The following is a 57,671-nucleotide window of genomic DNA, read 5'->3' as shown; positions in this document are numbered from 1 at the left end:
GATGTTTATGCAGCGCATTACCAACCTGCTACCGCGCCATTTTGGGCTACAAAGCTTGTTTTTCCTGCGCTTCGACCAGGCCAACGCGGCGGCGGGCTACAAGCTTACAAAGGAGCTACACCTTTCGCGTCTGCACAACCCGCACGGCAATGAGCTGCACGAGCACTACTGCCGACGCTGGATTTCATTACGCCTGCTTTCGGAACTGCGCCTACAGCCCATCGGAACTTCGCCCAATTTTACGCTGGGTGCCCAACGCTCTCACTACCCTAACAACGACGAGTACCTGTGCATTACAGTAGCCCGGGCCGGTTCGGCGACGGAGCCCGCTGTGAGCGTAACCGTGGGGCTGCTCTGCGACGATAACTTGCGCCAAAAGATCCGCTTCCTCGACGACCCCGCCATTCTGCACCGGGAAGTAAACGAAACGTGCGAGCGGTGCACCATTCCTAACTGTGAAGTACGGGCCGCGGCCCCCGTTGAAATTGAACGGCGCCAGCACCAACAAGCACTGGAAGAGGCTGTGACAGCCTTAGTGAACGGAGCCTAGCTACTCCTTGGCACATGCAGTAGCTGTGTACAACTAAAAATCTGTACTCTTTCGTTGGTGCTGTGCTAGGCGGCCTAGACACATAGCACAGCACTTCCATTGCCATACACCCTACTCCATTTTTCATGCGGCGTTTCCTACCTGCCTTTTTGCTAACTCTTGGTTTACTACTTCTACTGGGGCTAGGAGCAGCATGGTACGTGTTGTGGAAACCTAATGTGCGCGTTTCTCCCTTTGGGCCCGCTTACATCTACATCCGCACGGGCACAGGGTACGCTGCTGTGCAGGACTCCTTGCTAAAATATGATCTGCTAGAAGAGCCTAGAACCTTTGCATGGCTGGCCGCCCGGCGCGATTATCCGACGCATGTGCAGCCCGGGCGCTACTTGGTTTCGCCAGGCCTCAGCAACCAAGAATTGCTCGATAAGCTGCTGCGTGGCGAACAGGACACGGTAGTGTTTGAACTCAACGCTTTTAAGTACAAGCCTCAGTTGGCGCGCCAAATCTCGCGGCAACTAGAGGCCGATTCTGGCAGTTTGCGCCACTTGTTGCAGGATAATGCCTTTTTGGAGCGTCGCTATCAATTGGATACCACAACCATCCTCACGCTGTTCCTGCCAGGGCCCTACCGATTGCTCTGGAACACGTCGGCTGAGCAGTTCCTAGATTCGGCGGCGGCTACGCACCAACGCTTCTGGACCGCCCAGCGCCGTCAGCGGGCCGATTCGCTGCAACTCACGCCTACCCAAGTACACGTTTTGGCTAGTATTGTGCAGCGCGAGACTAGCATGAAAGAAGACAAGCCCATTATTGCGGGTGTGTACCTCAACCGCCTGCGCCGAGGCATGCGCCTGCAAGCTGATCCTACCTTACTCTGGGCCATTGGCAATTTTGGCGTGAAGCGGGTGCTCAACAAAGACAAGCTCGTGGAGTCGCCTTACAATACGTATAAGCACAAAGGGCTGCCACCGGGCCCCATCACCTCCGCGAACCGTCAGAGCTTGGACGCTGTACTGAAGCCAGCGGCGCACCGCTACATATTTTTCTGTGCCCGCCCCGACCGCAGTGGGTATTCCGACTTCGCCGAAACATTTGCCGAGCATAAGCAGAACGCGCGCCGTTATCAGCACATGCTCGACAGCGTAGGCATCAAGCGGTAAGCTAGTACGGGCTTCGTAGTACGTAGTATTCTACGGTTATGGCAGGACAAATAACCGCAGTTGGAGGCTATCTTGGCGAGCAATCTGCTGACGTTTGATCGTTTCAAGATAGCCCAGACCGGTGTATTCGGAATGCTCTAAGAATAGCAATGGGGCTGTTAGCAAGGGTTCGGGCCACGCAGCAACGGGCCGCTGCTGTTGTAGCGAATCGAAACGGGCGATACCAGTTACGCGCCAGTAGCCATCGAGCAGCACGTAGCGAAAGCCTCGACGCCGCAAAGTAGCAAGTTGCTTCTCATCGGTAATAGCGAGTACAGTATCTGTTGCGGGCAAAAATGGGGCTAAACCTAGGCTTACAGTACTGGCAACTCGGGCGCCCCCATGGGCCTGCAACCAGGCCGCTACTTGAGGGTAGCGCGTAGGAGCGTAGTCGAAGATTTCTTGTTGCAATCGGTAAGTATTCCAGGCAATGGCCACGGCTACTACTGAGCCGAATGCCCAGGTGGGCAACCGCCGTAGTCCCAGAAAGGCCAAGGTGTAGAACAACGGATAGGCCCATAACAGCCCGCGGGGCGCTTTCAGCAGTAGCGACATACCCAGTACCAGGCAGGTAGCCCACACGGCTAAATACCCTTGGATAGGCAGCAGCGTACGCCATTTGGGCAGCCATCTTCGTAGCCCCAGCAATCCAAGCAGCAAGCCTGGCCACAATGCTGGGGATTCGAAATCCCGGAGGTAGCGTGGATAATACAGCCCATCTAGGCGGAAAGTGGTAGCGCGGCCAGCAGCATTAGCCACATCAGGAAAAGCTACCTTATAATACACCGCGGGCCAAAGATACCAGGGCAAGCCAGCCAGCACCCCCACAATTCCTAGCACAATATAAGGTGCCAAGAGCAGCAAGGCTATTCGGCCCAACGTGCCCGGATTCCACAGCAAACCATCGCCGTGCCATAGTTCTAGCACTGCTAGAATAGGTATTGTCAGGATGAATTTATAGTTCAGGCACAAGCCCGCTACCAGCCAACCCGTAGTGCGGAGCAATGCCTGCCGGGATGGGTGCTGAAGGCGACGGTAATGCGCCTGGACTAAGCCGGCGAAGCACAGTAAGCTGCCGCTACTCATGGTAAAGTCGCGGCCCGAGAAGGTCAGGAACACGGAAGTGCCCGTGAACACTGTGAGCAAGACCAACTGCCAACCTACTAGTCGAGCTTCCTGCGCCACGAAACGCATAAGCACCCCTAGAGCCGCTACTCCTAATAGGGCGTTCAGGTGCTGAAATACCTGAAAATTGGTGGTAATCCAGGCAACCGGTGCGTATAGGAAGGAGAAGCCAGGGCTGCCATGATGAAACAAATGGCGCAAGTTGCCGTGGGCTATTTCCTGCACAATCTGCCAATTACGTACGGAGTCGTAGTCGGGTAGAGCTACGTATTGTAGTCCGTAGAGGCGCACTGCTGCCACAACCGCCAGTCCTAACAGTAGCCAGACAAGGTTGGGGGTAGAGGTAGGAATGTCGTTCTTCGTGGCTGCCATGTGCGTTTCTCGCGTGCGGCGAAGGTCGGCATTCGCTCGTAAACCACTCTCTCCAATTCTTTTCACTTTCTAACTCTTGCAGTTCATGCGCACCGTAATTCAGCGGGTTCGGCAGGCGAGCGTCACGGTAGAAGGCCGCGTTACGGGCCACATCGGACCGGGCCTACTGGTGCTAGCGGGCTTTGCCCCAGACGATGATGGTTATAGCCTCGATTGGATGGCCCGTAAGCTAGTTCAGCTTCGCATCTTCTCCGACGAGGAAGGCAAAATGAACCGTTCGGTGCAGGATGTGGGCGGGCAGGTACTCGTTGTCAGTCAGTTCACGTTGCTAGCTGATGCCCGCAAGGGCAACCGTCCTAGCTACGTAGGGGCTGCCCCGCCCCCCGTTGCTATTCCACTTTACGAGCAGTTTGTACAACTGCTGCAAACGTTGCTCGGTCAGCCAGTGCCTACGGGAGAGTTCGGCGCCGATATGCAAGTAGAACTACTCAACGACGGACCGGTTACCATTGTGCTCGACTCGCCGGGGAAGACCTAGCCCAACTGGTAGCAAAACAATTGCTAGGTACCCTGCCAAGTGTACTATTCAGCAGCACAACTAGGTCCATCGCCTTTTCCCATTTCTCAACCATGACAATTGAAGAAGCCCAGCAGACCGTAGATCAGTGGATTCAGACTACTGGCGTACGTTATTTCAATGAACTCACGAATATGGCCATGCTCACCGAGGAGGTAGGAGAAGTGGCCCGCATTATTGCCCGACAGTATGGCGAACAGTCTTTTAAGCAGTCAGATAAAGACAAGGTGTTGGCCGATGAGCTAGCGGATGTGTTGTTCGTGGTAATCTGCTTAGCGAATCAAACTGGGGTAGACCTAACGCAGGCCCTCCAGCGCAACTTGGCTAAGAAAACCCAGCGCGACGCAGACCGCCACCACAACAACCCCAAGCTGCACTAACACTCGCAGTATGGGCTACTGAGCCACGATAATTTTGCCGTTCCGAAACACGGGCACTAAGTCATATACGTCTTGGCGCACGCAGAATTCCATGTCCTTGTGCGCTTCCAAATGGTTAAGTCGGCGCACGTGCGCCGACTTGAGCAGGTAGCCAGCAACGTTGGATGAGGCGGCCTGCCACAAGTCCAGGGCCGCAAGGGTTGCATCGGAACTGGTCGTGTCGAAACCAGGGGCCAAGCGAGCAGCCAAGGCCCCACCAAAGAGGGTATCCTCCAAGCAAAACATGCCCTTCCACCCGGCGCATACTACCACCACGTCGCGCTGCTGCTGGCGCAAGAACTCAGCTACGGCCCCTAGGTTAAGGAAAGCGCCCACTACTACGTGTTCCGCTGCCGCCGACAGGTGCAGAGCACGAGTACCGTTGGTAGTAGTAATTGCCACGGCCCGCCCCCGCACGGGCACTACCCCATCTAGGTAGCCGAAGGGTGAGTTGCCAAGATCCACGCCATCGGCCTGCACGCCGTCGCGCTCTGCAGCAGTAAGGTAGCCCTCGGCGGCCATAGCCCGGCAGGGGTCCAGTTCACTGTGCGGCACTAGGTAGGTAACACCCTGCGCCAGCGCCGTTACCATAGACGACGTAGCTCGCAGAATATCTACTACCACTGCCACGCGGCCCTGGAGGTTGTATAGTGGAAGCAGTTCGGGGGAAAAACAAATATCAACGGAAGGCATGCAAACGGGGCTATTTCAGTTCAAGCAAAACGTGGTGCTGCCCTTGCAGAAGCAGCCGGCGGGCGAGTAGCAGTGCTACCCAACGGCGCGAGCAAGTGCTTCCACAAGGGCAGACTGTTTCTTTTAGGAGGATCTATTTACTACTTATGCTTCCTCCGTTCCGGGTACGAAAGGTAACTTCACGATGGTAGCAGGCAAGTTTTTACCCCGCACCTGCACGAAAATTTTGCTACCAGGCGTGCTTAGCGCAGTTTCTACATAGCCCAACCCAATACCCTTGCTTAGGCTCGGCGACTGAGTGCCGCTGGTTACTTCCCCGATAACCTCACCCGCTTCGTTTACCAAGGGGTAGTGACTGCGGGGGATGCCTGCGCCGTCCATGAGGAAGCCCACAAGCTTGCGCTCCACCCCAGTTTCTTTCTGTTGCTTAAGGTTGGCCGCGTTGGTAAACTCCTTTGTGAATTTAGTAATCCACCCCAAACCAGCTTCCAAGGGTGATGTCTCGTCGGTAATGTCGTTGCCATAGAGGCAGTAGCCCATTTCCAGGCGTAGCGTGTCGCGGGCACCTAGGCCAATGGGTTTTAACCCGAACGGCCGGCCGGCTTCCATTACTTTAGCCCATACTTGTTGGGCATATTCGTTGGGCACGTACAACTCAAACCCACCGGCACCAGTGTAGCCCGTGGCCGAGATGATAACATTGGGAGCACCAGCAAAGGTACCTTGCACGAAGGAGTAGTACGGAATGCTGCTTAAGTCAGCATCGGTGAGGCCTTGCAGGGCTTGCACTGCTTTGGGCCCTTGCACGGCAAACAGGCTGATGGTGTCAGACACGTTTTCCAGCTCTGCCCCTTCGGTGTTGTGCTGCTGAATCCAGTTCCAGTCTTTCTCAATGTTAGACGCGTTTACTACCAGCAGGTAGTCTTCCTCGGCCAGCTTGTATACCAGCAGGTCGTCTACGATGCCGCCATCAGTGTTGGGCAGGCAAGAATACTGGGCCTTACCGGGCTGAAGCTTGCTGGCGTCGTTGCTGGTCACGCGCTGAATCAGGTCGAGTGCCTGGGGGCCGCGGGCCCGGAACTCGCCCATGTGCGACACGTCGAAGATGCCTACTGCCCGCCGCACCGTGTGGTGCTCATCGAGGTCGGAGGAATAGCGCACGGGCATATTATAGCCAGCAAATGGCACCATTTTAGCGCCGAGTTGCTGGTGCACATCATTCAGCGGGACGGTTTTGAGGTCTTCAGCCATCAGAAGAAAGGAGGGTGGTAGTAAGAAAGAAGAAGTCCAGCTACTGTTGCGCTTGGCGTGGCCGCGTGTGCAGAAGCTTTTTAGTCTGGTGCCATACTTGGCCGGGCGAAATTAGCCAATTACTAGCGTGCCGCAACCTACTAGCATCCTGTTATCTTTGTTAGTCCCTAGTACGTAAGAAGCCAGTATCTGCTTTTGGCAAAAGGCATTTGCCAACCTGGGATTCACGCGCTGCTGATAACGCTGGGTGTTGCTCTACCCTTGCTCCCCCCCTCATGAATGACGAACTGAAACAGGAGTTTGACTCAGCCTTAGTTAAGCACCTGCACTTTAAATCCAAGCTTCGCTCCTTCCTCTACGGTAGCGGTACTAGCGAAGAGCCCATCCGGGACCCACGCGCCTGCTCTTTCGGCCGCTGGATTTTGGAGCGTGCCTTGCCCGACTACCGTCATTTGCCCGAAACTCAGCAACTAGACCGCGTGCACTTACAGATTCATCAGGCTGCCAACCGTCTGATGGATCTTCACAAACGGGGCCAAGCCGACGCTGCTATCGACGGCCTGGCTGAAGTTAACCAGCTGGCCGACCAAGTGACCCGCTTGCTGCGGACCATGGAAGCGAAGCTTCGGGCTGACTTGTAGCTGGTCGCCGCTTACCCAACTAAGTAGCTTTGCTCGCCCTGCATGAAGCTTAAACTTTCTACCAAACTCTTTGCTGGCTTCGTTGCCATTTCCATTCTATTCGCGGCGGTAGTGCTCATCAACTACCAGCTTTCGCGCAAAGTGCTGCGCAACTCTCAGCGGGTAGAACGCTCTCAGCGCATTACTGGGGAGGCTACCACCTTGCTACGCAATATCATTGACATGGAGACCGGTTTTCGGGGTTACCTACTCATTGGAAATGAAATTCTGCTGGAGAACTATTACGAGGGCGAGCGAAACCTACTCGGCCGCTTTGCTCAGTTGCGCAACGAACTGACGGTAGGCTCGGAACAGTACGAGCGCATTTTGCGCGCTCAACGCTTATTTCAGCAGTGGACTGCCTACTCGCACTTGCTCATCAGCGAGAAGCGGGAGGCCCGGCGGCGCGACCCCAACCAAATAGCGCTGGAGGGACTGGAGCACCGTGGCCTTACCACCGACCTTACAGGCAAGCTGCTCATGGATCAGATTCGGGTGGTGTTTAATGCCTTTGAGCGCGACGAGACCACCTCCCGGCTTGGACAACGAGGCAAGCTCCAAGCTAGCATCCGCGAAACCCGCATTTTGTCTATCAGCATTACCCTGGCTACTATTTTCCTGGGCTTGCTGTACGCATCCTACCTCGTGCGGCAGATTTCTCAGCGCATTGGAGGAATGGTAACCCTCTCGCGCCGAATTGCCGATGGCGACTACACCACCGTGCACGACCCGGAGCAGGACGAGATGACCGAGCTAACCGACTCACTGAATGTGATGTCGAATACTATTAACAGCAACATCACGCAGCTGGAGGGCCGCAACCAAGAGCTCGATCAGTTTGCCTACGTTGTATCGCACGATTTGAAAGCCCCATTACGAGGTATTGAAACAGCGTCGCGTTGGATTGAGGAAGACATGGGCCAGGAGTTGCCTGAACACATCCGCGAGTTTTTGCTGTTGATGCGCACCCGCGTCCATCGTATGGAAAACCTGATTAGCGGCATCTTAGAGCTAGCGCGGGTAGGGCGCACATCCCAGGCCGATGAGCGCGTGAATGTGCGAGAGTTGCTACAAGAAATCATTGATTCGCTGGCCCCACCCGGGGGATTCCGCATGGAGCTTCCCAGCTACTTACCTACTCTTACCACCAACCGGGTACAGTTGCACCAAGTGTTCAGCAACCTTATCAGCAACGCGCTCAAGTATCACGACCATCCCGCCACTGGCACCATTCTTATTGGGTGCCGTGAAGAACGCACGCACTATACCTTCTCTGTGCGTGACAATGGCCCGGGCATCGCCCCAGAGTATCACGAGCGAATCTTTGTCATTTTTCAAACTCTTACGGAACGCGACACGCTGGAAAGCACCGGCGTGGGCCTCGCCATTGTGAAGAAAATTGTGGAACGCCAGGGCGGTACTATCCACGTGGAGTCGGCCGAAGGCCAGGGCGCCAACTTTCTGTTTACCTGGCCTAAAGAGCGCCAGCGGCGGCAGGAAGCGCGTGGCATTGAGGCAAAAGCGGCGGGTAATGCAGCCACTACCGCCTCAACTCACGTATAGCCCCTAGGCCTCTCGCCGTACTGTTTGTTTTTTCGCTCCTTATGACCACCACCGATTCTCAAGCCACCATTCTGCTAGTTGAAGACGACCAGATGGACGTGATGAACGTGCAACGCGAGTTGCGCAAGCATAATGTGAATGTACCTCTGCATGTGGCTCGCAATGGCCGAGAGGCACTGAACATGCTTCGGGGTGAGAATGGTCAGGCGAAAATACCCATGCCGAACGTCATCATGCTCGACATTAACATGCCCCGCATGAATGGCTTGGAACTGCTCGAAATTCTCCGGGCCGACCCTGAGTTTGTAGACCTGAATGTATTTATTACCACTACTTCCGACCTCGAATCTGACCGTCTGAAGGCGCAGGACTTGGCAGTTAGCGGATACATCATCAAACCCCTAAGCTTTGACAGCTTTGGGGAAGGCGGCACTACCGTTGATGGGTTTAGCTTATTCTTGGACCTGTTGCGCTTAAAGGATTAGCACACAAGGTAGTTCACCTCTATCGTGTAGCCCGGCAGCATCTCATCCACTACAAAAAGGGAGGCGCTACCGGGCTTTTTCCGTTCAATATACTACCCTTAGAGCAGCCGAAAGCCCATCCTATGGTGCTCCGTGGAGCCATGGTCACGGATGCCGGCTCGGTGCGCAGCAGTAGGGTAGCCCGCATTTTGCTCCCATCCATAATGCGGGTAAAGTTGGGCTAACTCCCGCATTCGGTCGTCGCGGAAGGTTTTGGCCAAACGGAAGCGGCAGCAATGTTCCGGTAGATGCCGTCGCCCCCGATAATGCAAGTGTGTGGTAGCGTTGGGTGAGGCCGAAACCGGTTGCCATCGACTGCCAAGTGGGTTGGTATCACATTTAGGGCGGCTACTGCCCGGTGCATAGCTAAGTAACTAGCCTGAGCAATGTTGATGCTCGCAATTTCCTCCGGCGACGCTTCTGCTACGGCCCAGGCAATAGCTTCCCGGCATATCTCTACGCGCAGCAGTTCCCGCCGACGAGCCGTCATCTGTTTAGAATCATTGAGAAAAGGCGGAGCAAAATCGGGAGGCAGCACCACGGCCGCCGCAAACACGGGCCCGGCAAGGCAGCCCCGGCCGGCTTCGTCAAGACCAGCTTCGAGTGGCTGGCCAGTATGAGAGGCAAGTAACATAGGAGCAAAAGTACCATTCCCACGCGTGGCGTTACACAACGAGGATTACCCTTTGCCTTGGTAATTCATTTTGCTATGGCAATCTTCTATTGCACTCGTTAGTATTCTACTGCACGCAAAACGGCCTCCCCGGTAGCCGTAGCGCCTGGAGAGGCCGTTTCTGGAAGGTAATCTAAACTACATTTCTAGTGGCGACCAGCTGTAGAGCCGGTTTCGGTAGTACCCGGTTCACCACGACGGGTGCCTTGCTTGTCGCGGGGTCCTTCATCAAAGGCCTCGTCTTCATCGTTGGTAGTATACACGTTGGTGGTAGGACCTAGGCCACCCGTTTGCTGTGCTAGTTCGGATTCGGCTTGAGCGTGCTTGAGATTGAACAGCGGGTCGCCGGGCTGAGGCTGGGCGTTTTGGTTTTTGGGCTGCTGAGCCATAGAAAACACGGCACCGACCGGAATGTGAACGGCCGATTACTTTATGGTACGCAGGCCATAGCTGAGAGGTTGAGAAGGGTGCCTTACAGGATTTTGGGCGGTATTACTTACTATCTCGGGGTAAAAAAGAAAAGCCGCTACCAAAGGTAGCGGCCATTTCGGCGTGTTACTGCCGGCAAAATCATTCATCCACCCTACTCCTTTTGCCGTCAGCAACACAACGCGGAAAAGCCTTCCTTTCCATAAACTCTTCTCGCGTTGATTACTTATTAAGACAAATGTACAGCAGCCCTCCCCCACCCCGCTGGGATATTGGACCAATTGCAGCCCTGACCCGACCAATGAAAGCTTCTAACCGGTAAGTGATTAATTGGGGCCACTAAACCCCAAAATGCCTTATACCTTTGCGGCTCTTTCAAGACAACTCATTCCGGCTTATGTCCTCTACCTCAGCCCCTGAATACGATCCGCATTACAACCCCTGGCAGACGCTAGGTACGGCTGTCAAATACGAGAACCCTTGGATCCGCGTGCGGGAAGACCAGATTATCAATCCGGCCGGCAACCCCGGTGTGTACGGGGTAGTATCCATGAAAAACAAAGCTTTAGGCATCATTCCGGTAGATGAGGAAGGCAATACCTGGTTGGTAGGCCAGTACCGCTACGCGCTGAAGGAGTACTGCTGGGAAATTCCTATGGGCGGCGGGCCAGTAGAGCTCGATATTCTGGAGTCGGCGCAGCGGGAACTGAAGGAGGAAACAGGCTTATTAGCCAAGCGGTGGACGAACATCGCCCGAGTGCATACGTCCAACTCCGTAACTGACGAGGAAGGTTTTGTCTTTCTCGCGCAAGATCTGGAACAAGGTGACACGGAGCCAGAGGAAACAGAAGACCTCCGCATCTGGAAATTACCGCTTTCACAAGCCGTTGAAATGGTAATGGATAACCGCATTACGGACGCCGTTAGCGTGGCAGGCCTGCTGAAAGCAGCACGGCTGCTACATAAGTAAGTGTCAGCACGCTACTGGACTAGTCTGGTACCGAAGCAGCCCGCCACGCCGAGAATGTCCGCATTTTCCGCATAGGGGCTTAAATTTGCGGATATGCGTCGTATGCTGCAGTACATTGGACACCGGCTGTACACCACTTGGGCTACCTTTTGGTTTGTGATGCCGTTTCTGGTTACCTACCCGCTGCAGTTGGCTCTTAGTAAGCGGCCGCAGTGGCATCGGTATCTGCACGCTCTCAACCGCGTGTGGAGCCTGCTATTCATTCGAATGTGGGGTATGCCGGTGGAAATAGTCCGTAAGAAGCCTATGCCAGCAGGGCAACCTTGCGTGTACGTAGCCAATCACAGCTCATATATTGATATTCCGCTGCTGTTCAAAACCATTCCTGGCTGGCTCAACATTATGGGCAAGCAGTCTTTGGCAAAAGTGCCTTGTGGGGGCCCATCTTTGGGCGGGTGTACATTACAGTTGACCGAGATAGTGCCGTGAGCCGAGGCCGGGCTATGGTGCAGGCTCGTCGTACCCTGGAAGCTGGCCGTTCCGTTGTTATCTTTCCGGAAGGCTCCATCTCTAAAACGCCCGGCGTGCAAATGGGCGAGTTTAAGGATGGAGCCTTTCAACTGGCTATTGCTACCGGTGTACCTATTGTACCCGTTACTATGCCATTGAACCACCGCTTCATGCCCGACGTTGCCGGACTGCGGGTGCGGTACTCGCGCCTGGCCATTACGCTGCACGAGCCAATCCCAACGGCTGGCCTCACTGCCGTCGATGCCCCAGCGCTAAAGCAACGAACTCACGACATCATTGCCAGTGCCTTCCGGCCTGAGGCAGCCGGCATTCCGGCCCCCAGCTCTTGGCGCCGCCCTACCGCTAGCTCTACTCCGACCTCGCCGGCCCCAGACCCAGCGGAGAAGGCAAAAGCACCTAATTCTTAACTCTAATTTTTACCTCCTCCCTACTTTGAGCACCGACCTCGCCACTCTCCGCCAACTGGCCCACTTGTCCCGCTTAGAATTTGACGCCACCAAAGAGCAGGAAATGCTGGGCGACCTCAACAAGATTCTGGACTGGGTTGACCAGCTCCGTCAGCTCGACACAGCTACTATTGAGCCCTTGGTGCACCTGTCCCACGAAATCAACGTGCTACGGCCCGATGAGGCGCACAACACAGTAAGCCACCAAGAAGGCTTAAGCAACGCACCGCGTAAAGACTCTGATTACTTCCGCGTACCCAAAGTACTCGAATAAGGCTAGTGTCGGCTCCCTTTTCTCTTCCGCCTGCGTCCCAACAGAAATCTGTGTGGCGCGGGCCTTTTCTGCTACTGGCCCTGCTTACGGCATTAGCCGTAGGGCTAGCAGGCTGGCACTACTTCACGGGTGATGATGAAGTACTACCCATCCGCCCCGTAGCCCAGCTAACGCCCGTCCCTATTACGGTAGGCACCGTAGCAGTGGGGTTGGAAAAACTCCCTGTGCAGGCAAATGGCTATGTTATCACGCAAACCTACGATGTAGCCGGTCCTTACGTGCAGCCTACGGCAGCCCTTATACTGGTGGGCCTGCTAGGTGTGGCCTTAGCTATTGGCTTGCGGTAGTAAGTACGCTGGAAAGGCCAGCTTTTGTAGCAGGCATTGGGTTGGTGATTTTCTTGCTGATGTCCCTCAACGCTGACTTGTTGGGCATTTTTGCGGAGCGGGAGCAGTACTTCCTTATAATGAGCCTGCTGTTACTGATTGGGCCGGCCTTTGCTTTCCATGCCTTCTGGCCTCAGATAGGCTTCGGACAGAGGCTTTTGACTTTCGCGGTTCTGGTGGCAGCTCTTGGTACGCTGCTCTTCGCACGCAGCCATTATCCAGCCGACGTAACTGCCCTACACCTCACGGCCTTTTTTACCATGAGCGGGGCGGTAGCAGTACTGCTGCTGATTTTGTGGGTAGCGTACGAAAACATACACGGGTTGCTGTGGCTGAACACCCAGGCTGATGCTCCTAGTGGCCGCTTTGGGCTGCTACCCTTTCTCCTAACTAGCCTCCTGTACCTAGGCACTTGCTTCTTGTACTATTGGAACAATGGCGAACTGCTAATCCTGCCTGGCTGGCACCTCGACCCTCTCGTGCTTCTAGTACCCGCAGTAGCTATTGGCTGGCTGGGCTTGCGACGGCGAGCCACTACGTATGCGGAGTGGGTACCCTACTGGCCTGGTATGTCCTATCTGTACTTTACTCTGGTTTTGCTAACAGCTACGGTACTAGGCTACGCCTTCGCCACGGCCAATGACCCGTTGCTGACGGCAGCGCGCGATGTAATTGCACTAGCTTTTCTGACGATTGGGTCCTCTTTCTTATTGTATGTACTCGTGAATTTTGGGCCACTGCTACAGCAAAAGCTACCCGTTTACCGAGTTATCTACGAACCACGCCGCTTTCCCTTCTTTGCCATGTACTTGCTTGGGTTAGCAGCCCTAGGCGCGGTAGAATTGCGCAACAACTTTTTTATAGTAGATCAAGCCCGAGCTGCGTACTTCAACAACCTGGGTGACCTCACTCGGCTACAAAGCGAGCTAGCCCCTGAGCAGGAAGGTCTAGCGTTGCTGGCAGAGCGCTACTACGCCGAAAGTGATGCCATAGACTTTCATAACCACAAAGCTAGCTTGGGCCGGGCGGCCTTATACCGTTTTCGGCTTCAGCGGCAGAATGAAATCAATATTCTGCGGCGCGCTTTAGGTCGGCGCCCTTCCGAGAAAATCTCCTTGCGCTTGGCTGCGCTTTACAACCAGCCTGCTGATTTCTTTGACCGCTTAGCTGCCTTACGCGAAGGCTGAAGGCCACTCCACAAAGCGCCGCTCTCAATAGTGATTTGGCACAACTGTACTCACGTACGTCACTCACCGATTCTGTGGCCTTCTACCAGAAGCGGGCAGAAGCCTACGCCACAACTGCGGTAACAAAGCACGTGTTGCAAGTAAACCAGCTTGCCGCCCAAATTACTATCGCCCCGCAGGATCAAGACCGCTCGCTAGTTGATAAGCTACTTGACGAAGAGGATGACGCTGTTCAAAGCAATGTACTTTTACGGTGGCACCAACTACCGCATAACTCGTCGAATGGTGGCCCCAAGTGGCCACAGCCTGACACAACGCAAGCTCTTACAGAACCGCAATTCGCACGTTTCTATCACGCCGCCCTCCTACGTCCCCAGTTAACCAAGGCTACGGTAGATACTAGCTTTGCACCTGTGCTTACAGCCTTGGGCCAGCACCCTGGCAATGCTCCTTACCTCGATCAGCTGACTTTCTTGCGCGCTTACACCCAGCACTACGGTGGGCGTCCGGTAGCAGCGCAGGCTACACTTACGCCTCTCGCCACGGGTTCTAGCATTGGAACTGCCTACTACCAGCACTTGCAGGGCCTGTGGCTGTTAGAACAGCACTTACCAGCTCTGGCAGCCGGGCGCTTAGAGCAGGCCCGGCAGAATGGCAACACGGCGGCTGCATTGCCCGCGGCCTACGCGCTAGCCCTCACCAACCAGCCCGACTCGGCACGGCATATTGCCCGTCAGCTTATAGCCAGCGCTGGCTCTTCTGCATCATCGGGTGCAGCAACCCTTCTTGCCATACTCGACCCCGACTTCCGAAACCAGTATACGCAGGCTCCTGATTCGTTGCGGGTCCAATACCTTGTAGTACGGGGTGATGAATTACCGGCCGCTGATATTCTTACGGCCGCTCAAATCAGCACTACCCCCACAGGACGAAATGCTGCCCTATTAGCCCAGTTGCCACGTGCCATTCGGGCGGACCAGCTATCAGCAGTAGCTCAGGTACTCCAGAAGTACGCTCCGGCTGTAACTACTCCGCAAGCTTCACCTTGGAATGTACTTCGTGGGGAGTTGTATGCGCGTCAGCGTAACTGGACTGCGTTACGTGACCTGACGCGTACAGGCACGTTCACCGGCCTTGACAGAGGGTGGTTGGTGTACTTCCAAGCTGCAGTTGCGGAAGCCGAAAGAAAACCAGAAGCAGCGGCTCGCCTGTATGCGCAAGTAGTGCGAGAAGCTCCTTACGTGGATGCTGGGGTAGCTGCTGCTGCAAATTTTCATACCACCCAGCGTGATTTCAATGCGGCCTACAACACGTTGCTCCGAGGCATCGAATATGACCCAGAATCAACGATTTTGCTGAAAGAATACATCTTGGCAGCCATCGCCATAGGACTGAACGAATATACAATTGTACCCTTGGAGCACCTTGGTGCTTTGCTTTCACCTGAAGAATACGCTACCTTTCGTTCGGAGGTGGCTAAACGGCGCGATGCGCGGGCTGCTTCCGGAGCCCCCTGGAACTAATCCCTTGGACTGGTTATGCCGAATCCTGTCATCGAAACTTCTGATATTTCCAAGGTCTACCGCATGGGAACGGAGGAAATTCACGCCCTCCAATCTGTAACGATTACTATTCAAAGAGGCGAGTACGTCGCCTTTATGGGACCCTCTGGTTCTGGCAAATCCACTCTTATGAATATTGTGGGTTGCTTGGATACTCCAAGTAGTGGCAGCTACATTCTCAACGGCAAGAATGTCAGCAACATGACCGACAATCAACTGGCCGACGTGCGAAACCGAGAAATTGGCTTTGTATTTCAGTCGTTCAATTTGCTACCCCGAGCCACTGCGCTAGATAACGTAGCACTACCCCTAATCTATGCAGGCTACGGCAAATCAGAACGCCAGGAGAAGGCACGCGAGGCATTGCGAAGTGTAGGATTGGCAGAACGGGCCCTGCACAAGCCAAATGAGCTTAGTGGTGGCCAAAGACAACGCGTAGCTATTGCTCGGGCTTTAGTAAACGACCCCAGCATTATTCTGGCCGACGAGCCTACCGGTGCTCTGGATTCAAAGACCAGTCACGAAATCATGGATTTGTTCGAGGCACTATACGTGAAGGGCAATACCATCATCATGGTAACGCACGAGGAAGACATAGCCCGCTACGCTCACCGGGTAGTGCGCCTCCGAGACGGCCTTATTGAGTCTGACCTGATCAACCAGGACGTCGCTTCGCATCAGGATTTAATTGGGAAGTAGTTTGGTGCTACTACCTTAGGTAATTGCTTTAGTGGCCGGCCGCAACATTTGCGCCGGCCACTTGTCTTTGGTACTCTTCCTTCTTACATCCGTAGCCCTTGAAAATTTACACCAAAACCGGCGACAAAGGTCTTACCTCCCTTATTGGAGGTACGCGTGTACCCAAATCTAGCTTGCGTATTGATTGCTATGGTACCGTAGACGAGCTTAACTCCTACCTAGGCTTGGTGAGCGACCAAGAAGTAAACCTAGCGCGTCGGCCCCTGCTGAAAGAAATTCAGGACCGCTTATTTACTATCGGAGCTTCTCTAGCTTCCGATCCGGATAAGTCGAAAATGAAAATTCCGGACTTACACGCGGCGGACATTACCTTATTGGAGGAAGAAATGGACCGTATGAACGAAGTTCTCCCTGAGTTGCGTGTATTCATCTTGCCTGGGGGCCATCCAGCCGTTTCGTATACTCACGTAGCTCGATGCGTTTGTCGCCGAGCCGAGCGCCTCGTTATTGGGTTACAGGAAGAGTCGTTTGTGGCCGAGTTAGTTGTGATGTATCTCAACCGCCTCTCCGATTTCCTTTTCGTGCTCAGCCGCCAAATGGCGCACGATTTAGGAGTCGAAGAAATAGCATGGAAGCCTCGAATGGAATAGCAGTTACCTTCCTAACAACTGTTCGTTAGAAATTCTGCATCTTTATCCCACCGAACTCGTCCATTCCCACCCAATTCTCAGCACAACGAATTAGGAAATTGTCTGGTTTTTATGACCTGTGCTCGATGTGCTATATCGTTTCCCACCCTCCTTTCACTTCCCCATGATTGACACGCTTGCCATCAGCACCCAGCCTACTGCTGCTACACGCCTGCCTGAAGTAGATTTTGCTACCCTCGAATTTGGTAAAACTTTCGCCGACCATATGCTGGTGGTGGACTACCAAAACGGTGAATGGCAGGAACCGCATATTGTGCCATACGGCGACATCTCCGTTAGCCCTGCCAATTCAGCTCTGCATTATGGCCAAGCCATTTTCGAGGGCATGAAAGCCTATAAAAACCAGCAGGGCGAAATTTTCATGTTTCGCCCCTACGACAACTTTCATCGGCTGAATAGCTCCGCAGACCGCATGTGCATGCCTCGCGTTCCGGAGGAAGTCTTTATGCAGGGTTTGGTGCAGTTGCTCCGTCTAGATGCAGAGTGGATTCCCAGCTTTGATGGCAGCGCGCTGTACATCCGCCCTTTCATGTTTGCTACCGATGGTATGTTGGGTGTACGTCCTTCGGAGTCGTACCGCTTTATGATTATTACCTGCCCCGTAGGCTTGTACTACAGCAAACCATTACGCGTGCGCTTCGAGGAAAAATACGTACGCTCGGCCGAAGGTGGTGCTGGATACGCTAAAAATGCTGGCAATTACGGCGCCGCCATGTATCCAACCAAAATGGCTCAGCAGGAAGGGTACAACCAGCTAATCTGGACTGATGCCTCTGAGCACAAGTACGTAGAGGAATCGGGTACTATGAATGCCATTTTCGTAATTGAGGGGCGCGTAATCACTCCCGCACTCAGCACTTCCATACTAGATGGCATTACACGCCGCAGCGTCCTACAGCTTGCCCGCGATTGGGGTATGACCGTAGAAGAGCGTAAAGTATCAGCTTTAGAAGTACTAGAAGCCCAAGCTAACGGTACCTTGCAGGAAGCCTTCGGTGTAGGAACTGCCGCCACCATTGCGCCTATTGCAAGCATTGGCCATCAAGGTGAGGACTACGCATTGCCTACTCCTCCCGCCGATTCTTTCTCAAACCGGGTTTCTGCAGCCTTAGCGGCAATCCGCAGCGGTGCGGCACCTGATACACACGGCTGGATGGTACGCGTGTAATAGAAGTAATTTAGGCACACCGCCAAAAACGAAGCCGGCTCTTATGAGACCGGCTTCGTTTTTTATGAGGACCTTTGCCTCATCACGCATTTTGTTCTTATTCGTTCACATTTATTGTCCCCCATGACACACGAGCAGGTGAAGGACTTGAAGGGCCGCGCTGAGGCCCTGAGGAGGTATCTTTGACTACGATAACCGTAAAGCCCAAGTAGTAGCCACTGAACAGCAAACTACTGCCCCTGGCTTCTGGGATGATTCTAAGAAGGCAGAAGCGACCATGAAGGAAATCAAGTCCATAAAAGTATGGACCGATGATTTTGAAACGGTTGAAAAGGCTGTTGGCGATGTAGAGGTACTGTACGACTTCTACCGGGAGGGCGACGTCACGGAGCAGGAGATGCTACAGGAGTTCGATACAGCCCAACAAGCTGTGGAACGCCTTGAGTTTAAACGCATGCTCTCCGATGAGGAAGACCAGTTGTCCGCCATCATTGAAATAAATCCAGGAGCTGGCGGTACAGAAAGCCAAGACTGGGCCGAAATGCTCATGCGCATGTATATCATGTGGGGTGAGAAGCAAGGTTTCACAGTCCGGCAGGTTAGCTATCAACCAGGCGAAGGCGCTGGTATCAAATCTGCTTCCTTGGAAATAGATGGGCAGTTTGCCTACGGCTACCTAAAGAGCGAAATCGGGGTTCACCGCCTCGTGCGTATCTCTCCTTTTGACAGCAGCGGACGTCGCCACACGTCATTTGCCTCTGTATTCGCCTACCCAGTAGTCGACGACACGATTAACATTCAGATTAACCCTGCTGACATCTCTTGGGATACCTTCCGAGCTGGTGGTGCTGGTGGCCAGAATGTGAACAAGGTAGAAACGGCTGTACGTCTCACGCACGCCCCATCCGGCATCATCATCGCCGTGCAGATCGAGCGCAGCCAGCTCATGAACAAGGAGCACGCGCTACGTATGCTCAAGTCGCGCCTCTATCAGATTGAGATGGACAAGCGTCATGCGGAGCGAGCAGTAGTGGAAGCAGGCAAGAAGCGTATTGACTTTGGCTCCCAGATTCGCAACTACGTTTTGCACCCTTATAAACTGATTAAAGACCTTCGTACCGGCATTGAACGCACTGATGTGCAGAACGTACTGGATGGGGATTTAGAAGAGTACATCAAAGGCTATTTGATGCAGAACTAAAATCTAGCTGGATCTGGAGGAAACAAAAGGGGCTGCCAAAATTGGCAGCCCCTTTTGTTTAGACCTGAGATGAATTAAAATTTATCCCAGAAAATTCTCGAATCTACATTGTCACCACCAATAGCAGCAGCAGCAGCACTGTTGTTAGCAGCGTTGAGATTTTGCTCTACTACAGGATAGAAGAAACGACGCGGAATGTTCGATAGCGCTTGATCTGGTTTTGTTAAAACCGGGTAGTCTAAGCGACGATATTCACGGTACGAGTCAGTTGGCTGGCCATATAGTGCAATCCACTTCTGGACACCAATCTTTTCCTTAAAGGTAGCGCCACTAGCAGCGTTCGAATAATTTACTGTCGGTTGGGCCAAGTAAGCAGTAGCTTGACCCTGAGTACCACCCCACTCCAAGATAGACGCGGTTACAGCAGCATCGTAATGTGACTTAGCGCTACCAGTAGCACCCAAACCGCGCTCAACTGCTTCGGCTTGTAAGAACTCTACCTGTGAGTACGATAGTAGAACACCTGGGAAAGTAGGGCTCTCTAATGCAGCACCTGGTGCAGAGAATGACTCGTAGCTGTTGTTCGAACCGTATTCACCTCCTACATACTTTCCATCACGAGTCTGGAAGTATACATTCAGACGTGGATCATTCAGCGTAGTCAGCTTGTTAATGAAGAAGCTTGTGCCGACAAAATCGTTACGACCGCTCTGTACTAAATCTTCGAACAGAGGATTCGTGTTTGGATTGGCAGTCTGGAAAGCAATCTGAGCATTATCTTCATTCGAAGTGAATAGCTTGCCCTGCACTTCCTTTACCATCGTGCCAGCCTTAGCAGCATCAACCTCAGAAATGGTAAGAGCTAAACGCAGCTTTAGAGAATTAGCAAACTGAGCGAAATGAGCTACATCACCACCGTAGATTAGATCTGCAGATCCAAGCCCTTCAGCAGAAGTATCGAACTTGCCGATGGCAGTATTCAACCGAGTAATCAAGTCGCTGTAGATAACAGCATCATCATCATACTTGGGCTGTGGTCTGGCAAAATCTAGTGCCTCTGAATAGGGAACATCACCAAACGCGTCTACCAAAGTAGCCCATGCGTATACCTCTAACACCTCAATTGCAGCAAGCTGGTTAGCTCTTACAGCTGGTGCGAAGGTTGGGTCGGTATTGGCATTGATGATGGTTCTTGCTTCCTGCAGATCGCGCAACACATCACGATATATTGCCGACCAAAATCCACCATTGATATTACGAGTCTTGATGTCGTAAATACTCTCGTCGAAATAGGTAGTTTCAGCCCAATACTGCGTATACAGGCGGAAAGGGTTCAAGTTTACACTAGGACTAACTACTGTGCGAGCCAAGCTGCGTTCAGCGCTCGAGACAAGAGTAGTAGCAGGAACTTCGCCTGCTTGAGGACGCTTAGGGTCAATATTGTAATCATCCAGCGTGTCGACGCAAGAGGTGGCAAGCACCATCGCCGGCAGAATGAAGAGAAGTGATTTTTTCATTAGTACAGTGAATTAGAAGCTTAAGCGGATGTTACCACCAAACGAACGGATGGCAGGGAAAGATCCTGAAGAGTACCCTTGGCCCAAGTTACCTGAGCTCAGTGCATCTTCTGGGTCGGCATCCGGCAGATTCTTGGAGATAATCCACAGATTGCGTCCTACCAGCGAAAGGTCAACACCTTTGAAAGCACCTATTTTAGACACAATAGAAGTAGGAATGGAATAGGTTAGTGTAACCTCACGAAGCTTCACGAAGCTAGCGTCGTATACGAAACCAGCAGCAGGATTACGTAGGTAACCGTACAAGCCGTAGTTCGTGTTGCTTACCCGACGCGTGTTCGGTGTGCCATCTGCCAAAACACCTGGCAGGATCACACCACCACCGTTTGCGATTGTGTTACGTGAAGGATTACCCAAGTCATTTAGTCCAGCCGTTTCCGGAGTTAGACCAGTAGCTTGACCGTAGTAACGGTCCAATGAGAAGACATCACCGCCCTGGCGTACATCAACCAAGAAATACAGGGACAAGCCTTTGTAAGCCAAGGTATTTGATACACCACCCGTCCAATCTGGGTTAGGATTACCAATCACTTCATTGGAGGTAGCAGACTGAGCGTAATATCCGTTGGCTCCTACTACTTTTTGGCCGTTCTGGTAAACATAATTTGATCCGCGGATAGAGCCGAAAGCTTCACCGACTGTTGCATTGGAGCTTACACCGCCTTGGTAGCTAGCCAATACAATGTTAGGCACGCCCTCGTACAGTGAGATTACTTCGTTGCGGTTTCGAGTCCAGTTAGCGTTCAATGTCCATGAGAAGTCCGCATTTTTTATGGGCGACACAAAGGCCGAAACTTCTACACCACGGTTACGAACCTCACCTGAGTTTACATAACGGGAGTTATATCCAGTAGCAGTGGAAAGCGTAACTGGAATGATCTGGTCCTGCGTATTCTGTTGATACACAGTCAGGTCAAAACCCAGGCGGCTACGCAGGAAGTTCATTTCCAAACCAGCTTCTGCGCTTTTCGTGCGCTCGGGCTTCAAGTCAGGATTATTTTTGGTACCAGACACCGAGTATAGAGCGTTACCATTGAAGGTTGACACCTTGGTATACACATCGAATACTGACAGCGCAGTAGCACCTTGACCTACTTCTGCATAGTTCGCACGCACCTTACCGTAAGACAGCCACGAAACGTCCTTCAGCAGTTCAGAAAACACGAAACCACCTGCCACAGAAGGATAAACAAATGTATTATTCTTAGCTGGCAGTGTAGTTGACTTGTCACGGCGGGCTGTCAAGTCAAGAAACAGCATCTCCTTAAAGCCAAGTGTAGCACTGGCAAAAATACCGTCAACACCGATCTGGGTCTCGTTCTCGGTAGGAGGTAGAGGGTCACTTACCGAGTTGGTCAAAGAGTACAAATCGGGTACTACCAGACCGCCGTTAGTAGCGGCGTAGATGCTGCTAACATACTGACGACGCAAGTTAGCACCAATCAAACCGCGCAAGCTGAACGACTCAGTAACGTTCTTAGAGAAGTTACCAATCAGATCGTAGTTATACTCGCGTGAAGTACGGTTGTAACGGTTATAGCTAGAAAGACCAACACTACCAATAGCGTTACGCTCCTCCTGGATTTCATCGTATGAGTCAGCAGTAACTCGGCCCAAGATGTTGAACCAGTCTGCTACTTTGTAGGTAGCAGTTACGTTACCAAAGAAACGGTTACGGCTATCGGTTTCGTAGTTCTTGTATCGAACCCAATAGGGGTTATTCCAATAAATAGGAGATAGATCAGAAGGGCTAGAGTAATTCCAGGTCCTATTCTGTCCCGTCCGTTCAAACGCTTCTTTTTGCTCCTTTATGTCAACATTGGTTTGCCACCACTGACGGAAGTTCGTCATCACGTTGCCATCTCCATATCCGGTGCCGTAACGACCTTTACCATCTACACGAGTGTAGTTAATAGAAGCAGTCGTAGTTAGCTTGGGCGTTAGGTTGAGCGAACCAGCAAAATTGACAATATTCTTGTTTACTTCGCTGTTCTCCAGAACACCTTTATCCCGGATGTTATTATAGCCTAACTTGAAGTATCCATTTTCATTGCCGCCATCAATAGAAACGCTATTGTTTAACGTCAATGCTGTTTTGAAGAATTCTTCAGGGCCATTCTTACCTGCTACCCAAGGAGTAGCTTGATTGTACGTAGGCGAGGTAGGATCAAATGAACCCCACTGATAGACGTTGAGATTGGGGTCGAACGCCGCACCATAAGAAGCATCTTCCGACAGCGGTGTAACTAAGTCATTAACACCATCACCATTGATATCCCGGTCAAGAAAATATGGGTTATCGGCAGGGTTGTTGCTGTTATCAATATAATAACGGCCATACCCTGCTCCATATTCCTTCTGGTACTTGATAAAGGTCTTCTTATCAATACGCCCAGCGGTAGCGCCGAGGTTAACTGTTACCCCTAGACCTTTGCGGCCCTTTTTGGTAGTAATCAGAATAACCCCGTTGGCGGCACGTTCACCATATAGTGCAGTGGCAGCGGCGCCTTTCAGGACAGTGGTTGATGCAATATCGTCTGGGTTGATATCCGCGGCTGCGTTACCGTAGTCGTAGCCACCCCGGCCTGTTTGCTGATCAGTAGAGTTCGTGTTAGCATTGCTGATCGGCACACCATCTACCACAAACAGCGGCTGGTTGTTACCAAACAGTGACTTAGTACCACGAATCAACACGTTGGTAGAACCACCCAATGAGTTGCTCTGACGGATCTGAACACCAGCAACTTTACCAGAAAGGCCGTTGATGAAGTTAGGGTTACGTGCTTTTGTAATGTTCTCGCCTTCAACTTGCGTTGCAGAGTAAGGCAATGAGTTACGAGTTCTTTCGACGTTTTGAGCCGTTACTACTACTTCACCCAATTGCTTGGTATCAGGAGCCAACCCAATATCTATTGAAGTGGCATCACCGATTGGCCGTTCTATCGATATAAAACCAATAGAAGTAAATGTGAGGGTAGTAACAGAAGAAGGTACTGACAACGTGTAAGTGCCATCCGAGTTAGTTGACACACCGTTGCTGGTACCCTTAGCTAGAACCGTAACGCCGGGCAAACCTTGACCCGTCGTACGATCTGTTACTCTACCCGAAATCTGGCGATTCTGCGCGGCCGCCTGCTGCAACAGCACGGGCGCGGTCAGAAGCGCACTCAATAAAATTTTCCGCATTTGAGTGTGAGTGAGTGAAGTTTGTTAATAGAAGTTCGAAATTATTCAAAAAAGTGTGCTCAACCAACAGATACTCTGTACACAATCAATTAGTACATTGCTCAAAGGTCCTGGAACCGCAATTTAGAAAAAAATTCTAGTCATTAGAATTATCTACCTAACAGTGCTTGAAACAGTATCAAAACCAAGCACGTGTCATTAGCTACAGCATCAAGCCCGTAAGCAGCCCCTTTCGGCTTAAACTAATCAATTGTCAATCATCGCGTTACGCCTAAGCGTGCATCACTATAATCCATTATAAAATATACGATTTAATATAAATAGGCCACTTTTAATGTAATAATGTTAATTTATAACAGTTATTATTGAAATATAATAATTACTGACGTATATTATTGATTACTACATAATACACCTTGTACATCAGCATTGTCAACTAAAGATCACAAGAATCAAGACCTCTATATACTAATGCGTGGCCTAAAAGTCTTTACATCGCGAAGCCTATGTATCTATTAAGATATTCTTCCTGGATTTAAAGGGTATTAGGATAGTATTCTCACGTTATACTATGAATAATATACAACTGTATAACTATATAAATCTATTAGAATCATATAATTAAGTTCATAAGATCCAAGATTGTGTAAGTGAATTTTTACACAAAACGCTCTTATCCCAACTGGTAGTATTGAACGAAGCAGCAAACACATGTATTCAGGCTAAGATTCTCATTTGTTTAACATTATGCTGTTTCATAGCTGTGCTACCACCGGAATTACACAAAACGATATATCAATACTTCATATAAATATATTTATACTAGAAAACACAATGATTATAAACTCCATTTTTTTTGATGATTTATTTGACAACAATCCATATTTTGGTACTTAGTATTGAAAGAAGTATTCGACTTCTTTGTTCTGATCATCATTACAAATTTCACCTAATGCATTTTCACATGCGCAGAATTTTACTTTCGTTCATACCATTAACTGTGATAAGTGCAACACAGTTGATGGCTCAGACTCGGCAGGTATCAGGTCGTGTAACTGATCGTAGCACAGGGGATGGACTACCAGGAGTAACCGTGTTATTAAAAGGTACATCTAATGGAGTATCTACTAATAGTGATGGTTCTTTCACTTTAACCACCCCCACTGATGGAGGAACACTTGTTTTCACTTCCGTTGGCTATATCTCCATTGAACAACCAATTGGCTCGAGCAATCAGGTCAACGTTGGAATGAGCACAGACACTAAGCAACTTAGCGAAGTGGTGGTAACTGGTTATGGAGAGCAATCAAAAGCACTTATAACAGGAGCAGTTGCATCTATTGATGCCAAACAATTCGCTGATCAACCCGTGGCTGGCATTGATCAAGTGTTGCAAGGTCGAGCAGCCGGTGTACAAGTCACAGCTAACTCCGGTACACCTGGTGGTGGCATTGCTGTACGTATTCGCGGGAACAACTCGATTTCGGCGAGCAGCGACCCATTGTATGTGATTGATGGCGTTCCAATTAACAGTGGTAGCTATTCTAATATTGGTGTTGGCAACCAGCAACTAAATGCTTTATCAGATATTAACCCCAACGATATTGCATCAATTCAAATATTGAAAGACGCTGCTGCTGCCGCTATTTACGGCTCGCGGGCTGCCAACGGAGTAGTACTTGTAACTACTAAACGGGGACAAACGGGGAAGACCAAGATTACACTTGATGTATATCAAGGAGCACAGCAAACCGTAAACAAGCTTGACGTATTGAATGGGCAAGAAGCACAAGATTTAATAAATGAAGCGCGAACAAACGTAGGCCTTGCTCCTAGGTATGTAACCGCAAATCCTACTTCAACCCAATCACTATTTACTGGCGCTAGTACCAATTGGCAGGATGAAATATTTCGTACTGCCCGCATCGGAAACTACACTCTTACCGCTTCAGGAGGCGATGCTCGCACACGCTTCTTGATTTCAGGAACTTACTTCGATCAAGAAGGAACTATCAAAGGATCCGACTTTAAGCGTGGTAGTGTCCGCTTGAATATCGATAATAAGATATCGGATCGGGCGCGCATAGGTTTAAATGTTACTGGATCTCGTTCTCTAAATAACCGAATCCAGAATGACAATAATATTTACGGAGTACTTAGTACAGCTATCCTCTTAGGATCCCAAACCCCTATATACAATGCGGATGGGACTTTCGCCCGCGACCCATATTCGTCGGTTGAAAACCCATTAGCTGCTGCAAGCCTTTCGATACAAGAAGCACGCAATAACCGCATGATTGGTAACGTCTTTGCTGAACTAGATATTCTCAAGGACCTGCGTTTTCGAACTTCATTAGGTGCGGATTACCTAAATTTAAAAGAAGATCGTTTTGTACCAAGCACTCTTTTGCAAGGTGCGGGTAGTAACGGCTTAGGGAACTCTAATAGCCGTTACGATGTAAGCTGGCTGACAGAAAATACGCTTACTTACAATAAATCTTTTGGCGACCACAACCTAACATTATTGTTAGGCCAAAGCGCACAGAAGTCAACTCAGGAAGGTATTACTACCACAGTAAGTGGCTTTGCCACTAATAAGATTACACGCTTAGCTGCAGGTTCTGTTCGAACAGAAGCTTCTTCTGACGGTACTCTTTGGACACTACTCTCATATTTTGCTCGAGCGAATTATGACTACAAGGGACGGTACATTCTAGCGGCTTCAGTCCGCCGAGATGGCTCATCTCGATTTGGTGTTGACAACAAATGGGGTTATTTCCCAGCCGTTTCTGGTAGCTGGCGTGTATCAGAGGAGGATTTTTTCCAGAAGGACATCGTAAGTGAGCTTAAGCTAAGAGCGGGCTATGGCCAGACAGGTAACTTTGAAATAGGCAACTTCGCTTCTCGCAACTTATATGGCGTAGGGGCTGGCAACTTAGCAAACTACAACCAAGTCTCCGGATTAGTACCGACCCAGATTGGTGTTAATGATCTAAGTTGGGAGAAACAGCATGAAATCAACGTAGGTGTTGACTTGGGTTTCATAAATAACCGCATTTTGTTCTCTGCCAATGCTTTTCATCGCAAATCGAATGAATTGTTGCTTAACCGCCCTCTGCCGTTGACTTCTGGTTTTCTCTCCGTAACGCAGAACGTAGGGGCACTAGAAAACAAAGGACTTGAGTTTGAACTTACCACTCAAAACGTTAGCACTGACAATTTCACTTGGACTTCGAATTTTAACATCTCGTTGATCCGTAATAAAGTAACTGAACTTGTAAATGATGCACCATTTCTGTCAGGTTTTGCCAACCAAGTCCGGGAAGGTCACTCACTAGGTTCTTTTTACGGATACGTAGTAGATCGTATTTACCAGACCCAAGCTGAGATTACGGCAGATACAGAAGCTGCTCGAGCCAAAACAGGACGGGCTACGGCTGTGTATCAATCAGGTTCAGCACCGGGCGATATTCGCTTCAAAGACCTCAATGGAGATGGTCTAATAACAGGTGATGATCAAAAAATCATAGGCACGGCTCAGCCAAAGTTCTTTGGTGGATTCAATAACCAATTGACCTTCAAAGGATTTGACTTGGCCTTTTTCTTCCAGTTTCAATACGGAAACGAGATATATAATAACACGCGAGCCTTTGCAGAAGGGATGAATGCACAATTCGGTCAGTTGGCCTCAGTACGAGACCGTTGGACAGCAGCTAACCCGAGCACTACCTTCCCACGTGCAGCGTGGACGGATCCGAATAACAACCGCCGTACCTCTGATCGTTTTCTTGAAGATGGTTCGTATGCTCGCTTGAAGACGCTTACGTTAGGATATAATATTCCAGCGGGCGCTACACGCATACTGCACCTACAAACTGCTCGGGTGTATGTTTCGGGGCAGAACCTACTCACTTTCACCAACTACTCCGGTCTTGATCCAGAAATCAACACGTTCAGCGGTAGCAATACGGCTTTAGGCACAGATTTCTTGACTTTCCCCCAATCACGTACTGTGCAGGTTGGAGTGAACCTAGGTATTTAACTTTTGAGAATTCGTCATATGAAATTCCGTTCTAAACTTTCCACCATTGCAACTTTAGGCCTTCTAGCTTTCAGTGCTAGCAGCTGCTCTGACTTTTTAGATCCTACTCCACAAGTTTCAGTTGACCGTAATGATGTGTTTACTGATGCTGCAGGTGCACGAGGTGCTATTGTAGGTGTGTATGGGGCATTAACTAGTGCTGATTACCTGGGCCTTTATTACCCGTTATTGGCTGATTTAGCTGCCGATAACCTCGCTCATACAGGCACGTTTCCACAACTAGCACAAGTAAAAACCCGAAATATAATTTCAGATAACGTAACACTAACGAACGTTTATTATGCTATTTACCGGGCTATTAATCGCGCTAACAACGTTATCGCTAACGTTCCGAATGTAACTGGCTTATCGGATGCGGAAAAAAATTCTATTATAGCAGAAGCGTTGTTCATCAGAGCATATTGCCACTTTGATGTAACCCGCTTCTGGGGCGACGCTGCGCTTTCGTTGACACCTACTTCCACACCTGATAACTCACTTTTTGTATCGCGCAGCACTAAGGAGCAGGTTTACGCACAAGTTATAGCAGATCTTACTCAAGCACTGCCCAACTTGCCTGACACTGGGACAGGACGCGCTACTAAATCAGCTGCACAGGCCTTAATTGCTCGTGTACAATTGTATGCTGGCAAATGGAAGGAAGCAGAAACTGCTGCCGACCTAATTATTTCAAGCAACCGCTTTCAGCTTACGCCTAGCTACGCAACAAATTTCACATCTGAGAATAGCACTGAGTCAATTTTGGAAGTGCAATTCGATGCTAATACTCAAAGCCAATTCGCTTTCTTCAATTTACCTACTGCCAATGGTGGAAGAAATGAAGTAAATCCAATTGGTCCAGGCAGCACTCTGACTACTTCTTACGAGACAGGTGATACCCGTCGTAATGCAACAATATCGGACGGTACTACCATTATAAGCAATCGTGCTGTAGTTGCGGGTACAGGTATCAAGTACAAAGACCCTGGTACTGGTACTGATAACTATAAGATGTTCCGGTTTGCTGAGATTCTGTTGATAGGTGCCGAAGCAAAAGCTCAATTACAAGATATTACTGGCTCTCTTGCTTTGCTGAACCGTGTACGTACGCGTGCTGGCCTGCCCATTATTGCGGCTACTGGTCTTAACCAAGCAGGTTTGCTAGCTGCAATTGCACAGGAAAGACGAATAGAGTTAGCATTAGAAGGGCACCGCTGGTTTGACCTAGTTCGTACTAATCAAGCTCAAACAGTACTTGGCATAGCTGATCCAACCCGTTTACTGTTTCCGATTCCACTACGAGAAATTCAGAACAATCCGAATATGAAGCAGAATACCGGCTACTAACTGTTTATAATGTATGAAAAAGCCCTTGCTAATTGGCAAGGGCTTTTTTGTATTTATAACATGCTGACACGCACAACTACCTCAGAACCTAGATCTCCTTGTAGCCACTTTATAATAGTACCGGCTACTACTTTAGGTTCTACTAGTTGACCATTAGAATGAAGCCCAGAAAATCTTTCAGCCTCACTGAAGCTTTGTTTGTCTGCCTCGCGGATATGTTCCTGCATTACTGTATCAATTACTCCCGGAGCTAAGCTGCGAATACGGATACCGTTGGCACGCAGGTCCTGTTCTTTTTGAGCTACTTGACTAAGCATATCCAAAGCTGCTTTGGAAGCACAGTAAGCCCCCCAACCATCAACAGCACGTTGAGCTGCGCCACTACTTATGTTAAGAATAGTACGGGTGCTACTTCCTCCAGAGTAAGCACTCAAGAAGGTATTCATAAGCATGGCAGGAGCCACTACGTTTACGTCAAACACAAATTCGAAGTGTTCGTTTTGGTGTTCTCCTAAGTAGGCTATATCACCAAGCACACCTGCGTTATTAATCAGGGTTATACTTTCTGCATCTGGCCATTTAGGGAATACTTTGTGCAGGTTGTTCTGCACGGCCAGCATATCGGATAGGTCGAGAGGCTGGTGCGTATAACGTGGATGCTCAATAGTAGCATGACGTGATACCCCAAGTACGGCTGTGTTTTCTTGCTGAAGTACGTTTTCTGCTAGTGCTTTCCCTAGCCCTCGGCTAGCGCCCGTGATGATGTAGTAGTGCATGTATTGATGATGGGGTGAGGTGATATCCAATACGTCATAAAATAAAAACGGGCAGCTTAGGCTGCCCGTTTTTATTTTATGACGCGTAAGCTCGCATCACAGGATATATTGACTCAAGTCTCGATTACGGACCATGTCGCGCAGGCGCTCTTCTACCAATTCGCGGGTTATCAGCACTTGCGCATTGGGTCCGATTTGATCGGGGACATCGAATAAAATCTCGTTTAGTAGCCGACTCATTACCGTATGCAGCCGACGGGCCCCGATGTTTTCTACTTCGGAGTTTACCTCGAAGGCTATTTCCGCTATACGTTCCAGAGCCGAGTCATCAAAGCTCAGCGACACGTTTTCCGCTTGCAGCAAGGCTTCATATTGTTTGGTTAGAGCATTTTTTGGATCCTTGAGAATCCGATAAAAATCGTCTTTGGTGAGGCTTTGTAGCTCTACGCGGATTGGGAACCGTCCTTGTAATTCCGGGATTAGATCCGAGGGCTTGGCTACATGGAAAGCGCCAGCAGCAATAAACAGGATGTGGTCGGTGTGGATGATGCCATACTTAGTACTCACCGCTGAACCTTCTACCACAGGAAGCAGATCGCGCTGCACACCTTCCCGGCTCACGTCGGGTCCACCACCGCCTTTTCCGCTACGGCTAGCAACCTTGTCAATCTCATCAATGAAGATGATGCCGGCATTTTCAGCATGACGAATGGCTTCGTCCTTTACCTCATCCATGTCGATGAGCTTAGCGGCTTCCTCGTCCAGCAAAATCTTACGGGCTTCGGCAATTGTTACCCTACGTTTGCGAGTCTTCTTCGGTATCATAGACCCGAGCATGTCCTGCAAGCCTGCCATTGAAGCTTCGTCGATGCCAGCGGGGCCACCAATGACCCCGATACCGGGAGAATTATTTTGCTGTACTCGGATGTCGATTTTACGCTCATCCATCTCGCCATTGCGGATTTTCTCCCGAAAACGCTCCCGGGTCCGTTCGTTTAGCTCATGGTCGGCGTCAGGCAGGTAGTTACTATCACCCGTGCCAAACCCTACATTTGGTTTGACAGCCCCTACCCCACCCGTTACGGAGGAATAAGAGCATCCAGAATTACATCCTCAACAGCCTGGGCGGCCTGGGCTTTCACTTCTTCTTTTCGGCGCTGGCGGACCATATTCACTGATTGCTCGACTAGGTCGCGTACCATACTTTCTACATCGCGACCTACGTACCCGACTTCCGTAAATTTGGAGGCTTCTACCTTAGTGAAAGGAGCACCGGAAATACTAGCCAGCCGACGAGCAATTTCAGTTTTGCCCACGCCCGTGGAGCCAATCATGAGAATATTGTTGGGAACAATTTCCCGCTGCATCTCAATGGGGGCGTGCAACCGACGCCAGCGGTTACGTAGCGCAATGGCAACATGGCGCTTGGCTTCGTGCTGGCCAATAATGTACTTATCAAGTTCGGCCACAATTTGGGCCGGAGTCAGAAACTCAGCGGAATCTAGCATAGGGGAGCAATAGGAAAGAGGGAAACAGATAATACGGTATATCTGAACCAGAGAATAAAAGTTTGCGCTACTTGCGCGAAAATAGGAATATCACGCTAGTCCAATACTAGCTCTACTTGTCTTTCTTGAATAGCGACTGTAGGTTTCGGGCCACGGTAAAATAGTTGGCCGAACCTGAAGCGTGATACCCGGCGTGGGTATAATCCAGCTGGAACTGGCTGATCCGCAGCATAACACCAAAGGAGAAGCCCGCGCCCCCAGCCGTGTTGTCTAAGCGTAACTCACGCCGCTGCAAATGATTGTAGCCCATCCGTACATGGAGATTTTTGCTCAACAAAAACTCCCCTCCTACCACGAAGTGCCGGGCAATTTTATCGCCCAAGGTTTTCTTGGATTTCACTTCATTCCCGAACTCATCTAGTTGCCCCCGCTGATTTGGGTCGAGGTAAACAATATCAAGTTGCTGCAGATGATGGGCTGAAAACGAAAATCGCAAGGGCAAATGTTCGGGCTTGAATGAGGTGCCAATTTGCACGTCCAATGGCATTGGTTCCCGTCCGGCCCCTTCATAGGGCTTGAGTTGGTAGCCCGCATTACGTACTACCAACCCTACCGTAAAGTCTTTCTCTGGATGCTTGAAGAGGCCTCCAACATCGGCCAGCGTAGCAATTGAGTGGTTGCCACTAATGCCTGACACGCCAATCTTGAGCGTGCCGCCGATGGTGAAACTTCCGCTAGTATACGAGTCTGAGACGCTCAGGGCATATTCGTTCACGGAGAATTCGCCGAGGCTATTGCCAGCAATATCTACCTGCTCAAACTTACCGTAATTCAAATACGTTAGGCCCACCCCAAAACGCCCGTAGCGTTCTGTATTGAACACGTACGCGGCAGTGCTTTGCTTGATATCGGCTAAGTAGTCCACATAGCCCAGAGCCAGCCTGCCATCCATGTCGGCGTTAAGCAGGGCTGGGTTACCATACATCATGGTCCCATCGGCGTCGCGGGAAGATACATTGACCCCTCCCAAACCGGCTAACTTGGCGCTTACGGGCAGATTTAGATAGGAAAAGGCTTGCTGCCCCCCAATTTGGGCTACTGCGGGTACTGCACCCGCCCCAACGATACTACCCAGTATAAGAACAGCAACTTGAGGGCGTAACAGTCTAATCATCGGTCTAAGATAAGGTGAAACCAGCGGGCATAGGACGTCAGCAGTTTGGGTTTTATATACAGTACCGAGCGCAAAAAAAGACCGCCTTGCTACCTAGTATTGAAGCATGACGGTCCTTTTGGGGCTGAAGCCAGAAGCTGAGCTGTTTACTGCACTTCCACGCTGGCAACTGGTAGAGGCGACACCTCATCGCGCACAATCAGCTTGATGGGATGGGCTACTTTTTCGTTAAGTAGTGCTACTTCTAGCACATCATCAACGCGGTCGGCGTAGTGAATAGTGAGGTCCTTAAGGTAGTCGGCCGATATTTCGTCGATGTCCTTCCGGTTCTTTTGGCACAGGATGATATGCTTTACTCCGGCCCGCTTAGCAGCCAGTATTTTTTCCTTAATACCTCCCACTGGCAATACCTTGCCCCGTAGAGTAATCTCGCCTGTCATAGCCAAGTGGCTACGAATCTTGCGTTGCGTGAAGACAGAGGCAATGCTGGTAAAAATGGCAATACCGGCACTAGGGCCGTCTTTGGGCACCGCACCCTCGGGGAAGTGAATATGCAAGTCGTACTGATCAAAGAGGCGGTAGTCGATACCCAACTCTTCGGCCCGGCTGCGCAGATAGCTCAAGGCCGTAATAGCTGATTCCTTCATTACGTCGCCTAACTGCCCCGACAGCGTGAGCTTACCTCGGCCCCGACTGAGTAGACTTTCAATAAATAGAATGTCGCCCCCAACGGAGGTCCAGGCCAAGCCAGTTACGACGCCCGCTGTTTCGTTATCCTGGTACTGGTCGCGGTCGAAGATGGCCGCACCTAGAATACGCGTTACATCTTTTGGTTCTAGGGTAGCAGGAAAGGGCTCCTTCATGGCTTTGCTCTTCGCCACATTGCGCACCACGGCTCCCAGCTTGCGCTCTAAGCTCCGCACGCCCGATTCACGTGTGTAGTCATCAATAACACGCTGCAAGGCCCCGCTGGTAATACCTGAGTCTTTAGGGCCGAGGCCATGCTCGTGCAGAAGCTTGGGCCACAGGTGCTTCTTGGCAATCTGGGTTTTCTCCTCCAGCGTGTAGCCCGTCAAGTCAATGATTTCCATTCGGTCGCGCAGTGCCGGCTGAATTGTCTCCAGTGAATTGGCAGTAGCTATAAACAGCACTTTCGAGAGGTCGTACTCTACCTCTAAGTAGTTATCGGTAAAGGTGGAATTTTGCTCCGGGTCCAGTACCTCAAGTAAAGCGGAAGAAGGGTCGCCGCGGAAGTCCGTGGCAATTTTGTCTATTTCATCGAGGACGATTACGGGATTGGAAACACCTGCTTTCTTAATCTGAGACACAATACGCCCCGGCATAGCCCCGACGTACGTTTTGCGGTGTCCCCGGATTTCGGCCTCGTCGCGCACGCCTCCTAGGCTCATACGCACGTATTTGCGCCCCAGCGCTTTAGAAATGGAGCGTCCGAGAGAAGTCTTGCCCACGCCAGGAGGGCCATAGAGGCACAAAATAGGCGCCTTCATGTCCTGCTTTAGCTTAAGCACAGCCAAGTATTCAATGATGCGCTCCTTTACCTTCTCCATGCCGTAGTGGTCATCGTCGAGGATTTTCTTGGTACGCTTCAGGTTGAAGTTGTCCTTGGTATACTCACCCCAGGGTAAATCCAGCAGAAATTCCACGTAGTTCACGCTTACTGGATATTCGGCCGCCTGGGGATTAATGCGGGTGAGTTTGTCTACCTCTTTCTCGAAGTGCTTGGCTACGGTTTCGGGCCACTTCTTGCTTTTAGCGCGCTGGCGCAGCTTTTCTACTTCCTGGTCGGGTCCGTCAAAGCCGAGCTCGTCTTGGAGCACCTTGATCTGCTGACGCAGGAAGTAGTCGCGCTGCTGCTGATCAATATCTGTGTGGACTTTGGTCTGAATTTCGCGTTTGATTTCCAGCAGCTGAATCTCCTTCATCATCAGCTCCAGCAACTGCGTTCCGCGCTCCATCCCATCGTTGGTTTCCAGCAGGCCCTGCTTGATGCTTACTTCCACATTGATGTTGGAAGACAAAAAGTGGGTCAGAAACGAGGGCGACTCAATATTATCGAGGGCCATTTGCGCCTCCTGCGGAATTTCCGGGTTCAGCTTGAGCATCTTGGCCGCAGCTTCCTTCAGCGACGACACCAAGGCCTTCACTTCCTTGGATTTCTTGTTGGGGAAAATTTCGGGAGTGTACCGCACGCGAGCCGTGAGGTAGGGTGTATGCTGGGTTTCCTCCTCAATCGTGAAGCGTGACTGCCCTTGGATAATAATGGTCGTGTTGCCATCGGGCAGTACTAGCAGCTTCAGGATCTTGGCCATAGTGCCTACCTGGTACAAGTCCTGCAAAGTAGGGTCGTCGCTCTGGCCGTTTTTCTGCGCTACTACTCCCACAATCTTATTGCCGCGGTACGCCTTTCGTACTAGCCGGATGCTCTTCTTGCGCGTTACGGTAACGGGCAATACTACCCCCGGAAAAAGCACAGTATTGCGTACGGGCAGCAGGGGCAGCTGCGTAGGTGCATCTTCAGGACTGAGTGGCTGGTCGGGGTCGGCAGCCACAATGGACACCATTTCGGCGGGGTCTTCGGACATCAACAGAACTTGAGAGAAAGGAATGGTAGGCGAATCGGATTGGCTCATGGGCAGAGGGGCGGAAGCAGAAAAACCGGAGTGCCAGATTGACAGGCAAAAACCCCAGCGAGGACCTCTGATAGAGATAGGGCTTCCGAAGATACGGATTGGGCAAGTGCCGTGCCACTAAAGGACGCTGGTAATTTGCGCGAGCGAGTCGGCCAACGCGGCACGTGCAGGCCCAAAGCTAGTGAGACTGACAGTAACAATCAGACATGTAATAGCATCAAAAAATTCCTATTTTTGATGCTCGACGCGCCGGTACTCCCCACCGCATCCGTGCCTTATTTCGTTATGCTTCGCTTTACTCGTTTGCTTATTTCCGGCCTAGTGTTCCTACTAGCGCTGGCATTTTCACCTACTATAGTAGCGCAGCAAAAAAGTGGAATGCCCACAGCTCAGCGCAAGCTTACGGCCAAGGTAGTGCGGCAAGCTCGCTTTCGGGTGGATGCCACTCCTATGTTTGCCAATATCAACCGTATAGCCTACTTCCACGATAAAAAGGCCTTAAAAGCCATTACCAAGGCTGAAAAGCGCAGAAATTATCCGGCTGCCCGCAACCTGCTAGAAGCGTACGTGAGCCAATTCGGTATTGAGAACTTTTACAAAGACACTAACCTGCTTTGGCGCCTAGGACAGCTCTGGGAGAAGACGGGCAATGAGGACCGCGCCAAGGCTTACTACCGGCTGGCCCTTAAGCACCGGCGCAAGATCTGAAAAAGGTACAGTTGTACTACGATTCGCTGGAGCAGAAACAAGCGGAACTGTACGTTCCGCTGAAGGTATACTATGATGTGGTAGAATACCGCAAAAATATTGCGTCGTTCAAGCCGCCCAAAGGAGTTTACACAACCATGGGTGACGCTATCAACTCAAAAGTGGAAGACTATGGTCCCACTTTGAGTTCAGATGCCGACCAGCTCATCTTTACCTCGAAGCGCAAAATGCGCGGCATTCATGCGTGGTAGATGAGGATTTGTACATGGCCCGGCGGGAAAATGACGTGTGGACGGAAGCAGAACCGCTACCTAAACCCATTAACTCTACCTACAATGAAGGCTCGGCATGCGTGAGCAAGGACGGCAAAACCCTCTTCTTCGCCCGGTGTGAATGTCCTACCTGCCATGGCAACTGCGACCTGTATACTACCACATTTAAAGATGGGCAGTGGACCACGCCCAAGAGCTTGGGCGCCAACGTTAATTCTGTTGCCTGGGACTCCCAACCCACATTATCGCCCGGTGAGGATACGCTGTACTTCGCCTCAGACCGATTGGGGGGATTTGGCTTATCGGATATCTGGTTTACAGTACGGCAGAAGAATGGACAGTGGAGCCGCGCCCAAAACCTGGGCCCAACGGTGAATACGCGGGAAAGTGAAGTGAGCCCGTTCTATCACCCACTCTACCACGTACTCTACTTCTCGTCGCGGGGGCAGCTGCTCAACTTCGGCGACTTCGACATCTATAAAACGTACCGGGTGCGTGGGCGCTGGCAGGAACCCATCAATATTGGGCCGCTGGTAAACGGGAAAGGATCGGAATACTACTTCACCATTGACGCCGACTCCAAGAGCTTGTACTATGCCCGCTCAGAAGAGAAGGAGATGAAAAACCTCGACCTCTATTCTTTCCCGTTGCCAATGGAAGCTCAGCCACTAGCTACCACCCACGTAGAGGGGCTGCTAGTAGATTCTGTAAGCCAAAAGCCCCTCAACGGCATGGTCAGCATCATCGACACCGACAATGGAATTGAGGTTGCCAGCAAATACCTGCGGCCCGACGGCTCCTTTGATTTCGATCTGATTGAAGGCTCGCACTATGTCATGCTGATTCAAAGCCCGGACTTTTTCAGCGTAGAGAAAAAGTTTGCGTTGCAGGGCGACACCGTGATGAAGTTGATGACCAACTCGATTGACTACAAACTGCCGCTCATTTTTCAGAACATCGAGTTCGACCAAGACAAGGCCAACATCCGCCCGGCCATGCAACCTATCCTGGACCGCATTGCCGTGTTCCTCGTTGACCACCCCACCTTTCGCCTGAACATTTCGGGCCACACTGACTCCAAGGGCGACCCAGACTTTAACATGACCCTTTCGCAGGACCGTGCGGAGCTATCCGCCGCTACATTGAGCAGAAGGGAAAGCTTAAACCCAACCGCATCGAGAGTATGGGCTACGGCAGTACCCAGCCGCTCAAAGAGGAGGTAACCACTGAAGATGCCCGTACCAACCGCCGCGTAGAGTTTCGCTTAATTAAACCGGAAGGCGGCGAGCAGAAGGAAAACGGCAGTGGCAATTGGTAATGAGCGCCCAAGAAGGACCGTCTGTTCTGGAGGCTGCTAGTGGTGGAGCTTTTATACCTTGCGAGAAGCACCGTTCCAGTTGCTTCGTTGTTTTCACCCTACCCCGTCAACAATTGTAGTAACCCAGTTCTTTTTTCTGAAGGAAACTGCTCTGGACAAAATTTGCCGCTAGTCCAGAGCTGTTTCTGCCCTGGCTGCTGTTCCTCGCTACCCACGTCTATCTACGCAACGCGTAGTAGTGACTACCATGCTAACTCTCGCACCTCTTCACCTTCCCGGAACAAGGTGGTTTCTTTCTTCTTACCGGCCTCGAGGTTGACGACGTTCATCTGGTCGGGGAAAGTATCAAGCAAGAGGGAATGACGTAGGGTAAGACGTTGCGTAGGCTTTGGCAGCTTCACGCTGAAGTACAGCCACTGAGCATCATTTTCGTGCTGAATGCCAAGCAAGGTCAAAGGCAACGCCTCCCCTGGCTTGGTGCCGAACTGCACCGAGCGACGCAGCACCTGTGTAACCAGCGCATGTAGTTGTGCCTTGGGCGTTTTATCGAAACTGATGATGGTAGGCTGGCCTTTGGACAAAGCCTGTTCGAAATCATCAGAAAACACCTTCAGGGCTATTTCAAGTTGAAGCTTTTGTGCATTGTACCGCAGCTCCATAATGCTGGCGTGGTAAGGATGCGCTACTGCCGGAAGGCGCAACAGCAACAATAGCCCCGCCAGCAGAAGCCAGCGGCCGGAAAAATTCGGTAGTCGGTTCATCGGGGTTCGTACGGGTGGGCTAGGGTAGTAGAAAAGCCGTGCCACTTTGCAGGGACACGGCTTTACACAAGAACAGTTCCAGGCACCTATTAGTAACTACTGGAAGAAGTTGATGATTTGCTTAATAATTAACACGTAGGCCATCAGACTTAGAATCAGGAACATGCCTACCTTTTGCGCATTTTCCAAAAATCTATCTGAGGGCTTGCGGCCTGCTACCATTTCGTAGAGTAGGAACAACACGTGGCCCCCATCAAGGGCAGGAATTGGCAGCAGATTCATGAAGGCCAGCACCATGGAAAGCATACCCGTCAGCGTCCAGAACCGAATCCAGTTCCACTTACCTCCGTACTGCTTTGCAATTTCAACTGGGCCACCTACTGACTTGCTGAAGGAAGCCTCTCCGCGGAAAATCTTAGCGAATCCTTTGATTTGACCGGTAATAACGGCAAAAGCATTCTTGGCCCCTACTGGCACCGAGCTAGCCAACGAATAGTGCCGCACCGATTCGTGCAACAGCAAACGTGGGTGGAAGCCAAGCGTGCCTTCCGGCGTTACCGTCATAGGCAGAGGAACCGTCTGACCCGCTCGCTCTACTAGCACCGTGGTTTTCTTACCAGCGTAGGTGCGAAGCGTCTGTTGCAATTCATGGAAGAACCCGACTTTCTGCGAGCCAACCTGGAGAATCTTATCTTCTGCTTTTAGGCCTCCTTTAGAAGCTGGAGTGCCTGCTTCTACCGACTCGACCACGAAGGGCGACCGAGCCAGCACAAACGCTTCCTCACCTTGGTCGGTGAGGCGGTCCATGAAGTTGTTAGGCACGGGTACATCCACGAGTTGCCCATTGCGGTCCACGGTGTAGTAGGCATTGTTCCCCAGAATTACATCGGGGCTATACACATCGTTGAACTCCTCAAACGGACGGCCGTTGATTTTTACGATTCTGTCGCCGGGCTGGAAGCCAATCTCTTTACCCAGCTTGTTGGGAGCTATACCGTAGCGCACTTCCGACGCGGGCAGGTAGCTTTCGCCTTGGGTGTACGTGAGGAAGGTGAAGATGACGATGCCCGTGATGACGTTCATGATAATACCGCCCAGCATCACAATCAGGCGCTGCCAGGCTGGCTTTGCCCGAAACTCGTTTGGCTGAGGCTCAGCAGCTAGGCTTTCGGCATCCTGCGTTTCGTCGATCATGCCGTGGATGGCTACGTAGCCACCCAGCGGGAACCAGCCCAGACCATACTCCGTCTCACCGATTTTTTTCTTGAATAGGGCGAAGTTCATCACCCCAGGCAATGGAAATAGGAAGTCGAAGAAGATATAGAACTTATCGACCCGAATTTTAAAGTATTTGGCAGTTGCAAAGTGTCCGAACTCGTGCAGGCCCACCAGAAGAGAAAGACCCAGCAGCATCTGCCCGGCCATGTTTAGTCCTTCCAACGAAATAGGGTAATGAGGTGATTAAGTAAGGGGGAGCAGGTGATAGACAGCGCAATGCCCAACTACCAGCGCTACAAACAACGCACCGAACGGAACGACAGTGCCCCGGCCAGCGGCATTTCGGCCACTGTGTCAGCCACGGCCTACCAGCTCCTGCGCCACCCGTCGGGTTTCGTAGTCGGTTTGCACGTAGTCGTCGAGGGTTGGGGAGGCAAGGTACGAAACCCGCGCGAGGCTGGTTTCTACTACATCCGACATTTCGAGGAAGCCAATTTCATCGCGTAGAAAAGCAGCCACGGCTACTTCGTTGGCTGCATTTAACACGCAGGGCGCGTTGCCAGCCTGCCGCATGGCCCCAAAAGCCAAGGCTAGATTGCGGAAAGCGGAGGTGTCGGGCTGCTCGAAGGTAAGCTGGGGGTAGTCGAGAAAGGAAAAGCGCGGGAAGCTCGACGGCAGCCGTTGTGGGTAACCGAGGGCGTACTGAATGGGCAGCTTCATATCGGGCAGACCAAGTTGGGCTTTCAAGGACCCGTCTTCGAACTGCACTAAGGAGTGAATGATGCTTTGTGGATGCACCACTACATCAATTTGGTCATCGCGCAACCCAAACAGCCACTTAGCCTCAATCACCTCCAGGCCTTTGTTCATGAGAGATGCCGAGTCGATGGTGATTTTGGCGCCCATGTCCCAGTTAGGATGTTTGAGAGCCTGGGCCTTGGTTACTTGGGCTAGCTGAGCCGCCGTACGCCCGCGGAAAGGTCCACCAGATGCCGTCAGAATGATCTTTTCAATAGGGTTTTGTTCCTCCCCCACTAAGCACTGAAAAATAGCCGAGTGCTCGGAATCAACGGGGTATAGGCCTACTCCGTGCTCCTTCACTAGTTCTGTGATGAGCTGACCGGCCACGACTAGGGTTTCCTTATTGGCGAGGGCAATGGTTTTGCCGGCTCGAATGGCGCGCACCGTAGGCAGCAAACCCGCGTATCCTACCATAGCCGTCAGAACCACGTCCACATCGTCGCGGCCCGCAACGTCGGCAAGGGCAGCGGCACCAGTTAGAACTTCCGTGTCGGGCTGGCTGGCTAGAGCTGCTTTCACAACGGCATACTTGGCTTCGTCGCCAATAACCACGGCGGCGGGCCGAAACTCGCGGGCCTGCTGTATTAGTAAGTCGGCGTTCGACTGGGCCGAGAGGGCCGTAATAGTAAACTTGCCGGGTTGGGCACGCACTACGTCCAGAGCTTGAGTACCGATGGAACCGGTAGAACCAAGTAGGGTAAGACGCTTAGGAATGAAATCGGGCATAGAATAGGAAGAGGCGGGACTAGGACAAAGTTACACGAAGCCTCATCAGTTGCCTTACTTCTTATTCCTGACCGAGCCGTTACATACATCTGCTTCTTCCATTCCCTTTACCCAACCACGAAGCCCCTCATTACGAACTGCTGTTAGCTTGACTAGCACCTGGCAGCTATCCGTTGGGCAGATGGAGCCACAGGTGAAGCCCTTGGTTTGGTCAGGCTAAGTTAGGAACAGTGCTTCTTCTTACGCATCCCTATATTGTAACCACGCTATTTGCGATGCTCTGAAGGGCTTCAGAAAATTGGTATCTGTAGCGTACAACTTTAGCACGCGTTGTAAAGAGGATTGAGTCGCTAATCGGAAGCCTGATAGGTTTTGCATGCTTTGCATTCAGCTAATGTTGAGTTTGAGCCCCAGCAATAGAAGCAAAGCACATGAGTACTAAGCGCAAGCCTGTCTTTGCATACCCTACTTTATTGAACTGACAGAACCTGCACTGACTTCCCATTAAACATGGCTTGCTCCCCAGCCCGTTTGCCAGCCAGAGCCGCGGCTACCGGTGCGGCAGCCGAAACGGTGAAATAGTCTCGCCCCTCTACTATCAGTTTGCCAGCACTGATGCTGATGTAGAACTGGCCCATACTGGTGTGTACCAAGGCGCCGGACCGCACCGTGTCGCAGGGCAGTTCGGGCAGGATGCGCTGCAACTCGCCTTGTAGCTGCTGGGCCTGGTGAAGCTGTACTTTGTTCCGGTCCCGCTCGTTCTGCGCCATAGCGCGGCCGGTTTCATATTTGTCGCCGGCGCTGCTCTTGGTTTCAGAGTTGGCCGATTCTTGGGCGGCGTTGATGGCTGCCTGGCATGCTTCTATGCGTTCCTGCACGTAGGCTAGGCAAGCAGCATGGAGGCGGGATTTGAGTAGCTGGTCTGGGCCGGCCATAGCAAGAAAGAGAAAAGCGGGTTAGCGTAGTACTACGTCAGCCACCACCGGAAAGTGGTCGGAGGGGTAGAGGCCGCGCAGAGAATCAGTTAGGACGCCGTAGGTGAGCACCGCGTACTCTTTGCTGACAAAAATGTAGTCGATGCGGTCAGTTAGGGGCGCATCCAGCTTGAAGCCGGTGAAGGTGCCTACCGGGCCGTACGCGGGCCGCTTGGTGCTTCGGTACGTGTCGGTCAATAGCGTCTGCATGGTTTGGATCTGCTCCGTGTCAGGGGTAGAGTTGAAGTCGCCGGTGCAGATAATGGGAGCGTTCTTCGCAATTTCTTTGATCTTCTGCACCATTAGCTTGCCCGATTGGCGCCGGGCCTCTACGCCTTCGTGGTCGAAGTGCACGCTGAAGAAAAAGAACTCTTGCTTGGTTTTCAAATCCTGAAACTTGGCCCACGTACAAATGCGGTTACAGCATGTGGCGTCCCAGCCCTTGGACGGCTGATTGGGCGTTTGGCTAAGCCAAAAGTCACCGGTTTGCAGCATTTTTAAGCGGCTCTTACGGTAGAAAATAGCCGAGTGCTCACCGGCTTCCTTACCGTCGTCGCGTCCACTCCCCACAAAGGCGTATTCCGATAGCTCGGCTACGTCGTTGAGTTGGCCACGAAACCCCTCCTGGGTACCAAACACATCAAAGCTGTGGTAGCGCACCAAGTTTTTAACCATGTCCTTGCGGTTAGGCCAAGCATTTACTCCGTCGCTGGCCACGTTCAGGCGCAGGTTGTAGGTAGCAACACGCAGGGGCAGCTCGGCTTTTTGAGCAACGGTTTGCTGGCTCACAAGCAGAGCACTTAGCAGGATAAGGAAAAGCAGACGCATAGGTAGGTTTGGAAGATGAAAGCGGGGTCAAATTACGCTTATCTAACTTTCTGCCGTGTTTTCCTTTGCGAGGCGTTGCACGGCAGCTTGCACAGTGTTTACCCAGTTCAAGTCCTCGGGCTGCACTACTACCACCCGAAACCCGTAACGCTCCCCCTCCAGTCGCACTCCTTCTGAATCATCTACAAGCAGAGTAATCCCGAACGTAGGTGGGTACTTGGTGCATCGTACTCGCACCTCACGGTTGTGACGCTGCTGGTTGACGACGCCATCTAGCAGATACCATGTAGCCAGAATAGCCGCCGGATATGCCACACGCTGCGGTAAGAAGTTGTATACACCCATATTTCTAATCCATGAGCCCGACATAGACCAGCGGCTCGCGCTATTCCTTGGCGTAGGCCTTCCTCACCGAGCAAGCGCGACAGTAGCGGCCAGCGCGGCTATTCGAGTGGAAAATTATGGTTATTGCGGACTAGGGTGTTATCGAGGTCGAAGGCAAGGCGCATACACTACCAGCAGAAAAAGCCGCACCTAGAAAAGCCCCACTACAGACGGGCTATTAGCAGATCCACCACACTGAAGCCAGGCCAACGCTCCCAAAAGGTAGGCTACCACTCTTCTTGCAGCAATTGAGCATGCTATTCTTGAGTGCGCCTGGAAGAAGACGGCGGCTAGTAGGGCAGTCAAAGCTACTACCCCGGCTGATACAGAAAGCTTTTCTTCACGCATAGTTAGCTATTATGTAAGCCGTCTGCGACTCCCCTATCGTTGCTGAGGCGGGGTACTTTGTTTTGGCCTCCTAGCTTGCCCAAGCTTTTCATGTAGCGCTGGAAGGCTCCGGCCGACAACGCCGTAAGCTGCAGCGGAGCCAAGATATTGCCGCTAAGCAAATCATCGTAGTAAACGTTGCGGCGGCGCAGGCCCGTATCCAGGGCGGCGGCAAAAGCGGCAGCGTCGTGAGGAGGCTGGGCAAACTCAATGAGCCACTCGTGGCGGGACGGCACGGCCGGGTCGTCGCTGACGCGCGGCGCAACGGTGAATTCTACTACCTCTACCTCGGGGTGTTGCTGCATGGCCTCGCGCAGCGCTTGCTCTACTTCCTCGCCAATTACGTGCTCTCCGAAGGCAGAGAGAAAGTGCTTGATACGCCCCGACACAACCACCCGGAAAGGGTATTTTTGAGTGAACCGCACCGTGTCGCCGATGCTGTAGCCCCAAAGGCCGGCATTGGAGTTCAGCACGAGAGCGTACTGCTGGTCCAGCTCCACGTCGGCCAGCGTCAGGCGAGGTGGGTTGGGCTCGAAGAACCGCTCAGCCGGAATAAATTCAAAGAAGATACCCGCATCAAGCAGCAGCAGCATGCCCGGGTTGCCGGGCTCGTCCTGGAAAGCTAGGAAACCTTCGGAAGCAGGAAACAACTCAATGCTGTCCACTAGGCGACCAATGGTATCGAAGAGCTTCTTGCGGTAGGGCTCGAAGTTGACGCCCCCGTATACAAACAAGTCGAACTGCGGGAATACTTCCCCCACGGGCCGGCCGGTGCGGGCCACTAGGCGGTCGAAGTACATTTGCACCCAAGGCGGAATCCCCGAAATCAGGGTCATGGGCTGGGGTAGCGTTTCTTCCACAATGCGGTCCAGCTTCGTCTCCCAATCCTCAATGATATTGGTCTGGTAGCTGGGCATCTGGTTGCGGCGCAGATAGGCCGGCACGTGATGATTGGCAATACCCGACAGGCGCCCCGTGTGAATACCGCCCACGGTTTCCAGCTCCGGACTGCCCGATAGGAAAATGAGCTTCCCATCCAGAAACTGGCTTTTACCGGTGCGGTGCACGTAGTGCAGAAGTGCGTCTCGGGCTCCGTCAATGTGGTTAGCGATGCTCTCCTTGGTGATGGGAATATACTTGGCGCCGCTGGTGGTACCGCTGGTTTTGGCGAGGTACAGGGGTTTACCGGGCCACAGCACATCAGGCTCCCCCGCTTTCACGCGGTCGAAATACGGACTCAGGGCCTCGTAGTCGCGGACAGGAACGCGAGCAGCTAGGTCCTGTGCCGTGCGGGCGCTGCCTAGGTCATGGTCGCGCCCGAAGGCCGTGCGGGCGCCTTGGGTTAGTAGCTCGCGCACTACTCGCTGCTGGGTACCAATGGGGTCTTGCTGCCACTGGCGGTAGCGGTGCGCAACGTAGGCGGCCAGCGGCCTACTGAGAGAGGATTTCAGACCCATATGATCAGACAGCGCAGTAAGGATAATGAGAACTTCATGGCCTACCTCGAACCAAGCAGGTAAACCAAAGGTACGCTTCTAGCAAAATTAGGGGCATAGCCACCAAGAGTTCATCCATTCCCCAACCTCGGCCGTACTAGGTCACACGTCATCTCTTACACTCCATATTTTTTACTCATGATTAACCAACGTGGCAATGCCGTTTGGAACGGCGACATCAAAGGCAGCGGCGAAATTTCTACCCAGAGCGGCACCGTAAAAGCCCCGTATTCAGTAGGTGCACGCTTCGAGGGCCAGAAAGGCACCAACCCTGAGGAGCTTATTGGCGCGGCCCACGCCGGCTGCTACACCATGTTCCTGACCAGCATCCTAACCAAGGATGGCAAGCAAGTCAAGCAAATCCGCACCGAGTCGAAGGTGACGCTGGATACCTCGGGTGAGGTGCCCAAGGTGGTAAAAATTGCTCTTACTACAGAGGGTGAAGTAGAAGGCATCTCGGCCGAAGAGTTCCAGCAGTACGCGGAGAAAGCCAAAGACAACTGTCCCATCTCGGTTCTGCTAAAAGCTGTACCAGAAATGGAGTTGGCCTCCGTTACCCTCAAGTAAAACCGGTAGCTGTTGCTGCCTACTAAGCCCGCATCTACTAGCTAGCAGCCAGTAATGCGGGCTTTTTCTGATTAGTGTATAGCTGCTGCTTAAGTAGGTGCGTATGGCATAAAAGGGACTAGCATGCCCTCGGTGGCTGCCCTCCCGTGCATTCCCTAGCACTCATGTGTCTTTGAGTAGCGTCCGAAGTTCTATCTTTGAACCTGACTTACCGCCACTACACCCGTATGCCTCCAGCTTCTACTCGCATTCGTCTCCAACCCGCCAACACGCAGCGCATCCCCTTTCTGGGCCAGTTATTCCTGGGGTTGCTCTGGATTGGCTATACTATTGCCCTCATCGCAACGGGCGAAGGAGCCAGCGACATGCATTTTCTGCACTATGTGTTCCTGGTGTTTAGCCTAGTGTATGTAGGCTACGTGCTGGTGCACAACGCGCCCGTGTTTGGCACCCAGAGCTACCTTGAGTTTACCCCCGCCTACATTGTGCACAAAGACGGCCTGTTCCGTCCTAAGCAAGCCTTCCCAGCCGAAAACATTTCCTCTCTGGAACTGGTACCTCAGCAGCTGCGGGTGCAACTTGCAGAAGGCGGTACTTATGCCCTGAGTTTGCGCCAGGTAAAAGGTCTTAAGCGTAAGCGCGCCTTGCGCGAACAGGTGCGCACCTTTGCGGCCAAGCACAACATTCCCCTGCGCGACACGCAGGCTACCAGCTAAGCGTTCTTGAGCTCACAAAAAAGCCCTCACTTGCGTAAGTGAGGGCTTTTTTGTGAGCCTTAGTGTTGCTACTAGCTTACTTACCCGCAAACTTCTTGCGCAGCTCCTGAATAGTGGACCGGAAGCTTTTATCGGAGTCAATAAGGTCAGAAACCGTTTGTACGGAATGGATTACCGTAGTATGGTCGCGGCCGCCGAAGTGGTGCCCAATGCTTTTTAGGGAGTGCGTGGTGTGCTCCTTCACGAAGTACATGGCTACCTGCCGGGCCGTCACCACTTCTTTCTTGCGGGTTTTGGCCTTGAGTAAATCCAGTGGCACACCGAAGTATTCGGCGCAGGTTTTCTGGATGTAGTCAATATTTACTTCGGCTTCTACCTCCTCAATAATGTGACGTAGAGCCTGCTTGGCCATTTCCAAGTCAATCTCGCGCCGGTTGAGGCTACTTTGGGCCACTAGCGAAATAAGTACCCCTTCCAGCTCACGCACGTTGGTGTTTACGGAATGGGCCAGATACTCCACTACCTGCGGCGGGATGTCAATGCCATCCTGCTGCATTTTATTCTGGATAATAGCCATGCGCGTCTCGAAGTCGGGACTTTGCAAGTCGGCCGTCAGGCCCCACTTAAAGCGCGACAACAAGCGGTCCTCCAGCCCAATCAAATCGCGCGGAGGCCGGTCCGAGGTCATGACAATCTGCTTGCCCGCTTGGTGCAGGTGGTTGAAGATGTGAAAGAACATCTCCTGCGTCTTATCCTTACCTGATAGGAACTGCACGTCGTCCAGAATGAGAATATCAACCAGTAGGTAAAAGTTGGCGAAGTCCTGCACCGCATTGGAGCGCAAGCTCTCGATAAACTGGTTGGTAAACTTCTCCGCCGAAACGTAGAGCACAAACTTATCGGCGTTGGTAGCCTTGATGTGGTTGCCGATGGCTTGCACCAAGTGGGTCTTACCCAAGCCTACCCCTCCGTAAATCATCAGCGGGTTAAAGGAGGTAGTGCCCGGCTTGTTGGCCACAGCCAAGCCTGCCGACCGCGAAAGACGGTTACAGTCCCCTTCAATGTAGTTTTCGAAGGTATAACTGTGGTTGAGCTGGGAGTGTAGGTAGTTCCGGTCGATTCCCTTACTAGCCTCAAATGGGTTGCGCAGAGTAGCCTGGGGGGCAGGTGCCGCGGCAGCGGCGGCCACGTTGCGCGCCGAGGACGACATGGGCCCATCAGCCAGCGCCGCGGCGGGTGTGGCCACTGGGGCCGGGCCGGTAGCCTTGCGCGAAGTAGGAAGGTTAAGGGTACGCGGCTTCGTTTGAGCATTGCCCTGATCGACCACGATGCTGTACTCCAGCCGCCCATCCGGCCCTAGCTCCTGGTAGATGGCCTTCTTTAGCTCATTGACATAATGCTCCTCCAGCCATTCATAGAAAAATTGGCTGGGTACCTGAATAATCAAGACGTTATTGTGGAGCTGAACCGGGACGATGGGCTGAAACCACGTCTTGAAGCTCTGCTCACCAATGTTTGCCTTGATGACGCGAAGACAGTTGGCCCATACGGTTCGGCAATCCTTCAGCATCAATCAATTAGGGCAACAGCAACAGGTGCAGGGTGAGGAGAAAAGAAGGCCGGCCACGGTCCAGGAGAGGGCCGTTTTTTTTAGGGGGAGACAAAAATGTGGAAAAGTCAGGAGACAAAAAAACGCCCCATCCTCTTGCTTTTTACGCTTCGCGCACAGGAACAACCGAAGTCATAGCCACCGCTGGACGGCGGCTACCCCGCGCAAACGAGTAGTCGAGACGGCCGAGATTAATACCCGACCAACCTACTTGGTTGATCAGGGTACGATGCCCGTTAGGACCGTCTACGGCATCGGGCTTTTCCAAGAACGTGTGGGTGTGGCCGCCTAGTATCAGATCAATGCCGGGAGCACCCGCCGCCAGCTTGAAGTCATCGACCTTCGGCCCCTGGTATTTGTAGCCCAGGTGGGAAAGGCAAATAACCAAATCGCACTTCTCGGGGCCGCGCAGCTTGGCTACCATAGCATTGGCCGTAGCAATAGGATCCAGATACTTCGTGGCGCCAAAGTTTTTGTCGGCTACCAACCCTGCTAGTTCAATACCCAACCCAAATACCCCAACCCGAATCCCTTGCTTATCAAACACTTTATAGGCTGAAACTTGCCCGCCATATTAGTATCTGAGAAGTCGTAGTTGGCAATCAGAAACGGAAACGATGCATTGGGCAGTTGCTTCTGCAACCCTTCCAAGCCATTGTCGAAGTCGTGGTTACCAAGGGTGCTGGCGTCGTACTTCATCTGGCTCATCAGCTTGTACTCAAGCTCCCCCATGAAGAAGTTGAAGTAGGGCGTGCCCTGCCAGATGTCGCCAGAATCTAGCAGTAGCACGTTTGGCTCTTCCTTTCGGATCTGCTCAATAAGAGAAGCTCGCCGTGCCATCCCCCCCATACCAGCCCACTGCGCCGCATTGTCGGGGAAGGGCTCAATGCGGGAGTGCATGTCGTTGGTATGCAGAATAGTGAGGCGGGTAGCTTTGGCATCGGCGGCCACAGCGGGCAGGCTAGTACCTAGTAGGGCAATGCCGGCGGCGCCTAAACCTGTATGTTTCAGAAATTCGCGACGGTCCACGGTGTTGATTTCTTGAGGAGTTGATATGCTGCGCTGTTTGTTGGGTTGAAAACTGGCGAACCGATGGCAGGCTCCCGGTTACACTCTACGCCAACGATGCAACGCCTTATTTTACCCGTCCTTCGACGCTGGCTTGAATAGGTTTGCCCTGGGCAGTTTGCTCCCGAATGTACTCGGCAATAGCGTTGCGCAGCAGCACGCCCGTACCACGGGGTCTGATAACTTTCAGGAACGTCATATTGTCGCCGCCACCCGCTAGGTAGTCGGAAATGGCCACGGTGTATGTGCGCGTAATATCAAAAGGCTGGCCGTTGATGCGAACATCCTGGGGCTTACCATCGGCTGCCGTATACACTGCCCCAGAGATGGGCATTTTTACGCGGGCCGCAAAGTCGAACAATTGCTGCACTACCACGCCGGGGGCATCAAGCACAACTAGCTCATTCTCAAAGGGCATTAACTCGAAGATGGACCCTAGCGTTACTTGACCCGCAGGAATGGGGGCGCGCAGGCCCCCATTAGTCATTACTCCTAGGTCTATGGGTTTACCAAGTTCTTTGCTGGCGCGTACCCGTTGGATATCGGCCACGAAATTACTCAGGGGCGACTCCCCATTGCTTTTCACAATTGCTACCGGAGCCGTTCCCAGTACGGCCGTCATCTGCTCCGTTACGCGCTGACGGTAGGGAGCAATGGTAGCCGCAGCCGTGGGGTCTTCGGGAATAGATTTGCCAACGGGCTGGGCCGTAACCGGGGCCAACTGGGCCGTAGGCTGGTAATAGGTACCACGCTGACAGGCCGGGGCCAGCGCTATGGCTGTAAGCAGGCTGAAAGCCGCTACGCGAGAACGAAGGAAGTGCATCAGATCAGGACCAATCGAGTGAGGGCAGACCACAAAGGTACACTAGCGTGGCCGGAGTTGCAGCGGGGTTATGGCCGCAACTTGGTGCTGAGGCGTGCACAAACAGCAAGGCCGAGCATAAAAATGCCCGGCCTTGTCCTGTGAAAAAGATGCGGAGCAGGCTATTTTCCGAAGGTGTAGCCCGCCAGTAGTGATAGGCCCCGGGCACCCGAGAGCAGACCAGACGATTGAGAAGTGCTATCAAAACTATCCAGGCGGGCTTCGAGGTTGATGTCACCAGCTTGCCCCGTAGAAATCAGCACGCCTAAGCCTACTGTAAGTCCGGTGCCGTACGCGCGCAAGTCAAGGGGGGTAGTAGTTACTTGACTAGAGAAGCGGGGGTAATAATCTGTTTCTTGGCCCTCATGCTTGGTATGCACTGCAAACACTCCTCCACCTTGAATGTAGGGGCGAACTGGCCCCCTTGTTGGGCTATAACGCAAAAGCAAGGGCACCCTCACGGAAGACAAGTTTACTTGCAAAGTTCGCTCATACCCACTCCCTAAGCTACCCGTTCCGGTATAGGCAGCACTATACTCTTGTTCTACATAAATTGCCTGTGCTACAATAGAAAGATGCTGGTTGAAGCTGCCCGGATGAAGTTGAATACCTATCCCGTAGGAGGGGCGCATGGAGGAATGTAGCTCCTTTTCTATGTTACCGTTGAAGTCTACATCTGCCTGATAACCGCCGCCTAATACTGCAAACCGTAAGCGAGTTTTCGGACGTTGAGTTACACGTTGTTCTCCTCCCTTGCAAACGTTGTATGCGGAGAAAACTTTTACCAATTGTGATTCGGCCAATTCCGTCCGCGTGAGGGTAGTCTGCACCGCTGGGCAATCTGCCATTATGGTCCAGAGCACGTTACGGAATGGATATACTCTGGTACGGGTCTTTGTCTCGGCGTGTGTCTGTTGATTATACTCCACAACAGTAGTATCGCTCTGAACCAAGGGTAGTAAGGCAGTTCCGGGCGCTGCCTGGGCGTAGTAAAACTCCGTATCATCCTGGTCGGCGTAGCGGTACAGAGATGTCTTTCCGACCACTAGAGCCTGCACAAACACTTGGGTTTTGCCGGCAGTTGGTAACGTTTGGCTTTGATACTCGCGGCCACTAGTAAAGCCGTAGCCACGCAGCTGCGCTGGCGTATATTCTGTGACGGCAGCGTCGGAAGAAGGCCGAAAGCGGCATACTGTGGCGTTGCGCCGTTCGCCGCGGGAGTCTACTTGGCCCCGCAGCGTATCACCAGAGAGCGGGAGCACATAACCGGGTTTGAAATTAGTTTGAGCCAGGGCTGGGACGGACATGAGCAGCAAGGCTCCAATAAGGGTATTACGTAACACGTACAGGCTAACTGATAAGTGAAGGTGGATAACAGGCATCCGAGATGGGCCAAAGGTATCTGAGGAAAGTACCACCCTCCAAATACGAGGCAGCTTTGTAGCCCCGAAACGGTATCTTTAGGGCGGTTTCTACCGCTTGTTTTCCACCCCCACCCCGCCGTAGTATGGCCGATACGCCGCTTCCCGCGTCTGTTTCTTTTCCTGAATTTACGCCTCTTACCACTACCCAGTGGCAGGAGCGCATCCAACGCGACCTGAAAGGGCAGGACCCAAGTGCCCTTGCGTGGCATACGCCCGAGGGCTTTACCCTTACGCCTTTCTACCACCGTGAGGCGCTGGATGCTTTGGGTGGCGCACCCGTTCCACAAGTGCGGGCCCAGGGGCATTGGCGCAATGTGCCTACTTACAGCGTGCCCGCCGACGATCGGGGCCACGCCGCCATCGACCGGGCCGCGGCGGCTTTAGAACGCGGGGCCGATGGTGCCCATTTCGTGCTGACTTCGGCGGCCGATTTCGACGTGGACTACCTGCATCTGCACCTTCCGCTGCAGCTCACCTACGTAGGCTACACTGTTCGACGGGGGGCGGCGGAATTCTTGCGGCGCCTGCAAGCTACGGAGGCTACGCCGCGCGGCTTTCTGCAGTTTGACCCCGTTACGTGCCGCGTGCCCGATTTACCAGCACAGTTTCAGGATTTACGAACGGCCGTAGCGCTCAGCCAAGCGTGGCCAGAGTTCCAGACCTTGGGAATAGATGCTGCTTACTACGCCAACCGGGGTGCTACGGCTACTCAGCAGCTTGCCTTTGCCTTATCCACCGCAGCGGCCCTACTAAGTGAGTTGCCGATCCACGAGTTGCCGGTAGAGATGGTAGCGCGGGCCTTGCAGGTGCACATAAGCATCAACCCCAACTACTTTTTTGAAATAGCCAAGCTGCGTGCGCTACGGCGTCTGTTTGCCACCTTGGTGCAAGCCTACGGAGTACCTACAGAAGTAGCGCTGGAAATACCCATCTTTGCTAGTACATCCTCCTGGAGTCAGACTACCCTTGATCCGCATACCAACCTGCTGCGGGTGACTACCGAGGCCATGAGCGCCGTGCTGGGCGGGGCCAATACCATCAGCGTAGGCACCTTCGACAGCCTGATTCACGCCCCCAACGAGCTAGCTGAGCGTCTGGCTCGGAACCTGCCGGTGCTCCTGCGCGAGGAAGCATATCTCGACTGGGTGCAGGACCCGGCGGCGGGCTCCTACTACCTCGAAACCCTCACCGACCAACTCGCGCGTGAAGGGTGGGCCTTGTTTCAGAAGGTGCAAGCAGCGGGTGGTTTGCCCCAAGCTACGGGCCTAGTGCTACAGGAACTGCACGCTGCTGCTCAGGCACAGTTCCGGCGCATTGCTACCGGCGAGCATGTGGTGGTAGGCACCAACCGCTTCCAAAACCCTAACGAGCAGTTCGACTATAATCCCAAGCGCCTGCTGCGCAGCCGTGAGTTTGACAGCACCCGCGCCACCTACCCTACCGAAGTACTGCGCCTCGCTACGGCCATGCACTTCGACCGCCGCGAGAAGCAACGGAAACGGGCTGCTATGGTATTGCTGGGCGCGCATACCAATCAGCATATTCTAGAGTCGTTTCTGCGGACCCTGCCGGACCAGGAACGCCCAGAGTTGCGCGAGGCCCACCCCGATGGTACGCTGTCGGTACTGTTTTCCTCCGCGGAGGAGGCTACGCTAATGTACGCTACCCCCGAGCAATTCGGACGCTTGTCGCGGGCTGTTAGCCATGTGCCCATTGATGAGCCAGAATTTGTGCCACCCGTGTTACTCACTTCCGATCTGCCTACTATGCAGGAGGCCATCCGCATTTTCGGCTTCCGAGAGTTTACCGTTCAGGGGTACAGTACGGAGGACGTGCTGGCGCGTTTGCAAGGAAAAAAGTAAGCCTCATGCGTACTTCTGCTCACCTGCTGCACGTGCTAAATAGCCAGCTTGGCAAGGCCGCGCTAGTTGCACTGTCAGCTTACTTCATTTTTCAATTTGGTAAGAGTATAGGGGAGTTTGCGTATTACTTCCAGCACTAGGCTCCACTACTTTTCCAAGCAGCCCCTACCCTTCCGCTGCTTCCCAGTACCCGCTACCACCCACCAATTCCGATGAAGCCCGACTTTTCTCAGATAGCCTACGATGCCGCGCAGCTGCCGGCTCCGCCCGTTGATGCACCTACAACCAACACGCCCGAAGGCATTGAGCTAAGAGAGTTCTACACGCCGCAGGATGTGCAGTACCTCGACCACCTGGGCTTTGGCGCGGGGCAGGCCCCCTACCTGCGTGGCCCCTACAGCACTATGTACGTGCAAAACCCGTGGACCATTCGGCAGTACGCGGGCTTCTCAACGGCGGAAGAGTCCAATGCTTTTTATCGGCGCAATCTGGCGGGCGGGCAAAAGGGCCTGTCGGTAGCGTTTGACCTGGCAACCCACCGGGGCTACGATTCCGACCATCCGCGCGTGGTCGGCGACGTGGGCAAGGCCGGCGTGGCCATCGACTCGGTAGAAGATATGAAGGTGCTTTTCGACCAGATTCCCTTGGATCAGATGTCGGTGAGCATGACCATGAACGGGGCAGTGCTACCGGTAATGGCCTTTTACATTGTGGCGGCGGAGGAACAAGGTGTAAGCCCAGAGAAGCTATCGGGCACCATTCAGAACGATATTCTGAAGGAGTTCATGGTGCGCAACACTTACATCTACCCGCCTGAGCCGAGCATGCGCATCATTGCCGACATCTTCAGCTACACGGCCAAGCACATGCCGCGCTTCAACTCCATCAGCATCTCGGGCTACCACATGCAGGAAGCCGGAGCCACCGCCGACTTGGAGCTGGCGTACACCCTGGCCGACGGGGTGGAGTACGTGCGCGCTGGCCTAAAGGCCGGTATGACCATCGACCAGTTTGCGCCGCGCCTATCGTTTTTCTGGGCCATTGGCATGAACCACTTCATGGAAATTGCCAAGCTACGAGCTGGCCGCCTGCTGTGGGCCAAGCTCATCAAGCAGTTTGGGGCTGAAAACCCGAAGTCGTTGGCGTTGCGCACGCACTGCCAAACTTCGGGCTACTCCCTCACCGAGCAGGACCCCTTCAATAACGTAGCCCGCACCACCATTGAGGCGCTGGCCGCGGCCCTGGGTGGCACCCAAAGCTTGCACACCAACGCCCTCGACGAGGCCATTGCGCTGCCAACCGACTTCTCGGCCCGCATTGCCCGCAACACCCAGCTCTACCTCCAGCACGAAACCGATATTACCCGCGTGGTGGACCCCTGGGGCGGCTCCTACTACGTGGAAACCCTCACCCACGAGCTAGCCAATAAGGCCTGGGCCCTGATTCAGGAAGTAGAAGAACTAGGCGGCATGGCCAAGGCTATTGAAACTGGCCTACCCAAGCTGCGCATTGAGGAAGCTGCGGCCCGCAAGCAGGCCCGCATTGATGCGGGCAAGGAGGTGATTGTGGGCGTAAACCGCTTCCGCCTGACTGAGGAGCAGCAGGCCCAGGAGGCGCAAATAGAAATCCTCGACATCGACAATGCCGCCGTACGAGAGTCCCAGATTGCGCGCCTCAACCAAATCAAAGCCGAGCGCGACACTGAAGCCGTGCAGCAGGCCCTAGCCGCCCTCACGGAAGCTGCCCGCTCCGGCACCAATAACCTGCTGACTTTGGCGGTAGATGCCGCCCGCCTGCGCGCTACTCTCGGCGAAATTTCCGATGCGCTGGAAGCCGTATATGGCCGCCACCAAGCCACTATCCGTACCGTGTCGGGCGTGTACTCCCAGGAAATGGACTACGACCAGGAATTTGCCAAGGCCCGCCAAGCGGCCGACGACTTTGCCGCCAAAGAAGGCCGCCGCCCCCGCATGATGGTGGCCAAAATGGGCCAGGACGGCCACGACCGGGGCTCCAAGATTATTGCTACCTCCTTCGCCGACGTAGGCTTCGACGTGGACATTGCCCCCCTCTTCCAAACCCCCGACGAGGTAGCCCGCCAAGCGGCCGAAAACGACGTGCACGTAGTAGGCGTGAGCAGCCTTGCCGCTGGTCACAAAACCCTGATTCCGCAGCTCATTGAGGAGCTACGGCAGCTCGGCCGCGAAGACATCCTCGTCATTGCCGGTGGCGTTATCCCCGCTCAAGACTATCAATTTCTCTACGATGCCGGCGTAGCGGCGTGTACGGACCAGGAACGGTAATTGCCGTGGCCGCTCAGGAGATATTGGGGAAATTGGGAGAGTAGACAGAAAAAAGCACTAGGTGCTCAAACAAGATGCGCATTGACGAAATAGACCAGGAGGACGCAGATATTGATTGGTTTGCCACGGACAGCAACGGGCATATCCTGCATGTAGCGTCCGGCGGCGGGATACTGCCAGAGTCGGTGGCAGCTTCCCAGGAGGCGCTGCTAGAGTTGCACCTGTATTTTCTGACGCTGCCGGAAACCGACTCGGCGGTGGCGGCCGAAGTAGCCGATGGCGCCGAGGAAGCCAGCAGCTACCAGAGCTTTGCTCGCTACGCACGGCGTGGGTTGTTTTCCTTCGAGAAAACCCGCCTCCACGAGCGCGCCGATACACGTTACCACTTAGTAGCCCGGCCGCTTCGGCCGCTACTGCTGCGTGACCTACCCGAGCCCCTGGCCAAGCTACTGCGCCACACGCAGCTACCCGATTCAGTAGTGGCAGCCACGCAGCTAGATAGTGCCCGCATCAGCTAGGAACGTGCCCCCAATGCTTTGCTGCCCGCTGGGGCCGGACGCCCGGCTCCAGCGGGCAGTTTTGGTAAATGACGATTCCTGATTCAACGATTCAAAATGCTCCACAGTCTATGTAGTGGTAGCCTACTATATCGATGGGTATAATGCGCGTAAAGACTTTCCCCTAGCACTACTACTCCCACCACCTCGCTTGGGGCAGCGGACCAGCATCGAGGGTTATGGGCTGCCCGAGCTGAGGGGTAGTGATGGGCAGGTGCAGGCGCGTGGCCTCGGCAGTGGCGCGCGTTACTGACTCGTTCCAGGCGTGGTGGGCCTCCGTGAATGCACCCCAGTGAACCGGCAGCAGCACACGTGCCTGCACATCGAGGGCGGCTTGCACGGTTTGCTCGGGTAGCATATGGATTTGCGCCCACTGCTTGTCGTACTGGCCGCACTCCATCAGGGCCAGATTGAATGGGCCGTATTGCTGGCCGATTTGCTGAAAGTGCGGGCCGTAGCCTCCGTCACCACTGTAGAACACACGCTTGGTAGGCGTTTTGAGCACCCAGGAGCTCCAGGAGGTAGAGTTACGATTGGTGAGGCCTCGGCCGGAAAAGTGGCGGGCTGGGGTGCTGATGATGGTGAGGCCAGGCAGCTGCACCGAGTCGTTCCAGTCTAGCTCCTGAATGCGCGCTGCTTCTACGCCCCAGCGGCGCAAGTGGGCCCCTACCCCTAGGGGCACATAGAAGTGCGCCACCTTCGTGCGCAGCTTCACAATGGTTTTGTAGTCGAGGTGGTCATAGTGGTCATGGGAAATCAGCACGGCGTCAACGGGAGGAAGCTGCTCTGCGGTAATGGCCAGGCTGGAATTGTAACGCTTGGGCGTCACCAAGGATAGCGGCCCCATTTTCACGCTAAGCATGGGGTCAAGCAAAATGTTCTTACCCGCAATTTCTACTAGGCTAGCCGAGTGCCCAAACCACGTTACGCGGACCATTTCGGGCGTTTTGCGGGTGATACTCAGCGAATCTAGCTGCTGAGTAGGCAGGGGTCCATCGGGGGCTGCGTGGGGCGTTTTGCCAAACACAAAGCGCCACAACGAACCAAACATGCTACCATCCCCAGTCATCAGAGTAGTAGGCACCAGGTTTTGAAACTCACCGTCCCGGTAATGTCCTGATTGCGCGTAGGCCGCTTTTTCTTGGTCGGTTGGTTTGCCACCCAACTCTGGCTTAGCTGGGCAAACGCCACACCCGCCACCAGCAAGAGCACTAGCACACTCGCGGCCAGGCGGCCAAGTACTTTCCAAGGTTGACGCATAGTAAACGGGTAATAACAGCGCGGCAGGAGCACCGCTAGCGTTGTAGTCGAACTAGTACGCAAAATATTGTACCTCGTCGG

49 protein-coding genes and 4 pseudogenes (1 of these 53 running past the window's edge) are annotated in these 57,671 nt (G+C 52.8%); 29 read left to right on the top strand and 24 right to left on the bottom strand.

Annotated features, from left to right (window positions below):
• Nucleotides 1-550: the final stretch of a helix-turn-helix domain-containing protein gene (locus VI25_RS02175; RefSeq protein WP_055562226.1), read on the top strand. 935 nt of this gene lie to the left of the window's left edge; only the last 550 of its 1,485 coding nucleotides appear in the window; its start codon lies beyond the left edge, outside the window; it ends in the stop codon at nucleotides 548-550.
• Between the two features lie 125 nt (nucleotides 551-675).
• Complete coding sequence (gene mltG, locus VI25_RS02170; RefSeq protein ID WP_045687831.1) at nucleotides 676-1,710, top strand: endolytic transglycosylase MltG; 1,035 nt, start codon at nucleotides 676-678, stop codon at nucleotides 1,708-1,710.
• 36 nt (nucleotides 1,711-1,746) lie between these two features.
• Here the strand turns inward: mltG and VI25_RS02165 are convergent, their stop codons facing one another.
• The gene (locus VI25_RS02165; protein WP_045687832.1) at nucleotides 1,747-3,246 is read right to left on the bottom strand and encodes a hypothetical protein; all 1,500 of its coding nucleotides are present in this window, start codon (nucleotides 3,244-3,246) and stop codon (nucleotides 1,747-1,749) included.
• A gap of 85 nt (nucleotides 3,247-3,331) precedes the next feature.
• On the opposite strand from VI25_RS02165, the gene dtd reads away from it, so the two are divergent.
• Together dtd and VI25_RS02155 are read left to right on the top strand one after the other, a co-directional pair.
• Entirely contained in the window at nucleotides 3,332-3,784 is a 453-nt protein-coding gene (dtd, locus tag VI25_RS02160) for a D-aminoacyl-tRNA deacylase (protein ID WP_045687883.1), read from the top strand.
• A gap of 92 nt (nucleotides 3,785-3,876) precedes the next feature.
• A complete protein-coding gene (locus VI25_RS02155) occupies nucleotides 3,877-4,203 on the top strand; it encodes a nucleotide pyrophosphohydrolase (protein WP_045687833.1) in 327 nt (108 codons plus the stop codon).
• A gap of 15 nt (nucleotides 4,204-4,218) precedes the next feature.
• Here the strand turns inward: VI25_RS02155 and VI25_RS02150 are convergent, their stop codons facing one another.
• Together VI25_RS02150 and gcvT are read right to left on the bottom strand one after the other, a co-directional pair.
• Nucleotides 4,219-4,935, bottom strand: a complete 717-nt coding sequence (locus VI25_RS02150; RefSeq protein WP_055562225.1) for a 2-phosphosulfolactate phosphatase — start codon at nucleotides 4,933-4,935, stop codon at nucleotides 4,219-4,221.
• A gap of 144 nt (nucleotides 4,936-5,079) precedes the next feature.
• A complete protein-coding gene (gcvT, locus tag VI25_RS02145) occupies nucleotides 5,080-6,186 on the bottom strand; it encodes a glycine cleavage system aminomethyltransferase GcvT (RefSeq protein ID WP_045687834.1) in 1,107 nt (368 codons plus the stop codon).
• Nucleotides 6,187-6,461: 275 nt separating this feature from the next.
• Between gcvT and VI25_RS02140 the strand changes: the two genes are divergently transcribed.
• The 3 genes from VI25_RS02140 to VI25_RS02130 are packed head-to-tail and all read left to right on the top strand — an operon-like array spanning nucleotide 6,462 to nucleotide 8,914.
• The gene (locus tag VI25_RS02140; protein ID WP_045687835.1) at nucleotides 6,462-6,827 is read left to right on the top strand and encodes a CZB domain-containing protein; all 366 of its coding nucleotides are present in this window, start codon (nucleotides 6,462-6,464) and stop codon (nucleotides 6,825-6,827) included.
• 42 nt (nucleotides 6,828-6,869) lie between these two features.
• The gene (locus tag VI25_RS02135; protein ID WP_072144739.1) at nucleotides 6,870-8,429 is read left to right on the top strand and encodes a sensor histidine kinase; all 1,560 of its coding nucleotides are present in this window, start codon (nucleotides 6,870-6,872) and stop codon (nucleotides 8,427-8,429) included.
• A gap of 41 nt (nucleotides 8,430-8,470) precedes the next feature.
• A complete protein-coding gene (locus VI25_RS02130; RefSeq protein WP_045687836.1) occupies nucleotides 8,471-8,914 on the top strand; it encodes a response regulator in 444 nt (147 codons plus the stop codon).
• Nucleotides 8,915-9,012: 98 nt separating this feature from the next.
• Here the strand turns inward: VI25_RS02130 and VI25_RS02125 are convergent.
• Together VI25_RS02125 and VI25_RS02120 are read right to left on the bottom strand one after the other, a co-directional pair.
• Nucleotides 9,013-9,587 (bottom strand): annotated as a pseudogene (locus tag VI25_RS02125) (ribonuclease HII).
• 185 nt (nucleotides 9,588-9,772) lie between these two features.
• Nucleotides 9,773-10,015, bottom strand: a complete 243-nt coding sequence (locus VI25_RS02120; protein WP_045687838.1) for a hypothetical protein — start codon at nucleotides 10,013-10,015, stop codon at nucleotides 9,773-9,775.
• A gap of 437 nt (nucleotides 10,016-10,452) precedes the next feature.
• Here VI25_RS02120 and VI25_RS02115 point away from each other — a divergent pair, with 437 nt between their 5' ends.
• From VI25_RS02115 to prfB, 11 genes are all read left to right on the top strand, one after another.
• Nucleotides 10,453-11,025 carry an NUDIX domain-containing protein gene (locus VI25_RS02115; RefSeq protein ID WP_045687839.1) on the top strand — a complete coding sequence of 191 codons (573 nt, stop codon included), beginning with the start codon at nucleotides 10,453-10,455 and terminating at the stop codon, nucleotides 11,023-11,025.
• 93 nt (nucleotides 11,026-11,118) lie between these two features.
• Nucleotides 11,119-11,514: a lysophospholipid acyltransferase family protein gene (locus VI25_RS27555; RefSeq protein WP_082455362.1), complete on the top strand. Its 396-nt coding sequence runs from the start codon at nucleotides 11,119-11,121 to the stop codon at nucleotides 11,512-11,514.
• Nucleotides 11,481-11,963 (top strand): lysophospholipid acyltransferase family protein, encoded by a 483-nt coding sequence (locus VI25_RS02105; RefSeq protein ID WP_045687841.1) that lies wholly within the window; start codon nucleotides 11,481-11,483, stop codon nucleotides 11,961-11,963. The genes VI25_RS27555 and VI25_RS02105 overlap by 34 nt, the downstream gene beginning before the upstream one ends.
• Before the next feature lie 25 nt (nucleotides 11,964-11,988).
• Nucleotides 11,989-12,276, top strand: a complete 288-nt coding sequence (gene gatC, locus VI25_RS02100) for an Asp-tRNA(Asn)/Glu-tRNA(Gln) amidotransferase subunit GatC (protein ID WP_045687842.1) — start codon at nucleotides 11,989-11,991, stop codon at nucleotides 12,274-12,276.
• Nucleotides 12,277-12,326: 50 nt separating this feature from the next.
• Nucleotides 12,327-12,623: a hypothetical protein gene (locus VI25_RS02095; RefSeq protein WP_045687843.1), complete on the top strand. Its 297-nt coding sequence runs from the start codon at nucleotides 12,327-12,329 to the stop codon at nucleotides 12,621-12,623.
• Nucleotides 12,624-12,682: 59 nt separating this feature from the next.
• On the top strand, nucleotides 12,683-13,849 hold the full coding sequence (locus tag VI25_RS02090; protein ID WP_055562222.1) for a hypothetical protein: 1,167 nt from the start codon (nucleotides 12,683-12,685) through the stop codon (nucleotides 13,847-13,849).
• Between the two features lie 35 nt (nucleotides 13,850-13,884).
• Entirely contained in the window at nucleotides 13,885-15,372 is a 1,488-nt protein-coding gene (locus VI25_RS02085) for a hypothetical protein (RefSeq protein ID WP_152981455.1), read from the top strand.
• A 15-nt stretch (nucleotides 15,373-15,387) separates the two neighbouring features.
• Nucleotides 15,388-16,110 carry an ABC transporter ATP-binding protein gene (locus VI25_RS02080; RefSeq protein ID WP_055562221.1) on the top strand — a complete coding sequence of 241 codons (723 nt, stop codon included), beginning with the start codon at nucleotides 15,388-15,390 and terminating at the stop codon, nucleotides 16,108-16,110.
• 98 nt (nucleotides 16,111-16,208) lie between these two features.
• On the top strand, nucleotides 16,209-16,760 hold the full coding sequence (locus VI25_RS02075; protein WP_045687847.1) for a cob(I)yrinic acid a,c-diamide adenosyltransferase: 552 nt from the start codon (nucleotides 16,209-16,211) through the stop codon (nucleotides 16,758-16,760).
• 163 nt (nucleotides 16,761-16,923) lie between these two features.
• On the top strand, nucleotides 16,924-17,988 hold the full coding sequence (locus VI25_RS02070; RefSeq protein ID WP_045687848.1) for a branched-chain amino acid aminotransferase: 1,065 nt from the start codon (nucleotides 16,924-16,926) through the stop codon (nucleotides 17,986-17,988).
• Nucleotides 17,989-18,111: 123 nt separating this feature from the next.
• Nucleotides 18,112-19,189, top strand: a protein-coding gene (prfB, locus tag VI25_RS02065; RefSeq protein ID WP_179225456.1) for a peptide chain release factor 2 whose coding sequence is annotated in 2 segments (ribosomal slippage) — nucleotides 18,112-18,171 and nucleotides 18,173-19,189 — 1,077 coding nt in all. Because the reading frame shifts where the segments join, the coding sequence is not laid out codon by codon here.
• A 74-nt stretch (nucleotides 19,190-19,263) separates the two neighbouring features.
• Here the strand turns inward: prfB and VI25_RS02060 are convergent.
• Together VI25_RS02060 and VI25_RS02055 are read right to left on the bottom strand one after the other, a co-directional pair.
• Nucleotides 19,264-20,706 carry a SusD/RagB family nutrient-binding outer membrane lipoprotein gene (locus VI25_RS02060; RefSeq protein ID WP_045687850.1) on the bottom strand — a complete coding sequence of 481 codons (1,443 nt, stop codon included), beginning with the start codon at nucleotides 20,704-20,706 and terminating at the stop codon, nucleotides 19,264-19,266.
• Nucleotides 20,707-20,718: 12 nt separating this feature from the next.
• Nucleotides 20,719-23,952, bottom strand: coding sequence for a SusC/RagA family TonB-linked outer membrane protein (locus VI25_RS02055; RefSeq protein ID WP_055562219.1), 3,234 nt, complete (start codon nucleotides 23,950-23,952; stop codon nucleotides 20,719-20,721).
• A gap of 859 nt (nucleotides 23,953-24,811) precedes the next feature.
• Between VI25_RS02055 and VI25_RS02050 the strand changes: the two genes are divergently transcribed.
• Complete coding sequence (locus tag VI25_RS02050) at nucleotides 24,812-27,994, top strand: SusC/RagA family TonB-linked outer membrane protein (protein ID WP_082455361.1); 3,183 nt, start codon at nucleotides 24,812-24,814, stop codon at nucleotides 27,992-27,994.
• Nucleotides 27,995-28,012: 18 nt separating this feature from the next.
• Nucleotides 28,013-29,380 (top strand): RagB/SusD family nutrient uptake outer membrane protein, encoded by a 1,368-nt coding sequence (locus VI25_RS02045; protein WP_045687851.1) that lies wholly within the window; start codon nucleotides 28,013-28,015, stop codon nucleotides 29,378-29,380.
• Between the two features lie 53 nt (nucleotides 29,381-29,433).
• Here the strand turns inward: VI25_RS02045 and VI25_RS02040 are convergent, their stop codons facing one another.
• The 4 genes and pseudogenes from VI25_RS02040 to lon form a co-directional block, all read right to left on the bottom strand.
• On the bottom strand, nucleotides 29,434-30,156 hold the full coding sequence (locus tag VI25_RS02040; RefSeq protein ID WP_045687852.1) for an SDR family NAD(P)-dependent oxidoreductase: 723 nt from the start codon (nucleotides 30,154-30,156) through the stop codon (nucleotides 29,434-29,436).
• Between the two features lie 96 nt (nucleotides 30,157-30,252).
• A pseudogene (hslU, locus tag VI25_RS02035) lies at nucleotides 30,253-31,664 on the bottom strand (ATP-dependent protease ATPase subunit HslU).
• 112 nt (nucleotides 31,665-31,776) lie between these two features.
• The gene (gene porQ, locus VI25_RS02030; RefSeq protein ID WP_045687853.1) at nucleotides 31,777-32,838 is read right to left on the bottom strand and encodes a type IX secretion system protein PorQ; all 1,062 of its coding nucleotides are present in this window, start codon (nucleotides 32,836-32,838) and stop codon (nucleotides 31,777-31,779) included.
• 146 nt (nucleotides 32,839-32,984) lie between these two features.
• Nucleotides 32,985-35,441 (bottom strand): endopeptidase La, encoded by a 2,457-nt coding sequence (gene lon / locus VI25_RS02025; protein WP_152981457.1) that lies wholly within the window; start codon nucleotides 35,439-35,441, stop codon nucleotides 32,985-32,987.
• 333 nt (nucleotides 35,442-35,774) lie between these two features.
• Between lon and VI25_RS26320 the strand changes: the two genes are divergently transcribed.
• Genes VI25_RS26320 through VI25_RS27550 form a run of 4 tightly spaced genes read left to right on the top strand, consistent with a single transcriptional unit; the run spans nucleotide 35,775 to nucleotide 37,787 of the window.
• Complete coding sequence (locus VI25_RS26320) at nucleotides 35,775-36,197, top strand: hypothetical protein (RefSeq protein WP_055562218.1); 423 nt, start codon at nucleotides 35,775-35,777, stop codon at nucleotides 36,195-36,197.
• An 11-nt stretch (nucleotides 36,198-36,208) separates the two neighbouring features.
• Nucleotides 36,209-36,448 (top strand): hypothetical protein, encoded by a 240-nt coding sequence (locus VI25_RS26315; protein ID WP_052695084.1) that lies wholly within the window; start codon nucleotides 36,209-36,211, stop codon nucleotides 36,446-36,448.
• Nucleotides 36,442-37,692 (top strand): OmpA family protein, encoded by a 1,251-nt coding sequence (locus VI25_RS02010; protein ID WP_055562217.1) that lies wholly within the window; start codon nucleotides 36,442-36,444, stop codon nucleotides 37,690-37,692. Before VI25_RS26315 ends, VI25_RS02010 begins: the two co-directional genes overlap by 7 nt.
• Nucleotides 37,653-37,787 carry a hypothetical protein gene (locus tag VI25_RS27550; RefSeq protein WP_262489904.1) on the top strand — a complete coding sequence of 45 codons (135 nt, stop codon included), beginning with the start codon at nucleotides 37,653-37,655 and terminating at the stop codon, nucleotides 37,785-37,787. The genes VI25_RS02010 and VI25_RS27550 overlap by 40 nt, the downstream gene beginning before the upstream one ends.
• A 242-nt stretch (nucleotides 37,788-38,029) precedes the next feature.
• Here the strand turns inward: VI25_RS27550 and VI25_RS02005 are convergent, their stop codons facing one another.
• The 7 genes from VI25_RS02005 to VI25_RS01975 form a co-directional block, all read right to left on the bottom strand.
• Nucleotides 38,030-38,548 carry a DUF6702 family protein gene (locus VI25_RS02005; protein WP_045687855.1) on the bottom strand — a complete coding sequence of 173 codons (519 nt, stop codon included), beginning with the start codon at nucleotides 38,546-38,548 and terminating at the stop codon, nucleotides 38,030-38,032.
• A 96-nt stretch (nucleotides 38,549-38,644) separates the two neighbouring features.
• On the bottom strand, nucleotides 38,645-39,988 hold the full coding sequence (gene rseP / locus VI25_RS02000) for an RIP metalloprotease RseP (protein ID WP_045687856.1): 1,344 nt from the start codon (nucleotides 39,986-39,988) through the stop codon (nucleotides 38,645-38,647).
• Between the two features lie 132 nt (nucleotides 39,989-40,120).
• Nucleotides 40,121-41,293, bottom strand: a complete 1,173-nt coding sequence (locus VI25_RS01995; RefSeq protein WP_045687857.1) for a 1-deoxy-D-xylulose-5-phosphate reductoisomerase — start codon at nucleotides 41,291-41,293, stop codon at nucleotides 40,121-40,123.
• A gap of 470 nt (nucleotides 41,294-41,763) precedes the next feature.
• Nucleotides 41,764-42,228, bottom strand: coding sequence for a hypothetical protein (locus tag VI25_RS01990; protein ID WP_045687858.1), 465 nt, complete (start codon nucleotides 42,226-42,228; stop codon nucleotides 41,764-41,766).
• A 21-nt stretch (nucleotides 42,229-42,249) separates the two neighbouring features.
• Nucleotides 42,250-43,095, bottom strand: a complete 846-nt coding sequence (locus tag VI25_RS01985; protein WP_045687859.1) for an endonuclease/exonuclease/phosphatase family protein — start codon at nucleotides 43,093-43,095, stop codon at nucleotides 42,250-42,252.
• Nucleotides 43,096-43,137: 42 nt separating this feature from the next.
• Nucleotides 43,138-43,410 (bottom strand): hypothetical protein, encoded by a 273-nt coding sequence (locus tag VI25_RS25720; protein WP_201783255.1) that lies wholly within the window; start codon nucleotides 43,408-43,410, stop codon nucleotides 43,138-43,140.
• Between the two features lie 419 nt (nucleotides 43,411-43,829).
• The gene (locus VI25_RS01975) at nucleotides 43,830-45,323 is read right to left on the bottom strand and encodes a GH3 auxin-responsive promoter family protein (protein WP_045687860.1); all 1,494 of its coding nucleotides are present in this window, start codon (nucleotides 45,321-45,323) and stop codon (nucleotides 43,830-43,832) included.
• A gap of 177 nt (nucleotides 45,324-45,500) precedes the next feature.
• Here VI25_RS01975 and VI25_RS01970 point away from each other — a divergent pair, with 177 nt between their 5' ends.
• Complete coding sequence (locus VI25_RS01970; protein WP_045687861.1) at nucleotides 45,501-45,929, top strand: OsmC family peroxiredoxin; 429 nt, start codon at nucleotides 45,501-45,503, stop codon at nucleotides 45,927-45,929.
• A gap of 227 nt (nucleotides 45,930-46,156) precedes the next feature.
• On the top strand, nucleotides 46,157-46,645 hold the full coding sequence (locus VI25_RS01965) for a hypothetical protein (RefSeq protein ID WP_143437001.1): 489 nt from the start codon (nucleotides 46,157-46,159) through the stop codon (nucleotides 46,643-46,645).
• 76 nt (nucleotides 46,646-46,721) lie between these two features.
• On the opposite strand, the gene dnaA is transcribed toward VI25_RS01965, so the two are convergent.
• The 4 genes and pseudogenes from dnaA to VI25_RS01945 form a co-directional block, all read right to left on the bottom strand.
• Entirely contained in the window at nucleotides 46,722-48,215 is a 1,494-nt protein-coding gene (gene dnaA / locus VI25_RS01960; protein ID WP_045687863.1) for a chromosomal replication initiator protein DnaA, read from the bottom strand.
• Nucleotides 48,216-48,357: 142 nt separating this feature from the next.
• Nucleotides 48,358-49,283 (bottom strand): annotated as a pseudogene (locus tag VI25_RS01955) (metallophosphoesterase).
• A 106-nt stretch (nucleotides 49,284-49,389) separates the two neighbouring features.
• Nucleotides 49,390-50,145 carry a 5'-nucleotidase C-terminal domain-containing protein gene (locus tag VI25_RS01950; RefSeq protein WP_045687865.1) on the bottom strand — a complete coding sequence of 252 codons (756 nt, stop codon included), beginning with the start codon at nucleotides 50,143-50,145 and terminating at the stop codon, nucleotides 49,390-49,392.
• Between the two features lie 161 nt (nucleotides 50,146-50,306).
• On the bottom strand, nucleotides 50,307-51,566 hold the full coding sequence (locus VI25_RS01945; protein ID WP_082455360.1) for a porin family protein: 1,260 nt from the start codon (nucleotides 51,564-51,566) through the stop codon (nucleotides 50,307-50,309).
• Between the two features lie 125 nt (nucleotides 51,567-51,691).
• On the opposite strand from VI25_RS01945, the gene VI25_RS01940 reads away from it, so the two are divergent.
• The 3 genes and pseudogenes from VI25_RS01940 (at nucleotide 51,692) to VI25_RS01930 (ending at nucleotide 56,291) form a co-directional block, all read left to right on the top strand.
• On the top strand, nucleotides 51,692-53,470 hold the full coding sequence (locus VI25_RS01940) for a methylmalonyl-CoA mutase family protein (protein WP_045687867.1): 1,779 nt from the start codon (nucleotides 51,692-51,694) through the stop codon (nucleotides 53,468-53,470).
• Between the two features lie 212 nt (nucleotides 53,471-53,682).
• Nucleotides 53,683-55,817, top strand: a pseudogene (gene scpA / locus VI25_RS01935) (methylmalonyl-CoA mutase).
• A gap of 30 nt (nucleotides 55,818-55,847) precedes the next feature.
• Nucleotides 55,848-56,291, top strand: coding sequence for a hypothetical protein (locus tag VI25_RS01930; protein ID WP_045687868.1), 444 nt, complete (start codon nucleotides 55,848-55,850; stop codon nucleotides 56,289-56,291).
• Here VI25_RS01930 and VI25_RS27545 read toward each other — a convergent pair.
• Both VI25_RS27545 and VI25_RS01925 read right to left on the bottom strand, forming a co-directional pair.
• A complete protein-coding gene (locus tag VI25_RS27545; RefSeq protein ID WP_262489903.1) occupies nucleotides 56,268-56,396 on the bottom strand; it encodes a hypothetical protein in 129 nt (42 codons plus the stop codon). The genes VI25_RS01930 and VI25_RS27545 overlap by 24 nt on opposite strands.
• Nucleotides 56,397-56,463: 67 nt before the next feature.
• On the bottom strand, nucleotides 56,464-57,579 hold the full coding sequence (locus tag VI25_RS01925; protein ID WP_152981453.1) for an MBL fold metallo-hydrolase: 1,116 nt from the start codon (nucleotides 57,577-57,579) through the stop codon (nucleotides 56,464-56,466).
• Nucleotides 57,580-57,671: the final 92 nt, after the last annotated feature.

The sequence above is a fragment of the Hymenobacter sp. AT01-02 genome (assembly GCF_000961955.2).
Lineage (GTDB): Bacteria > Bacteroidota > Bacteroidia > Cytophagales > Hymenobacteraceae > Hymenobacter > Hymenobacter mucosus.
The sequence above is the reverse complement of the archived record's forward strand: the minus strand, read 5'-3'. Positions and strand labels throughout refer to the sequence as shown.

What these genes read in the sequence shown, in the direction of transcription:
- mltG (WP_045687831.1), top strand. Translation starts at nt 676, where the DNA reads ATGCGGCGTTTCCTACCTGCCTTTTTGCTAACTCTTGGTTTACTACTT.
- VI25_RS02165 (WP_045687832.1), bottom strand. Translation starts at nt 3,246, where the DNA reads ATGGCAGCCACGAAGAACGACATTCCTACCTCTACCCCCAACCTTGTC.
- dtd (WP_045687883.1), top strand. Translation starts at nt 3,332, where the DNA reads ATGCGCACCGTAATTCAGCGGGTTCGGCAGGCGAGCGTCACGGTAGAA.
- VI25_RS02155 (WP_045687833.1), top strand. Translation starts at nt 3,877, where the DNA reads ATGACAATTGAAGAAGCCCAGCAGACCGTAGATCAGTGGATTCAGACT.
- VI25_RS02150 (WP_055562225.1), bottom strand. Translation starts at nt 4,935, where the DNA reads ATGCCTTCCGTTGATATTTGTTTTTCCCCCGAACTGCTTCCACTATAC.
- gcvT (WP_045687834.1), bottom strand. Translation starts at nt 6,186, where the DNA reads ATGGCTGAAGACCTCAAAACCGTCCCGCTGAATGATGTGCACCAGCAA.
- VI25_RS02140 (WP_045687835.1), top strand. Translation starts at nt 6,462, where the DNA reads ATGAATGACGAACTGAAACAGGAGTTTGACTCAGCCTTAGTTAAGCAC.
- VI25_RS02135 (WP_072144739.1), top strand. Translation starts at nt 6,870, where the DNA reads ATGAAGCTTAAACTTTCTACCAAACTCTTTGCTGGCTTCGTTGCCATT.
- VI25_RS02130 (WP_045687836.1), top strand. Translation starts at nt 8,471, where the DNA reads ATGACCACCACCGATTCTCAAGCCACCATTCTGCTAGTTGAAGACGAC.
- VI25_RS02120 (WP_045687838.1), bottom strand. Translation starts at nt 10,015, where the DNA reads ATGGCTCAGCAGCCCAAAAACCAAAACGCCCAGCCTCAGCCCGGCGAC.
- VI25_RS02115 (WP_045687839.1), top strand. Translation starts at nt 10,453, where the DNA reads ATGTCCTCTACCTCAGCCCCTGAATACGATCCGCATTACAACCCCTGG.
- VI25_RS27555 (WP_082455362.1), top strand. Translation starts at nt 11,119, where the DNA reads ATGCGTCGTATGCTGCAGTACATTGGACACCGGCTGTACACCACTTGG.
- VI25_RS02090 (WP_055562222.1), top strand. Translation starts at nt 12,683, where the DNA reads ATGTCCCTCAACGCTGACTTGTTGGGCATTTTTGCGGAGCGGGAGCAG.
- VI25_RS02080 (WP_055562221.1), top strand. Translation starts at nt 15,388, where the DNA reads ATGCCGAATCCTGTCATCGAAACTTCTGATATTTCCAAGGTCTACCGC.
- VI25_RS02070 (WP_045687848.1), top strand. Translation starts at nt 16,924, where the DNA reads ATGATTGACACGCTTGCCATCAGCACCCAGCCTACTGCTGCTACACGC.
- VI25_RS02060 (WP_045687850.1), bottom strand. Translation starts at nt 20,706, where the DNA reads ATGAAAAAATCACTTCTCTTCATTCTGCCGGCGATGGTGCTTGCCACC.
- VI25_RS02055 (WP_055562219.1), bottom strand. Translation starts at nt 23,952, where the DNA reads ATGCGGAAAATTTTATTGAGTGCGCTTCTGACCGCGCCCGTGCTGTTG.
- VI25_RS02050 (WP_082455361.1), top strand. Translation starts at nt 24,812, where the DNA reads ATGATTTATTTGACAACAATCCATATTTTGGTACTTAGTATTGAAAGA.
- VI25_RS02045 (WP_045687851.1), top strand. Translation starts at nt 28,013, where the DNA reads ATGAAATTCCGTTCTAAACTTTCCACCATTGCAACTTTAGGCCTTCTA.
- VI25_RS02040 (WP_045687852.1), bottom strand. Translation starts at nt 30,156, where the DNA reads ATGCACTACTACATCATCACGGGCGCTAGCCGAGGGCTAGGGAAAGCA.
- porQ (WP_045687853.1), bottom strand. Translation starts at nt 32,838, where the DNA reads ATGATTAGACTGTTACGCCCTCAAGTTGCTGTTCTTATACTGGGTAGT.
- lon (WP_152981457.1), bottom strand. Translation starts at nt 35,441, where the DNA reads ATGTCCGAAGACCCCGCCGAAATGGTGTCCATTGTGGCTGCCGACCCC.
- VI25_RS26320 (WP_055562218.1), top strand. Translation starts at nt 35,775, where the DNA reads ATGCTTCGCTTTACTCGTTTGCTTATTTCCGGCCTAGTGTTCCTACTA.
- VI25_RS27550 (WP_262489904.1), top strand. Translation starts at nt 37,653, where the DNA reads ATGGGCTACGGCAGTACCCAGCCGCTCAAAGAGGAGGTAACCACTGAA.
- VI25_RS02005 (WP_045687855.1), bottom strand. Translation starts at nt 38,548, where the DNA reads ATGAACCGACTACCGAATTTTTCCGGCCGCTGGCTTCTGCTGGCGGGG.
- VI25_RS01995 (WP_045687857.1), bottom strand. Translation starts at nt 41,293, where the DNA reads ATGCCCGATTTCATTCCTAAGCGTCTTACCCTACTTGGTTCTACCGGT.
- VI25_RS01990 (WP_045687858.1), bottom strand. Translation starts at nt 42,228, where the DNA reads ATGGCCGGCCCAGACCAGCTACTCAAATCCCGCCTCCATGCTGCTTGC.
- VI25_RS01985 (WP_045687859.1), bottom strand. Translation starts at nt 43,095, where the DNA reads ATGCGTCTGCTTTTCCTTATCCTGCTAAGTGCTCTGCTTGTGAGCCAG.
- VI25_RS01975 (WP_045687860.1), bottom strand. Translation starts at nt 45,323, where the DNA reads ATGGGTCTGAAATCCTCTCTCAGTAGGCCGCTGGCCGCCTACGTTGCG.
- VI25_RS01970 (WP_045687861.1), top strand. Translation starts at nt 45,501, where the DNA reads ATGATTAACCAACGTGGCAATGCCGTTTGGAACGGCGACATCAAAGGC.
- VI25_RS01965 (WP_143437001.1), top strand. Translation starts at nt 46,157, where the DNA reads ATGCCTCCAGCTTCTACTCGCATTCGTCTCCAACCCGCCAACACGCAG.
- dnaA (WP_045687863.1), bottom strand. Translation starts at nt 48,215, where the DNA reads ATGCTGAAGGATTGCCGAACCGTATGGGCCAACTGTCTTCGCGTCATC.
- VI25_RS01950 (WP_045687865.1), bottom strand. Translation starts at nt 50,145, where the DNA reads ATGCACTTCCTTCGTTCTCGCGTAGCGGCTTTCAGCCTGCTTACAGCC.
- VI25_RS01945 (WP_082455360.1), bottom strand. Translation starts at nt 51,566, where the DNA reads ATGCCTGTTATCCACCTTCACTTATCAGTTAGCCTGTACGTGTTACGT.
- VI25_RS01940 (WP_045687867.1), top strand. Translation starts at nt 51,692, where the DNA reads ATGGCCGATACGCCGCTTCCCGCGTCTGTTTCTTTTCCTGAATTTACG.
- VI25_RS01930 (WP_045687868.1), top strand. Translation starts at nt 55,848, where the DNA reads ATGCGCATTGACGAAATAGACCAGGAGGACGCAGATATTGATTGGTTT.